The sequence below is a fragment of the Elioraea rosea genome (assembly GCF_007644105.1).
Lineage (GTDB): Bacteria > Pseudomonadota > Alphaproteobacteria > Acetobacterales > Acetobacteraceae > Elioraea_A > Elioraea_A rosea.
Genome location: NZ_VFAC01000001.1, coordinates 275,387 through 331,838 on the forward strand (window position 1 = coordinate 275,387; position 56,452 = coordinate 331,838).

A 56,452-nucleotide genomic window follows, 5' to 3' on the forward strand; every position below is an offset into this window, starting at 1 on the left:
GCGAGAGGTCGAGCTCTCCCGCCTCGAGCATCTCTGCGAGGTTCTCCGACGGCTCGCACACCACCAGCACCTCGACGTCAGGGTGGGTGGAGGCGAAGCGCGCCATGATGTCGGGCAGGTAGCGCGTGGCGTAGTCGTCCGGCGCGCCGATGCGCACGGTTCCGGTCAGCCGCGGCGCGCGGAAGGCGGCGACGATCTCGTCCGTCATGCCGACAACGCCGCGGGCGCGCGCGAGCAGGAACTGCCCATGCTCGGTGAGCTCCGTGCGGCGCCCGGCCTTGCGGAAGAGCGGCTTGCCGAGCAGCTCCTCGAGCCTGCGCATCTGCATCGAGATGGCGGACTGGGTTCGCCCGACAACGGCGGCGGCATGGGTGAAACTGCGGCCCTCCGCGATCAGCACGAAGCTTCGCAGAAGGTCGGTGTCGAGCCCGGTTGGCACGCTCGGGCTTGCTGTCGCGATGGTCGGAACCGTCAGGTGCGAGTCGCTCATGGCCCCCTCCGTTACCGATAATGTTTCATGATCGCCCAAATCACATCAATGCATTTCTCTGATGGAGTTGGACCGCGCAAAGTGCATGGCACGGCGGCATGGGGCCGCCGCGCCCGACCCCGAAAGGAACCCGGACGATGTCCGCCCTCGACGCAGCCCGCTCTCCCGCAAACGCCGGCCTCGCAGGCGCCGCCCTGCCCGCATCGGCCTCGCTGTGGACGGTCGTGCGACGCATGTGGGTCGCGGTGACGACGCGAAACCAGCTCGCCGAGCTCGACGATCGCATGCTGCACGATCTCGGCCTGTCGCGGGCAGACGTCGTGCGCGAGGTCGCCCGCGCGCCGTGGGATACCGCGCCGGTCCGCCGCGGCGACCGGGAACTCTAGGCCGAGAAGCGACGCGCGCTGCCTACGAAGGTGGCGCGCGTCCGCACCTCCTTCAGGTCCTTCGTGTCGATCGCGAAGGGGTCACGGTCGAGTACCGCGACATCGGCGAGGCGGCCGACCGTCAGCGACCCCTTTTCCGCCTCCTCGCGGCCCGACCAGGCCCCGAGCGTCGTGTAGGCGGCAAGCGCCTCGGCGACGGTGATGGCCTCCTCGCGGCCGAGGTCGGCGCCCGTGTCGGTCTCCCGGTTCACCATGGCGTGAATCGCCGTCCACGGGTTCATCGAGCAGACGGCGAAATCGCTGTGGCCGGGCGCGGGGATGCCCTGGTCGATCAGCGTCCGGTGCGGCCACATGTGGCGCATCGCCTCCTGGCCACGGTTGGCGATGTAGGCATCACCGAGTTCCCACATGAAGCCGGTGGCGGAGCTGTCGACCACGCCGAGGCGCCGGATGCGCTCGCGGACCGCGGGCGTGACGTAGCAGCAATGCTCGACGCGCATCCTGTGATCCTCGACCGGATGGGCGGCGAGCGCTGCCTCGATCGCATCGAGGGCGAAATCGATGCCCCTGTCCCCCACCCCTTCGATCATGACGAGAAGCCCGGCCTTGTGCGCGGCGGTGGCGCGCGCGGCGAGGTCATCGGCCTCGTAGAGAAGCATCCCCGTGTTCGGCACGGGCTCGCCGGGCACCGGGCGGCCGACATAGGGCTCCCAGTAGGCGGCGGTGCGGCCGGAGGTCGAGCAGTCGGGGCACCATTCCACGCCGATCACGCGGAGCCGTTCGTCGCCGAAGCCCGTACGTATGCCGGCGGCGATGAAGGCTTCCACCAGGCCCTGCTCGCGTCCCGACACGATGATGCCGGTGCGCACGTGCAGCCGATCCTCGCGCGCCATCGCCTGGTAGCCACGGATCGCCTTCGAGGGTGTGAGGCTGTTGTAGACGCTGGTGATGCCGTGGCGAAGGCATGCCTCGTGCACCAGCATCATCCCCCGCGCGATGTCGGCCTCCGTGTCCTGGCCGTGCACCGCGTTGAGGAAGATGTGCGCCGCGGTTTCGCGGACGAGCCCTGTGAAGGCGCCCGTATCGGGGTGGCGGTCGAACCGGCCGAAGGCCGGGTCCTCGGCATCCGGCCCGACGCCGCAGGCGGCGAAGGCGGCGGAGTTGGCGAGGCCAAGATGCCCATCGGTCCGGAGGATGAAGAGCGGCCGTCCGCCTGAGGCGTTGTCGAGCTCCGCAAGCGTCGGGTAGCCGCCGGACTTGTTCTCGTTCAGCCGGTAGCCCGCGAACCAGCGCCCTTTCGGCAGGGCGGCGCAGTCCTTCGCGATGATGGAGAGGAGCTCGTCGCGCGAGCGCACCACGGAGGGCTCGAGCAGCCGCCAGGCGGCGACGCGGATTGCGTAGGCATCGGGGTGGGCGTGGCTGTCGACGATGCCGGGAATTGCCGTCGCGCCCTCGAGATCCTCGAGCGCCGTGCCCGGACCCGCCAGTGCCCTCATCTCGGCTGTACTGCCGCGCGCGACGATCCGCCCGCCCAGGACGGCCAGCGCCTCGACCTGGGGCAGGGCGGGGTCGAGCGTCATGATCCGTCCGTTCAGGAGAACGGCGTCGGGGCGAAGGGACATGCTGTCGGGCTCCATGCACCGGATGGGGTGCGGAGCGTCGCGCGCACGGGGCTGAATGTGAAGGGGGCGGCGGCCCCCCTCGGCCTGCCGCCCCCCGGAGCGGTGGCCTGCCCCCCGACGAGCCGCCCGCCCCAACCGCCGCCTGTCCCCACGCCGGCGGTAAACCGATAAAATGAGACAAATCTCAATGTAATGGACAACGCAGGGGAAGATTTACCCGCCTAACGGGCATCGAGCAAGGGGAATTTCACATCTGTTAACGATATTCTCGTGTTTTTGGACGTTTCATTTGCGGTAGCGCTACCTGAGCGTGTAATTGGCGGGGCGGGCCTGCGCGAGCGCCCATCGCGCTCCCGCCCCCTCGCGCCGCGTCACCGCTCCGGTATGATCGTGCCCGAAACGGGGCACCAAGCCCCTCGCGAGGGAGACAGGGACGATGACCGACGAGCCGCAGAGCTTCCACCAGGACTGCATCGCGCTGGCCAACGAGCTGCACCGCCGCGGGCGGGTCGACAGGCGCACGCTGATCAAGGGCATGGCCGCGCTCGGCGTCGTGCCCGTGGCCGCCGGCGGGGCACGCGCGCAGGGCACCCGCGAGATCACGATGGTTAACTGGGGCGGCATCGCCAACCAGGGCTTCGGCCGCTTCTATGGCGAGCCCTTCATGGCCGAGAACCAGGGCGTGCGCGTGGTGCAGGACAGTTCCGGGCCCTCGCTTGGCCGCATCCGCAGCCAGGTGGAGGCCGGCCGGGTGGCCTGGGATCTCTGCGACAGCTCCTCCTCGTCCTCGATCCAGCTCGGCGCGCTGAACCTCGTCAACAAGGTGGACTACTCGATCGTGCCGAAGGACACGGTGATCGACCCGTCCTTCACCCTCGAATTCGGCGCGGCGCCCTACTCGTTCTCCTCGGTTCTCGTCTACGACAAGACCAAGTTCCCCGAGCCGCCGAAGAACTGGGCCGATTTCTGGGATCTCCGCAAGTTCCCAGGCACGCGGCTTCTGCGACGCGATGCGCTGGCGAGCCTCGATGCCGCGATGATGTCGCTCGGCCGCACCAAGGAGAACCTCTACCCGCTCGACGTGCGCGCCGCTCTCGCCCGCGTGCGCGAGATCCGGCGCAACCTGATCTTCTGGACCTCGGGGTCGGAAAGCGAGCAGGCGATGCGGTCGGGCGAGGCGGTGATGGGCATGATCTGGCACACCCGCGCCAAGGTGCTGCACGAGGAGACGCAGGGCCGCATAACGTGGGACTGGAACCAGGGCGTGCTGCAGCAGGGCATCTTCGTCATCCCCCGCGGCAACCCCGCCGGAGAACTCGCCCAGCGCCTGCTCGGCTCGATGCTGTCCAAGCCCGACCCGCAGGTCGGCCTGCTCCAGTTCCTCGGCAACGGGCCGACGCACAAGGAGGCGGCGGCGAAGGTTCCGGAGAATTTCCGCATCTTCAACCCGACCGATCCGGCCAATGCCGCCAAGCAGGTGGTGATCGGCGCGGATTGGTGGGGCCAGAACTACATCGCCACCAACGCCGAGTACCTCGACGCCATCACGGGCTGACCGGCCAGGCGGCCCTCGGGCAGGAGGGTCGCCTCATCCGCGCGAGGCGAGCCAGTCGAACGCCGCGAGCGCGTGCGCCTTGGTGATGTGCAGGAATTCCGCGACCGTCACGTTCTCGTCCGCACGCCCCATCGAGACGGGCGAAGGCCCGTAGAGATAGGCCGGCACGCCGGCGTAGCGCCAATACCGGCTGTCGGAGCCGCCAAGGCTCGAGCACGGCACGGGACGCGGCGCGCCGAGATCCTTCTCCACCACGTCCGCGAGGATGCGCACCATGGGGTCGTCGGGCGGTGCGAGCGAGGGCGGGTAGGAGTGGTTCTCGTGCACCTCCCACGAGGCCCCCGGGAAGGCCGAGAGGATGCGCGCAACGTTCGCCGCCACGGCCTCGCGCGTCAGACCCCACGGGTAGCGGATGTCGCATTCGAGCTCGCAGAGATCGGGAAGTTGGTTCACCTTCCTGCCCCCGCGGATCACCCCGGCATTGAACGTCATCTGCCGCACCCAGGTGCTCGCACCCTGGCCGAGGCCGGCATCGTGAGCAGCGACCGCGGCCGGGTCCCCAAGCGCCTTGGCCACCGCCTCGGGCAGAGGCGGAGCGAAGCCATGCAACGAATCGAGCGCACGCACGATCTCGGCTGCGATCTTGATCGCGCTCGGGGAGAGATGCGGATAGCCGCCATGGCCACCCGGCGTGCGCACCGTGACGGTGAAGCGCAGCGTGCCCTTCTCCATGAAGCGGATGTTGTTGATGCCCGAGGGCTCGCCGTTCAGCAGAACGTCGCCGCGGATCGCATCGCCCATCGTCTCGAACAGCCACTTCGTTCCCCAGCGCCCGCCCGTCTGCTCGTCGCTCACAGCCGTCAGCGTGACGCGGCCGGGAAGCGCGTCGCGCAGGCGATGCAGGGCGGCGAAGGCGAAGCTGCTCGCCATCGTACCCGCCTTCATGTCCGCAGCGCCGCGGCCGTAGAGCCGGCCGTCGCGCAGCTCGCCCGACCATCCGTGCTCGTCGTTCGGCGGAAAGACGTCGATATGCCCGTTGAACACGAGGTGCCCGCCCGGACGGGCGCCGTCGAATGCCGCGACCAGGTTCGGCAGGTCGGGCCGCGCGGCATGGGTTTCGGCCGGGCAGCCCGCCGCCTCGAGGAAACCGCCGAGCATCGCGGCGGCCGGCCGCGTGTCTCCCGGCGGGTTGGCGGAGGGGCTGCGCAGGAAGCGCTGAAGCAGCGCGACCTGCTCGCTCTCGGTTTCCTTCAGGTACGAAACGAGCGCGCGGCGTGCCGCGGCGAGATCGGCAGTTCCGTGCATTTATCCGGCCTTCCCCGTCTTGAACCGCGGGAAGGTTAGGCCGATGCTGCCGCCCCGTCACGCCAACCGGGACCATGCGCCATGACGATCATCGCCCCGCGACCGCCGCAGCCGAACCACGCACCCTCGGAGCGTGACCTGCGCGAGGACCTCGCCGCAGCCTATCGGCTGATCGCCCGCTTCGGCATGGACGACCTGATCTACACCCATCTCTCCGCACGGCTTCCCGGAGCGGGCGAGCCGCGCTTCCTGATCAACCCCTACGGCATGATGTTCTCCGAGATCACGGCGAGCTCCCTTGTTGTCGTCGATGTCGAGGGCAATGCGGTGGGCGAGCAGATCTGGCCGGTGAACCCGGCAGGCTTCGTGATCCATTCCGCGATCCACATGGGCCGCGAGGACGCCCATTGCGTGATGCACACGCACACGCTCGCCGGCATGGCGGTGGCAGCGACGGAGGATGGCATCCTGCCGCTGAACCAGATGAGCATGGAGTTCTACGGCCGCGTTGCCGTGCACGAGTACGAGGGCATCGCGGCGGACGACAATCTCAGCGAGCGCGGCCGCCTGGTGCGCGACCTCGGCTCGCTGAACTGCGCGCTTCTGCGGAACCACGGGCTTCTCACCGTCGGCGCCACCGTCGCCGAGGCGTTCTACTACATGTACTACCTCGAGCAGGCCTGCCGCATCCAGCTCGCCGCAACCTCGATGGGCCGCACGCTGTCGATCCCCCCCGTGGACGTGATCGAGCGGGCGCGCGACCAGTTCAGCGGCGGAACCTCGAAGGGCTGGCGCCCGTGGGCCGCACTTCGGCGGATGCTCGACCGCGAGGACCCGAGCTATCGTGACTGACGCCTCCCGCTGATGGCAGCGCTGTCGCACGCGCTGACGGTCGACCGCGTCAGCAAGCATTACGGCCCCGTGCGCGCGGTGGACGACGTGTCGCTCACCATCGGGCGGGGCGATTTCGTCACGCTTCTCGGCCCCTCCGGCTCCGGCAAAACCACGCTGCTGATGGCGATCGCGGGCTTCGTCGCGCCGACCTCCGGGCAGATCCTGCTCGACGACACGCCGATCACCCCGCTTCCACCCGAGAAGCGCAATTTCGGCATGGTGTTCCAGGGCTACGCGCTGTTCCCGCACATGACGGTCGCGCAGAATGTCGGCTTCCCGTTGCGCGTGCGGAAGGTCGGCCGCGCGGAGGCAGACCGACGCGTCGCCGACGCGCTCGCGCTCGTGCAACTCGACCATCTGGCTGATCGGCTGCCGAAGCAGCTTTCGGGCGGGCAGCAGCAGCGCGTCGCGCTCGCCCGCGCGCTCGTGTTCCAGCCCGCCCTCCTGCTGCTCGACGAGCCGCTCTCGGCGCTCGACAAGAAGCTCCGCGCCGAGCTTCAGGTCGAGCTGAAGGACCTGCACCGGCGCGTCGGCCTCACCTTCATCTACGTTACGCACGACCAGGAGGAGGCGCTGTCGATGTCCGACAGCATTGCCATCCTCCGCGACGGAAGGCTCGTTCAGGAGGGCCCGCCTGGCGCGCTCTACGAACGGCCCGCCACACGGTTCGTCGCGGACTTCCTCGGCAAGTCGAACTTCATCGAGGGCGTGGTCGAGGAGGTACGGGCCGACGGCTTCTCCTACGCGGCGGCCGGGCAGCGTTTCGTGCAGCATGGCGGCGCGGAGGGCCTCGCGAAGGGCGCGCCGGTGCTCGTCGCCATACGCCCCGAGAAGATCGAGGTGCGCGAGGCCGCGCCCGCCGAGCCTGAGATGAACGGCCTGAGCGGGACGATCGCCGCGTGGTCGTATTTCGGCTCTGCCTTCGCGCTTCTGGTCGACACGCCGCTCGGGCGGGTCCAGGCAGCGATTCCGGCCTGGCGCTGCCCGGTCGAGCCCTCCGAGGGGCGCGCCGTGCATCTCGCCTGGACGGCGGACGCCTCGGTTCGCGTGGTCGCCGACTGATGGCGGTCGCGGCACCGCCATCGCGCGTCCTCGGCGCCTCGCTTCCGTGGTGGCTGCTGATCGCGCCGGCGCTGATCCTGATGCTCGCCTTCTACGCCTTCCCGCTCGCGGAAGTGCTGTGGATCAGCTTCACCGAGCCTGAGCCGGGCCTCTCCAACTACGAGCGGCTGATCACAAGCGAGGCGGTGCAACGCGTATGGATCACCACCCTCCGCATCTGCATCATCACCACCGTCATCACGCTTCTCGCGGGCTATGTCGTCGCCTATGCGCTCTCCTCTGCGCCGCCGCGCGTGCAGCGCTGGATGTTCCTGTTCATTCTGCTGCCGCTCTGGATCAGCGTTCTCGTGCGCGCGTTCGCGTGGGTGACGATTCTGCGCCGCCAGGGGCTCATCAACGAGGCGCTGATCGGCGCCGGGCTGATCGACGAGCCGCTGAGGCTCATCTGGAACGAGTTCGGCATCGCGGTGGGCATGGTGCACTACATGATCCCCTACGCCGTGCTGCCCCTCTACGCCTCGATGCGCGACATCGACCCGCGTCTGGTGCCGGCCGCACGGGGCCTCGGCGCCTCTCGCTTCGAGGCGTTCCGGAGCGTTTTCCTGCCGCTCACGCGCCCCGGCATAATCGCGGCATCCGTGCTCGTGTTCATCTTCTCGCTCGGCTTCTACGTCACGCCCGCCATCCTCGGCGGCGGGCGGACGCTGATGATCGCCGAGTACATCAAGCTGCAGATCCTCGACCTGATCCGCTGGGGCCTCGGCACGATGATGGCGAGCACACTGCTCATCGCCATTGTCCTGCTTCTCTGGGCGCTTTCGCGCATCGTCGACATCCGCCGCGTGTTCGGCTCGGGCTGAGCGCGATGGACCGTTCCGCACAGGCAGGCCCGGTCGCCAACGTCCTCGCGTGGTCGGTGCTGCTGTTCCTGCTTCTGCCGATCACCGTCATCTTCCCGATCAGCCTCACCGACCAGCGCTTCCTCTCGCTTCCCTACGAGGCCCTGTCGCTGCAGCACTACGTGGCGTTCTTCACCTCAGAGCGCTGGCTCTCCTCCACCTGGCAGAGCCTGGTCATCGCCCTGGCCTCCACCATCCTCGCGGTATCGACCGGCACGCTCTGCGCCATCGGCTGCTGGAAGCTCTCGACGCGCGCGACGGAAATCGTGCGCGTGCTGATGCTGCTGCCGATCATCGTTCCCTCGATCGTCTACGCGCTCGGCATCTACCGGCTCTGGATCAGGCTCGACCTGCTCGACACCTACACGGGCGTCATCCTCGTGCACGGCGTCACCGGCATCCCCTACGTCGTGATCACCGTCACGACGGCACTCGCGAATTTCGACCCGCGGCTCGAGCAGGCAGCCCGCGGCATGGGGGCGAGCCTGCGCCAGACGCTCGCCTGGGTGATCCTGCCGCGCATTATGCCCGGCATCGTGTCGGGCGCGATCTTCGCCTTCATCCACTCGTGGGACGAGGCGGTACTGATCCTCTTCATCGCATCGCGCGCGCTGTTCACCCTGCCGCGCCGCATGTGGGACGGCATCAACGAGAATCTCGATCCGGTCATGGCGGTCGCCGCCTGCGTGATGATCCTCGCCTCGGTGCTCATGCTCGCGGTCGATCTCTGGGCGAGAAGGAAACGCAGCGAATGAGCGACGACCCCATGCGGGCAGACCACGCCCCGCTCTCCGAGGCGCAGGCGACGGCGGTCGACTGGGTTGCCGACCATGCCGCCTCGCTCTCGGCGGACCACATGCACATCTGGCGCCTGGCCGAACCCTCCTGGCGCGAGTACCGCTCCGCCGCGTGGTTCGTCGAGCGGCTGCGCGCGGAGGGCTTCACGGTCGAGGTCGGCAGCGCAGGCATGCCGACGGCCTTCGCCGCGCGCTGGACCGCGCCCGGAAGCCCCGGAGGCGCGCCCGTGCTCGCCAACATCGCCGAGTACGATGCCGTTCCGGGAACGAGCCAGGAGCCGGTGCCGCGCCGCGTGCCGCGCAAGGGAACCCACATCCATGCGGCCGGCCACACCGACCCGCATTCGGCGCTCGGCATCGGCGCGCTCGCGGGCACGCTCGCTGCCAAGGCGGCGATGGAGAAGCACGGGCTCAAGGGCACGCTCGTGCTGATGGGCGAGCCTGCTGAGAAGATGTGCGGCTCGAAGCCCATCCACGCCGCGCACGGCTACTACGACGACTTCTCCGCCGCCATCTCCTGGCACCCGACGTCGTTCCTGACGCTCGCCAATTCCTGCCTTTGGGACACGCACTGCGCGACGTACTGGAGCCGCATCTATACCTTCGAGTGCCTCGAGCCGGAGACATGGTCCTCCGCCATTGCGCGGACGGGCGTGCATTCCTCGCACTCCGTCAGCCGCGCCCCGGGCGCGATCGATGCCGTGTGCCTGATGTACACGACGGCGAAGTACATGAAGGAGAACATGCTGCCCCACCAGGGCGCGTGGAGCCTGAACGAGGCGATCCTGCAGGCGGGCCAGGCGACCGCGGACAACATCCCCCCGGCGCTGTCCGTCATCCAGTACGCGCTGCGCGCGCCGACGATCGACATGCAGGAACGCGTCTGGACGGTGCTCGACCGGAACGCGGACCATGTCGCGGCGATGACGCATTGCACGGTGAAGAAGGCGTGGGTGACGAAGACGCGTCCTGGCCTCGCCAACCATGCGATGGCGGAGACGACGTTCCGCAACTTCGCGCGCGTCGGCCCTCCCTCCTACGGCACCGAGGCGATCGCCTTCGCGAACGACATCCGGGCGGCGTGCGGGGCGGGCCCCGTGGCCGATCCCTTCCCCTCAGAGATCACCCGCCTCTGCACCCCGCGAGAGGCCGAGGCCGCGCTGCGCGCGCACCTGCCGCCCTGGCAGAAGAACTACACCTCCGACGACTACACCGACTGGACCTGGCACTGCCCCACCGCGCGCCTCTATGTCGGCCGCGCGCAGCTTCGCGTCGACGAGCCGGGGCGGAACTGGCCGGAATGGACACGCTACGCCATGGGCGGCATGCCAGCCTGCATGGACCCGATGTGGCTCAAGGCGGCAGAGGTGACGGGCGCGACCTTCGTCGAGCTGCTCGAGAAGCCAGCCGCGCTCGAGGCCGCCCGCGCCGAGTTCGCCGAGCGCACCGGCGGCGGCATCGGCGGCTCGAAATGGCTCGGGCCGTTGCTTCCAAAGAACTATCCGGCGCCGATCCGCTTCCGCTGGCCGGAATACGCCACCACCGCGCGCGGCGAAGAGTATGTCGTGCCCGATCCCTCTCTCGCAGGCTGAGGTTTGCCATGAGCGCGATGACCGAAGGCGAATATCGCTACAACATGCTGATCAAGACCTTCGCCTCCGCGCCCTCGCCGGCGTTCGAGACGAAGGCGCAGCAGGAGACCGTGTGGGGCCGCCGATGGGGCTGCACCAATGATGTCGGCCGGCTGCGCATGGTGCTGATGCACCGGCCGGGAGACGAGCTCTCCATCGTCGACCCGTCGAAACGCATCGAGGAACTCGGCGCCTATGGCGACCCGGAGACGGGCTGGTACTGGCGCGGCCGCGAGATCCCCGACATCGCCACGCAGCAGGCGCAGCATGACGGGCTGGTCACCGCGCTGCGGGAGGAAGGCGTCGAGGTCGTGTTCCTCGACCGCTGCGCAAAGGGACGAATGAAGTCGGTCTACACCCGGGACCAGGTGATCGCCGTCGATGGCGGGGCGATCGTCTGCCGCATGGGCGCGCCGATCCGCCGCGGCGAGGAAGCGCCGGCGACCGAAACGCTCGGCCGCCTTGGCATGCCGATCCTGCGCACGATCCACGGCACGGGCATCATGGAGGGCGGGTCATTCGCCTTCATCACGCCGAAGGTCGCGGTGATCGGTCTCTCCTCGCGGGTGAACGAAGAGGGTACACGCCAGGTCGAGGAGGTGCTGAACGTGCTCGGCGTGAAGCTGCTGCGCGTGCAGCTCACCGGCTACAGGCTGCACATCGACGGTGCCTTCGTGATGATCGACACCGACACCGCGATCATCAACCCGGTGCAGCTTCCCTTCTGGTTTCTCGAGGAGCTGAAGGCGATGCGCATCCGCACGATCGAGATCCACCCAGACGACCCGGTGTGGACGATCAACTGCCTCGCAGTGGCGCCAGGGCGCGTGCTGATGGCCAATGCGGTGAGCCCGCGCACGGCAGACGCACTGGACCAGGCCGGCATCAGCGTGCGCATCGTGCCCTACAGCGCGGTGTACCAGGGCGGCGGCGGCATCCACTGCTCCACGGCCCCGCTCATCCGCGACCCGATCTAGTCTCATTCATCCAGAAAGAGGGAAGGAAACAGCATGACCCAGCATGACCCGGCGCTGCTCGCCGCACTGCAGAAGATCGATACGCCGACGATCTGCAACGCGCTCGAGGAGCTCGTCTCGCCGCGCCAGCTCATCCGCTTCACGACGAAGCCGTTCGTAACGAACGACAGCGACGACGCGATCTTCGTCGGCTACGCGCGCACGGCGATGATCCGCGCCGAAGCCCCGCCCTCGATGTCGCCGGCCGAACGCAAGGCGCTGAGGCTCCGCTACTACGAGCACGTCGCGACCGCCAAGCCGGGCCCCAACGTCTCGGTGATCCAGGACATCGACAGCACGCCGGGCACGGGCGCCTTCTGGGGCGAGGTGCAGACCACCGTGCACAAGGGCCTCGGCGTCGCAGGCTGCATCACCAACGGCTCGATCCGCGACCTCTCGATGATGGCGCGGCCCTTCCCGATGATCGCGGGCATGCTGAACCCGAGCCATGCCTTCGTGCATGTCGTCGCCGTCGGCGTCACGGTGTCGATCCATGGCATGACGGTGCATGACGGCGAGCTCGTCCATGCCGACCGTCACGGCGCCTGCGTCATCCCTCATGACGTGGCCGCGCGCATCCCCGAGGTGAACGACCTTCTGTCCCGCCGCGAGGCGGTCATCCTCACCGCTGCCCGGAAGCCCGATTTCAGCATCGACGTGCTGCGCGAGGCGCTGTCGAAGGCAGAGGAGATCCACTGAAACGAAACGGGCCGGGCGCTTCGGCACCCGGCCCGCGGATGGCTTCGATGCGAGGCCGGGCGGCACACACCGCCCGGCCTTTCCGCGTTCAGTACGGGCCCGACCCCTTCGTCGCGCCCTGCGCCTTGCCCTTTGCGGCGGCGACCGCTGCCTTGGCCGCGTTCACCAGCAGCGCGGTGTCAGCGAGGACAGTGGCGAACTGGAAGCCCATCTCGAACATCCGGCGCGCGCCCTCGGGGCTCGACGTGTGGGTGCCCGGAACGATGCCGTGCTTCTTTGCCGTCTCGCAGATCTTCCTCATCGTCGCGAGCGTCTTCTCGCTCGTCGGGTCGCCGACCGGGCCCTCGCCGAGGGCGAGGCCGAGATCGGCCGGGCCGACATAGATCGCATCGAGACCGGGCGTGGACATGATCGCATCGAGGTTGTCGAGCGCGGGTGCGGTCTCGATCATCGCGAAGGTCACGACCGTGTCGTTCGCGCCCTTCCAGTAGTCGGCGCCGGCGTACCAGTTGGCGCGCGTCGGGCCGAAGCTTCGGTAGCCCTTCGGCGGATAGCGGCAGGACTGCACGAAACGCTCGCACTCCTCGCGGTCGTTGATCATCGGGCAGATGATGCCGTAGGCGCCGCTGTCGAGCATCTTCATGATGATGCCTGGCTCGTTCCAGGGCACGCGCGCGAGCGGAACGATGTCGGAGGTGCTGATCGCCTGCAGGATGGGCACCGCGCTCTCGTAGTGCACGAGCCCGTGCTGGAGATCGACCGTCAGGCTGTCCCAGCCGCCCTGGACCATCGCCTCGGCCGCCACGCCAGAGGGGATGCCGCACCAGCCGTTGACGACATGGCCACCCGATTTCCAGATCTCACGAAGCTTGTTGGCGCGCACTATCGGTCCTCCCGCGTTGGTCGATGGCAGGGGCCGCTGCCCCGCCTGCCGCATCTGAGCCCATCGCGCGCCGCGGGCCAAGCCGGGCCCAGCACATGCCTGGGTGGCCCAATCACGAAATTCGCTCCAGAGGTTGCGCCGGCCGATACAGCACCATTACAGTCCCTCGCCAAGAACGTATCGGGGACGTGTTGCGTCGCAGCATGACACCCACGAAACCCTGCAGGGGACAGAAGGAAGGGAGAACGGGATGATTCGATCCAAGCTGACGCGCCGTGGCGCGCTAAAGGCCGGCATTGGCGGCGTCGCCGCAACGGCGCTCGCCGCACCCGCGGTGCATGGCCAGCCGCGCACGACGCTCCGCTGCGGCTTCTGGGACCACTGGGTTCCCGCGGGCAACGGCGCGCTGCGTGAGCTCTGCGCCGAATGGGGCCAGCGCGAGCGTGTCGACGTGCAGGTCGACTTCATCACCTCCGTCGGCAACCAGCTTCAGCTCACCATCGCTGCCGAAGCGCAGAGCAAGTCGGGCCACGATATCCTGTCGTTCCCGACCTGGTTCCCGGCCGCTTATGCCGACCAGCTCGTACCGGTTGACGACGTCATGGGAAGGCTGGCCGGGAAGTACGGCGCGGTGACGCCGGCGGCGGAGTATCTCGCCAAGCGCGACGGCAAGTGGACGGCGATCCCCGCCGTCTCCGGCACGCAGATGAAGCCCTGCCTCGGCCGTATCGACCTGCTGAAGCAGCATGCGGGCCTCGACGTGCAGGCGATGTGGCCGGCCGAGGACAAGGCAGGCCCCGGTGCTGACGCCTGGACCTGGGACGCGTTCCTTGCGGCCGCCGAGAAGTGCCATGCCGCGGGCGTTCCGTTCGGCCTGCCGATGGGGACGTTCAGCGACGCGGTTGACTGGCTCGGCGCGCTGTTCACCAGCTTCGGCGCCTCGATGCTCGATGCCGATGGCAAGGCGACGGTCCGGAACAACCCGAAGCTCCGCGCCGCCGTCGACTACATGGTGAAGCTCTCGAAGGTCCTGCCCGACGATGTGTGGGCCTGGGACGATGCCAGCAACAACCGGGCGATCGGCAGCGGCCGTTCGGCCCTGATCTTCAATCCGCCGTCTGCCTATGCCGTCGCGCGGCGCGACAAGATGGAAAACTTCGACCAGATGTGGACCTTCCCGATGCCATCGGGCCCGGAAGGCCGGTTCACGCCGTACCTGCCGTATTTCTGGGGCATCTGGGACTTCAGCCGCAACATCGGCCCGGCCAAGGGACTGCTCGAGTTCCTGTCGCAGCGCGAATCCGCCGAGAAGCAGACGACGATCAGCGCGGGATACGACATTCCGCCCTTCGTCAGCATGAACGACTTCGCGGTGTGGAAGAACGAGGGGCCGCCCCCGGGCGTTGTGTTCAACTACCCGATCAAGGCGCACCACAACGCCAAGACCTCCGTGGCCTTCGCACCGGCCCCGCCGGAGATCGCGGTGCAGGCCTACACGCAGGGGCTGAACACCGGCCTGATCGCTCGTATCGCTCAGGGCGGCATGTCAGTTGACGATGCGCTCGGCTGGGCAGAACGCGAGCTGCGCAACTTCGCGCGCGGTTGACGATCGGATGGTCGGCGCCGGTCTGGCACGCCAGGCCGGCGCCCTGCTTCCCATGAGGCTGTGATGGCACCTGACGGGTCAGCCAAGGCGATCACGCAACCCGTCGCGCGAGGACCGCGCGGGCGAAGCCCCGGCGTGTCCTCGCTCGAGCGGCTCGCGCGGCGCCGCTCATCCATCGCCTTCCTGATGACCCTGCCGCTGATCCTCGTGATCGCCGGCCTCGTCGCCTACCCTGCCGCATGGGCGATCTACCTTTCGACGCTGAACCGCCGAATGCGGGCGAACATCGGCTTCGACAACTACCTGATCCTGCTCGAATCCGAATCGTTCCGCATGATCATCTGGCAGTCGTGCTTCTTCGCCATCACCGCGGTGCTGCTGAAGGCGCTGATCGGGTTCTGGCTCGCGCACATGCTGCACCACATCCCCACGAGGGGGCAGCGGAAGTGGCGCGGCATGCTTCTGATCCCATGGGTCATCCCGCCTGCGCTCTCGACGCTCGGCTGGTGGTGGATGTTCGACCCGTCCTACTCCTCGATCAACTGGATCATCAACGTCTTCGGCTTCCCCTCCGTGCCCTGGCTCGGCCAGCCCTGGTGGGCGAGGATCTCGGTGATCATGGTGAACGTGTGGTACGGCGCGCCGTTCTTCATGATCATGTACCTCGCCGCGCTCAAGAGCGTGCCGGAGCAGCTCTACGAAGCCGCCTCGATCGACGGCGCGACGTCCTGGCAGAGGCTCCGGTTCATCACCCTGCCGATGATGCAAAACATCATCTCCATCACCGTGCTGTTCAGCCTGATTGTGACCTTCGCGAACTACGACATCGTGCGCGTGCTGACCAATGGAGGCCCGCGCGACACGACGCACCTGTTCGCGACCTACGCGTTCCAGGTCGGCATCCTGTCGGGCAACCTGCCGCGCGGCGCCGCGGTGTCGCTGTTCATGCTGCCGATCCTCGCGGTCGCGGCCTTCTTCATCCTTCGCGGCGTCACCCGCCGGACCAAGGAGATCGCCTGAGATGGCCGAAGCCGCCGTCGCCAACCGCGACTACCCGCGCGTCTACGGAAAGGTCGGCAGCCTTCACCGCGAGCGCGCCTGGGCGCTCCGCTGGGCCTATGTGTCGCTGATCCTCGCCTCGATCATCTTCCTCGCGCCGCCCTTCTACATGCTGGTCACGAGCATCAAGACGAATGTCGAGATGGCAGACCAGTCGCTCAACCCGTGGATCGTCCGCAACCCCACGCTGGAGCACTACTGGGCGATCCTCAGCAATCCGATCTTCCTGACCTTCTTCAAGAACAGCATCATCGTCACCATCCTCGTCGTTTCGGTGACGATGGTGATCTCGGTGCTGGCGGCCTTCGCGCTCTCGCGGATGCGGTTCTGGGGAAGCCAGGTGCTCGCCACCGGCGTGTTCCTGACCTACCTCGTGCCGGACACGCTGCTGTTCATCCCGCTCTACCAGATCGTCGGCGGGCTCGGCCTGCTCAACTCGATCTGGGGGCTCGTGCTCGTCTACCCGACGCTGACGGTGCCGTTCTGTACCTGGATCATGATCGGCTACTTCGCCTCGATCCCGAAGGAGCTCGACGAGGCTGCGCTGATCGACGGTGCGACCTGGCCGCAGATGCTGACGAAGATCTTCATCCCTGTCGCCCTGCCAGGCATCATCGCAGCGACCATCTTCGCCTTTACCGTGTCCTGGGCGGCCTTCGTCTACCCCACCGCCTTCATCACGCGGCCGGACCAGATGCCACTGACCATCGGCATCGTCAGCCAGCTCGTGCGCGGCGACACCTTCGCCTGGGGGCAGATCATGTCTGGCGCGCTGATCGCCGCGCTACCGCCGGTGGTCGTGTACGTGTTCCTGATGGACTACTACATCGCCGGGCTCACCGCCGGCGCAACGAAAGGATAGGCTCGCTCAATGGCGCAGGTATCGCTTCGCAAGCTGGTGAAGGAATACGAGGGCGGCGTCCAGGCCGTGAAGGGGATCGACCTCGATATTGAGGACGAGGAGTTCGTGGTGCTGGTCGGGCCGTCGGGCTGCGGCAAGTCGACGACGCTGCGCATGATCGCGGGCCTCGAGGAAATTACCTCGGGCGAGATCGCGATCGGCGGCGACGTCGTGAACGACATTCCGCCGCGCGACCGCGACATCGCCATGGTGTTCCAGAACTACGCGCTCTACCCCCACATGAGCGTTTACGACAACATCAGCTTCGGGCTGAAGCTGCGTGGCTTCACGCGCGAGGAGATCAAGCGCCGGGTGGACAACGCCGCCCGCATCCTCGGCATCGGCGAGCTGCTCGAGCGCAAGCCGAAGGCGCTCTCCGGCGGCCAGCGCCAGCGCGTGGCGATGGGCCGCGCCATCGTGCGCGACCCGAAGGTGTTCCTGTTCGACGAGCCGCTGTCGAACCTCGACGCGAAGCTGCGCGTGCAGATGCGCACCGAGATCAAGCAGGTGCACCAGACGGTGAGGACCACCACCGTCTACGTCACGCACGACCAGGTCGAGGCGATGACGCTGGCTGACCGCGTGGTGGTGATGAACCACGGTGTCATCGAGCAGGTCGGGCCGCCGAATGAGCTCTACCGCAACCCGGCCACCATCTTCGTCGCAGGCTTCATCGGCAGCCCGGCGATGAACATGATCCCCGCCCGGCTCGAGCAGGCGGGAGGCGGCGGGCTCATGGTGCAGCTTGGCGAGGGGTTGTCGGTGCCCGTGCCGGAAGAGCGGACCGCACGCTACGCCCCGCATGCCAACCGCGACCTCCTGTTCGGCATCCGCCCCGAACACCTCACCGAGGCGACCCGCATCGACAAGCAGAACCTCGCCCCGCTCACCGTGAAGCTCGACGTGATCGAGCCGATGGGCATGGAAACGCTCGTGCACTTCCACATCGACGGCACGAGCGTGTGCGGCCGCGTCGACCCCGCGGCAGGTGCGGAAGCGGGGGTGCGCATGGCGCTTGCCGCGCACATGGAGCACATGCACCTGATCGACAAGGGTTCGGGGAAGGTTCTCTGAGCATGGCCGGTCGTCTCGAGGGAAAGGTCGCCTGGGTCACCGGCGCCGGAAGCGGCATCGGCCGTGCAGCGGCGGTCGCGCTGGCCAAGGAGGGCGCGAAGGTCGCGCTGACAGGCCGCCGCGCCGCGCCGCTCGAGGAGACGGCGGGCATGATCGGCGGCGGCGCCCTCGCCGTGCCGGCCGACCTGACGGATGCCGCCCAGGTCACTGCCGCCGTCGCCACCGTGGTCGACAAGCTTGGCCGGCTCGACATCGTGGTCAGCAATGCCGGGCTGAACGCGCCGGAGCGCCGCTGGGCCGTCCTGAAGGCCGAGACCATCTCGGCGCTAGTCGACGGCAACCTCAAGGCGCCGGCCTATGTGGCGCAGGCCGCCCTGCCCGCCCTGCGCAAGAGCAAGGGCATCATCGTGCACGTCGCCTCCTGGGCCGGGCGGTTCATCGGCCACGTGTCGGGCCCCACCTATGTCGCGGCCAAACACGGGCTCGTCGCGCTCAGCCACACGCTGAACATGGAGGAGTGCGGCAACGGCGTACGCTCGACCGTGGTCGAGCCGGGCGAGGTGAACACCCCGATCATGGATCTCCGCCCGGTGAAGCTCCCGCCTGAGGTGCGCGCGGCGATGCTTCAGCCGGAGGACGTCGCCGCCGCCGTGCTGTTCGCGGTGACGATGCCCGCGCATGCCTGCATCAACGAGATCCTGATCAGCCCCACGGCGAACCGGGGCTACCTCGCCGAGATGGCCCGCGCCGCCCAGGGCTGACGCGGACCTCGGGCGCGGCGCGCCTTCTGCAGGGCTGCCTGCGCCCGCGCGGGGTTGACGGTCGGCCCCGCGCGCGCTTGCTTGCGCGATCGTTTCGCACTCTCGCCAAGGAACGTCCATGCTCATCCAAGTCGCGCCGCTCAAGAGCTTCGTCGCCTCGATCTTCGCGCGCGCAGGCACCTCGGAGGCCGAGGCCGCCCGCATCGCCGGCTACCTCGCGGAGGCGAACCTCGTCGGCCATGACAGCCACGGCGTGGTGCGGGTTCCTCGCTATATCCAGTGGCTGAAGGAAGGCCGCGTGCTCGCCGATGTCACGCCCGAGGTGGTGGTCGACACCCCCGTCATCGGCGTGGTCGACGGCAAGTTCGGCTTCGGCCAGACCGTCACGCCCGTCGCGGTGCAGCTCGGAATCGACAAGGCGCTGATGATGGGCCTCTCCGCGGTGGCACTGCGCAACAGCGGCCATCTCGGCCGGGCAGGCGACTGGGCCGAGATGGCAGCGGCTGCGGGACTGATCTCGATCCACTACGTCAACGTCCAGGGCAGCCTTCTCGTCGCACCCTTCGGCGGCGTCGACCGGCGCATCTCCACCGCCCCCTTCGCGATGAGCGTTCCCCTGCCGAACCGGCCGCTGATCCTCGACTTCGCGACGAGCCATGTGGCCGAAGGCAAGGTCCTGGTGGCCAGCCGCGGCGGCAAGAAGCTTCCGGTGGACGCGCTGATCCGCCCAGACGGCACGCTCTCGGGCGACCCGACGACGCTCTACGGCAAGAGCGAGGATCGCAACCCGGAGAATGGCGAGGGCGCGATCCGTGCCTTCGGCCTGCACAAGGGCTCGGGCCTCGCCTTCATGTGCGAGATGCTTGGCGGCGCGCTCACCGGCAACGGAACCTGCGGGCCGCGCGAAGGCGAGCGGGGCCGCATCACCAACGGCATGATGAGCTTCTACCTGCGGCCCGACGTGATCGGCCCGGTCGAGGAGATGGCGGCGAGGGCTGAGCGCTACATCGAGTTCTACAAGTCCTCCCGGCCGTCCGAGCCTGGCGGCGAGGTGCTGATCCCGGGCGAGACGGAGAACCGCTCGAGGGCCGAGCGCGGCGCGAAGGGCATCCCGCTTCCCGACGACACCTGGTCGAGCATCGTCGCCACGGCGCGCGAGGTCGGCCTCAACGACACCGCCATCCCCCAGGCCGCCTGAGCGCCGCGATGACCGGCGCGATCGGAGGGGTCGACCATTGCATCGTGCTGGTGCGTGACCTGGCCGCCGCGCGCGACGTGTGGGAGCGCCTCGGCTTCCGCACCTCGCCGCGCGGCGTCCACTCCGCCCACATGGGCACGGCCAACCACACGATCATGCTGGCCGACGACTACATCGAGCTTCTCGGAACGGTCTCGGAGACGGCGCAGAACGCCCGCTGGCGCACGCGGCTGGCCGGGCCCGGCGAGGGCCTCGTCGCGATCGCGCTGCGCGCCTTCGATGCACCGAAAGCGGCAGAGGAGGTGGCCGCCCGCGGCTTTCCCCCGCTTCCCGTCCTCCATTTCGGCCGCCCCGTCGCCCTGCCCGGACCCGGCGCGATCGAGGCGACGTTCGATGTATTCCACCTTCGCGACATGCTCGCCGATGAGCTTCGCGTGTTCTTCTGCCGCCACAACGTTCCGGGGGCGACCTGGCCGCCCGGGCTGACGGAGCATCCGAACGGTGCTGTCGCAATAGAGAGCTTCACGATCCTCGCCGAGGATCCGCGCACCGCGGCAGAGGCGACCGCGAAGCTCCTCGGCCGGACGGCGGCACAGGCAGACGGCGCCATGGTCGTCGAGACCGGCCGGGCGCGGCTCCGCTTCCGCGAGAAGGGCACCGGCCGCGCGGGAATCGATGCGATCGCCGTGCGCGTGCGCGACCTCGAGGTGGCCCGTGCAGCCCTCGCAGCGGGAGGCATCGAGCCTGCGCGCAAGGACGGCTCGCTTGCCGTACCGCGCGAGGCAGCGAACGGCGTTTGCCTCAGCTTCGTCCGGGCCTGACGGACCGCGTCAGGCGACGACGTTCGGCTGGCCTGACGCGCCCACCAGCTGCCCGCTTGTCGCGTTCCCCGTCCAGGCGATCTGCTTCGGCCCCTCGACGCGAACGCTCGGCGTCCGCGCCGAGCCGCGCACGACATTGGCCGAGACGCTGACGAGCGCATCCTCCGACGCGCGCACCGAGATGCTCGCCGCCGCCCCCGGCGTATCCAGCGGCGACCAGTGCTCGACGACGTTGCCCGTCACCAGCACCTCGCGGAAGCGCAACGGACGGTCCTGCACCGCGCCGCCAGCGCGCACATCGACGAGCGTATCGACCGATGGGCCGCGTACCCTGTTGTCGGTGATCGCGATGCTGCCCGCCCAGGCCTCGTCGTTCCCCGGAGGCAGGCCCTGCGCGGGAAGAGGGGTGGCGAGAATGCCACGGTGCGGCTTCAGGCGCTCCTCGCTCAGCACCTTGAAGCCCGCGTCGGTCCGCGCTGGATGGCTCCACGTCACCTCGTTGCCGTGCACGATGATGCGGGGAGCCGATACAGCGATGCCGTGCGCAGCCTCCACACGCTCGCCCGTCTCGGGCCATCCGGTATCGAAGATCGTGTTGTGCTCGATCACAACCTCGGTGCTGTCGATCATCGCCGCCTCGCCCGGCGGCGCCTCCTGCGCCGCATAGGACAAGGCGATCGCCGTGTCGGCGCCGAAGCCGCAGCGGTGCAGCAGGTTGCCGGAAACCCGCACGCGCCCCGCCGGAAGCTTGCCGAGATGCATGGCGACGATGCCCTGCGCGCTCGACGCAGCAACCACGTTCCGCTCGATCGCGACATGGGCGGCATCGACCGCCATGACGCCGACACTCCCGCCGATCGCGGCATTGCCGAGGATACGCACGCCCTCGCCCTGGTTGACGAGAACGGAAGCGAACGCATTGACCGAGACGTTGCCCTCGACCTGCGCGAGATCGCAGCCGTTCAGCGCGACCGCGAAGGTGCGGCCCGACACCATGTTGCCGGCAACCTCCACGCCGTCGGCAGCGAGGCTCCCCTCGAGGCCGGAGACGATGCCGAAGGCGAGGCCCTCCGCGGCCTCGCCGCGCTGCGTGGAGACGATGTCGTTGCCCGCGACGAGGCGCGTGCCGCGCGCGGCGAGGATGCCGCCATAAGGCCCTCCGCGCCAGGCAAGCACGTTCTCCGAAACGGTCGCGTTCTGTGCCGCGGCGACGATCGCGAAGCCGACCGCGCCAATCGCCGGCGCGACGATCAGCCCAGGTCTTGCGTTGGTCTCGGAAGCCGGCTGCGCATTCGTGACCGAACCTGCCGTGCGCTCGAGCCGCGACAGCGCCGCGCTCACGTCGTTGGCAAGCCGGAACTCGGAGGTGGCGCGCGAGAGGCTCGCAAGCGAAGCGACCTCCGTGTTGCGCGTCAGGCGAAGACGATCCGTGGCGAGCTCTGCGCGGTCGGCCGCAAGGCCGCCACGAAGTCCGCCCGGCGTCGGGGTTGCAGGTGTCGCGGTTCCGGGTGTCGCGGTTCCGGGTGTCGCGGTTCCAGGTGTTGCGGAGCCAGGCGTCGCGGTACCGGGCGTCGTGCTACCCCTAGTCGGCGGCGTCACGGTATCCGGCCCACGCGTGGGCGGCGGTTCGGCGGCCTGCTCGCCGCGCGGCCCGCCGCGCAACACGATGTTGTCGGCAACGAGCGCGAGTGTCGTCGCCAGCCCCTTGCCGCCCAGCGCATCCGTTCCCAGCAGAATGCCGAAACGATACCCAACCGCACTGTTTCCGGTGACGCGAAGCGCGCCGGTGCAGGCAGTGACGCCGATCGCGACAAGCCCATCATCCGCGGAAGGCAGCGACCCGCCGGCGCGCTCGTCGGAAGGGTTCGCGATGAAGGCGCAGTCGCGCACCGTGAGGTCGGCCGTCGCCCCTTCGGCGCGAATGCCGATGGCGAGACGCTCGACGATCGAGGTCTCGATTGTCACGTCGCTGCCTTCGGTGAAGACACCGGCCGCCATTCCGCCCGCATCCTGCACCACGAAGCGGCAATGCGAGAGCCGGACGCGCTCTGTGCCCTGGCCGATCACGACCAGCCCCGGTTCCTCGACCCTCTCGCCGATGCTGCCCAACTGGAACACGATTCCGGCGACGGCAATGTCGGTGACAGGCACGCGTTGCGCATCGCCGCCGCCGATGCGGAGAAGCGGCACGTCGGACGAGCGCGTTAGCACCGCCGCACCTGGCGCCTCCGCGTGCAGCGACACGCGCGAGCGGCGGATGACCAGCGCGCCCCGCAGGACATGCTGCCCGGCCTTGAGGCACACGCAGCCGCCCGCCTGCGGCAGGCTGTCAATCGCCGCCTGGATGTCCTCTCCCGGGCGGACGACGACCGTGCAGCACCCGTCTCCCCCCTGCGGCGCGAGGGGCGGCCAGAGCGTGCGGCAGTCGGACGGGTCCTCGTTCGCGGCGATGTTGCCAATGGCGGCCAGCTGCGCGACGTGATGCACAGGCCCGTGCGGCGCCGCCGCCGTCAGCTCCTCGACGGATGCGTCCGCCGTGCGGGCGGCGAACACCCACCAGTCACAGGCGCGATACTGCGCGCCCGCGCCCTCAAGCGTGAAGTCGACCTCGACGCCTTCCTCGAGCTCGATCATGCCTCCCGAAAGCGACATGAGGCCGTTCGCATCGAGCGTGTTGCGCGGGGCAGCCTGGTCCCAGCGGATGATTCGCGTGCGACGCTCCGCATGCCCATCGGCCGTGGTGGCGAAGGCGCGCTCGCCCGCGGGTGGGATCGCGCGATCGAGCACCACCGCGAACCCGTCCGCCCCCTGCTCCTCGAGTGGCGGTTCGGCGACCTGCGCCATCACGCCGCTCTCGCCGTTCAGGAAGCGATGCTCGTCGGTGATCTCCACCCAGTCGCCCGCGGAGATCCGGAGACCCGGATCGCGCCCGATGCGGGTGACGGTGAGGATCGACACCTCCTTGCCGCCGCGGATCTCCTTCCGCATGCCGGTGACGGGCGAGCGGACCGAGGCGTTGTCGCGCGAGAACTTGAACCGTGCCGCACCCGTCGCACCACCGACATGCACTTCCACGCGATAGAGACGATTCTCGAGGCCGCGATAGCCGGTCTTCGGCGCGATCAGGCACGGATCCTCGGGCGCTGGCGGAGCGACGGCGCGCGTCGTCAGTCGCGCAGGCGATGGCGGAAACAGCGCATCGAGATCGACACCGCAGGACGCCTGGCGCACGCCGGCGACACGGACCTGCCACACCGTCTGCAGCCGCGCCGCGGTATCGACGCCGCCGAGCGCGACATCGAGCAGGGACGGGTCCTCGACCCAGGTGACCTCGCGCTGCCAGACATCGAGGAACACATTGGCCCCGCCCGAGCCCGGCAAGCCAGGCGGGTCGGGCAGGAAGGGCTGCTTCAGGTAGCTGATCGGCGTGCCGTCGGAGGCGAAGGCCTCCGCGAGAAGCCCCTCGACATACATCCGCCCGGGGGCGATCGAAAAATCGCGTGGCGGCCCGCCAACGATACCGATACGGAACGCATCGACGGTCGAGAAGCGGCTGACCGCGGCGCGGCCGAACGTGTCGCGCGCCTGGCGCCGCGCGCGGCCGAGCGCGATCGCCGCCTGTTCGTTCCAATCGGCGTCGACCTGCACGCGCCCCTGCTGCATCAGCACGGAGGCGAACCGCTTGCGCGGATCGTGGGTCTGGCGTGAGTAGTCGCCTGCCATGGCCTCTCTCCTTCGGAAACCTCCGTCCCGCGCCTTCCGGCGCGGCGGGTCCCGTCACGTCACGAACACGATGCCGGGCTCGAGGCCCAGCGGCAGATACTCATCGAGGCGCCTGCCGAGATTGCCGAGCCGCTGCGGCTCCTTCAGGTGGCAGGTCACACCCATCGCCGCGCCATCCTCGGCCCCTGTCCCGATGCCGGAAGGGCAGCTACGGCCGAGCTGCGCATAGGCGGGCTGCCCGTAGCGGAGCGATCCGAAGACCGGCTGCATGCGCCGCCTTCCGCGCGCCGCGGCAGCCGCGCGTTGCGCGCCCGTCAGCGGCACGCCCTTTGCCGCTTCCGCATCCTCGATCGCGTCCGCTTCCGCGAGGTCGGGCTGGCAGCGCACGCGGCGCGGCGTCTGGCTGCCTTCGCCCGTATAGCTGAAGCGCACGCAGCCTTCCGCGCGTCGCGCGATGCGCACCGAACCGAGCACGATCGATGTATCGAGCATCGGCAGGCGGATGGCACGGATGTTCCCGAACACGGTCGATCGCTCGATGACGAGGGGCGGCGCATCACCCGACGAGCCCGGCCCGGCGATCGCATCGGTGTTGACGCCATCGACGATGCTGTCGAGCGCGACGAACTGTCGGGCATGCGCCGGCATCCTCACCGGCCCGAGAATGCTGAACGCGCACTCGACCGACAGCCCGGTGTTGCGCGGGTTCGCCCCCGTGCCGGCCGCGACGGTGAGCGACGGCTCGACGGGGCTTGCCGGCGCCGGGCTCAACGGCCCGGTTCCTGCGATCGATCGGCCGGGCACGAGCGTGCAGTGCATCAGCCTCAGCCTGCGCAGCGAGCCGATGACAGAGACGGCTCCCTCGATCAGGAGCCCCGACAGCGTGACCATGCTTTCGGGATGGTCGCCGGTGATCGTCAGCGGCTGGTCGAGGCGGAGATGCGGCCACGCGCGATCTGCCGCCTCGATGGCGAGCAGGCCACGGCGGCCAGTGACCGGGTCGGGGTCGGCGGGCTCGATCGTGAGCGGGCCGGAGACCGTCTCGTGGTAGGAACGGCTGTCGGCGATGCGGACCAGCGCATCAGGCTTGCCGTCCGCCGCCCAGGCATCGAGCGCGTCTCGCAGCGTCGAGTGACCGTCCTCGCCCACGGTGTAGCGCCGAAGAGTGAGGTCAGGGCGCACAAGCCAGGCGGCGCGGCCGTAGGGGCCACCGCCGAGATCGGCGACGGCGCCCTGGACGAGGCCGATGCGCAGCCGTACGGACGAGAGATCGGAACCGAGCGCGATCCGCCCGGAGCGGACATCGACGCCGACGAGGTCGCCCGACGGCCTTGCCCACGGCTCAAGCGTCATGCAGCGCACGCGATTGGCCGGCACCACGCTCTCCGTTCCATCGGCGGCGAGCAGGCTGATCGAAACGCTCGTCTCTCCGCCGCCGCTTCCGAAGGGGCCGAAAAGGTCGCTCACTGATGCGCCTGCATCGCGCGCGGCGACGAGATCATCATGGAACAGGCCCGGCCGGATCGGTCCGGGAACGTGCAGCTCGGTCGCCTGGCCGGTCTCGTCGTCCTCCCGCCGCGGCCGGATGAACAATGGTGCGTCCTGCCCCAGCGGCGAGGCACGCCAGCGCCAATCGGCCGGGCTCGCCTCCGCCCGCGCGGAGACGCCATCGAGCGGCCGCGGCCGAAGCCGCCAGAGGAAGAAGCCGATCTTCGGAATGCCGTGTCGACCGACGAACGCATCGAAGGGCCGGACGTCGACGGTGCGGGTGGAGCGGTCGAACGCACCCTCGATCATCTCCGCCACGCGGGTCGAGCGCAGATCGGTCCAGCCGCCCGCGCCGGCGCGCACATGGTTGCGGATGGCCTGCGTCCAGCCGAGCGTCTCGAAAAACTCGACGAGCCGCGCGGGCCAGCCGGTGACATCGCGCGCAAGCTCCTCGAGCATCGGCGCGGTGCCCTTGCGGCGGCGATAGTAGATCGTCTTCGCGACATCGGGCCGCGCGCGCGCGGCGATCGCCGGCATCAACCTCGCGATTCCGGCTAGGGCGCCGGCTCCGGCAAGGTCGGGGAAAAGCGTGTGCCAGAGCGCCGGCTCGGGCTGCGAGGAAGCGTCGAACAGGGGCGTGGTGCCGACGAGATCGCCGATATAGGGAATGGCCCAGGGATCGGCCGTTTCGACGAACAGCCCGTCATGCAGGCGGAACACATCGTCCTCGAGCACGGCGGCCTGCGCCTCGATCACGCCGAGGAGCGCGCGAAGCTGCCCGCCCGTCTCGGCATCGCGCTGGCGCCAGAAGGCGGGAAGCTGGCGGTACAGCCTGCCCTCTTCACCGCGGCCGTTCATGCGATGCCTCCTGTCGCGATGAGAACGATGTCGGCAGGGTCAGCGAAGGCCTGCTCGGCCGGGAGCAGCCTTGGCCGCTTGAGCCCGTAGGTCTCCGCGACGATGGGATCGGCCGTTGCCCCGGAGGAGGGCCGCGCGGGGAAAAGCCGGATGCGATCCTGCAGCGCGCCGGCGGCGAGATCGCGCGCCTTGCGGCTGGCGGCGGAGAAACTCGCTTGGCGACGCAGCCCGAACGCATCGAGATCGAGCCCCGCCACGCCTGGAACCGCCAACACCGCGACGTCGATGTCGCTTCGGTGCAGCGGTTCGGCAAACCCGATCCGAGGGAAGGAGAGGCGCTCCACTAGTGCGGCATTGACGGCAGCGAGCACCTCCTCGCGCACGAACCCGTCCTGCACGTAGAGCGTTCCGGAGAGCGACACCGGAACGCGCAGCACGGCACCGAGCATGAGCCGCTGCGTGACATCGCGCGCCGCATCGAGAACAGACGACAGCTTCGCGAGCGTCGAGACGCCGAGCGCGACGCCATCCGGCCCGGCGACGGTGAGGAACACCGCGCGTTCGATGCCGTTCCAAACCCAATCCGCCCGCGCCTTGGCGGCAAGGCCCGTCTCGACCGCGAGCACGGCGAGATCGTCGAGCGCGATGGCGCGACCGAAGGTGCGCACCTTGCCGGGCGCGGCCGTGCGCGCATCATCGGCGCTCTCCGGGTCGGCCGCGCCGGAGCCGGGCTCGAGATTGGCGCCCTCGCGCAATCCAGGCGGCCGCGTCAGCAGGATCGAGAGCTGTCCGGCACGAACATTGCCGGCGAGGCCAAGCCCCGTGCGGTAGCGGACGCGAACATTGCCCCGCCCCGTCGGCAGCCGGGCACCGGAAATGCCGTCGCCGAAGCGCACGATCGTCCTGCCGCCCTCGGCTTCCTCGAGGACGCACACGTGCTCTGTCGCGCCACGGCCGTACAGCGTATCCACGACCGGCCAGGCCTCGCCATCGACGAGCACGGTGATCTCAGGACGGCCACGCACCGATGCCGGATCGATCCGGCGGGTCACCGGCGCCTTGCGGAGCGTGAACTGCTGGAAGGCGCGCGATGCGTCGCCGTCGCCGAGGATCTCCTCCGCCTGCGTCTCCCCCTGGCCCGCACGCGCGACATTGCCAAGAAGCACGGAGGTCGCGGCGTCGAGGGGTTTCGGCAGAGGCGGCGTGAAGTCGATCGCGAGCAGCGCGCGGCCTCCGCCCGGGCTCGTCGAAATGGCGGCCGAGCCGGTGACCGTCGCGGCGTGGGTGGTCTTGCCGTCGGTCAGGACGATGCGGCGCTTGGCGTCGATCCGGTCCAGAAGAGGCAGCGGAACGGTGATGCGGCTGCCCGAGACGGCCGGCGGATAGTCGTGCCGCCGCGGCGCGATGAGGGGCTGCGACACCTGCCAGAACTTCACCTTCCGCCGGTCGGCGATGCTGCCGAGACCGGGCGCGAGGATGCCCCAATCGCCCCAGGTGCCGCCCGCGAAGATGCGCGCGCGCAGCGTTCCATCGGTCCAGCGCGCGGCGACCACGCCGCGGCCTCCGCCGAAGCCGAGCACCGGGTCTCCCGCGAGCGAGCCACCCAGCGACAGGCGCGCCGCGGCACCGCCGAGGCCGAGGTTCCAGAGCTGGGCTCCGCCGTCGCTGTCACGCCAGGCGATGGTGAACCCTGCCGCCGAAAGGAGCATGGCCGGCCGCCCGCGCGCGCCCTCGCTTCCCGGAAGCGGCACCCATTGCGTCCATTGCGAGGGCGACCCGGCCGAGAGAAGCACCGCGCCATCGGATGAACGCCGTGCGAGCGCGACGAACAGCGCGCCGAAGGGTCCGATCGCGATATTAGGCGCGAGGTCTGCCTCGGCGAGCGGGCGCCAGCTCGAGACCGAGCCAGACGCATCGACGAAGACCGACCAGGCGGACCGGTCGGCGCCGCGCGCCACCGCGCAGCTCGTTCCGGCAATCGTTGCGGGAATGCCGGGGCCGGCCTGGATCGCCGCCGCGACGATCGGCCCCGTGACGATGCCGCGGAGATCCTGCCACGCTCCCCAGGCAGGCGAGCCAAGCCCCGTCGCTGTTGCGAGTAGCAGCGTCGCCGACTCGCTTCTGGCGAAAGCGTGCAGCGTGTCGGCCGCCGGCGAGACAACCGCCGGGTCCTCGACCACGCCAGGTGCGGCGATGGCCGTCCACGCTTTCGTCGTGAAGCCCGAGGAATGCGCGTGCCAGAGCACGCCCTCGCCGCGCGCGACGACATCGAGGCGCGACAGCGTCGAGACAAGCTGCGGGTCGCCGATGATGGCATCGGATTCTCCGCCCTGGATCGCGATCGGGAACGCCTCCGTCCAGACCGTTCCCGCAGCGCTCGTGGCCCGGTTGGCGGAGGAGTAGGGAAGTCCGGTCGTTGCGCGGAACACGACATCCATGTCGCCCGTGGGCAGCACGCGAAGCGCTGGCCGCCCGAGCGTCGAGGCGGCGACGCGAAGCGTCGTCACCTTGTCCGTCACGCCGCCGAAGCTCTGCGTCGCCTCCGAAACGGCCGTCGCGACAACGGCGTGGATGCGGCCTTCGCCATCATCGGCAATGAGGGCCGCACCGGGCTTGAGCGCATCGATGCGGCCATCGAGCGGGTAGGTCGCATCGCCGCCGGGCAGCGTCAGATCTTCCTTCTTGCTGGCCCAGCCCGGGCTGCGCGTCCACGTCGTTCCCGACTTCTCGCCGGGGTCGAACTCGAATCGCTCCTCCGGCTGGTTGTGGCCGAACAGGCGGAAGGCGCGCTCGACCTTCGCCAGCAGCGCCGCCTGCGGCATTGCCGACTGCATTGGCGGGCTCCAGCCGAGGCCGCGGGCGGGCCCCTCGCCCGACACGCGCTCCGCCGTCTTCTCCTCGACCGCACGGGCCCAGAAGGCAATCAGCGCATCGCCTGGCGAAAGCTTCGCGGGTGCGACGGGGATTGCTGCCGACCTTCCTCCCGCAGCGAACGGATCGTAGGCAAAGGGAACGCCGCGCGCCTCGAGGCGGTTCAGGGCGGCTTCGCCTCGCACCTCCTCGATGAGCTCGAAGATCTGCGGCGTCTCGTCCTGCCCGGGCACGCTCATCATGCGGAGCCCAGGGCGAAGCGCGACGGACGCCTCCGTGTCGAGCGTGAAGGCAACGAGCGCCTCGGCGGCAAGGCCAGCGAAGGGCTTGTAGTCGAGCAGGCGCACCAGGCGGCGGACGCTGTCGCGCGACGTCGCCGTGCGGAGATAGGCCTCGTTGGCGATGCGCTCCTGATAGAAGGTCAGCACATCGGCCATCGCGGCCCAGAGCTCGATCAGCGTGATAGCATGGTCGTCGCCCTCGCGCGTGGTCAACGCGGGAAGCGCGATCGTGAGCTCGCGCAAGGCCGCAGCGCGGAAGCCGGCGAAGGTGCCGCTGCGCCAGGCGATCTCCGAAAGCGAGGGTCGGTTCCACACCGCGTTCGGCGCCTGCGGCGCGTCGGCGGCGTTGCAGCCGCAGTAGGCGGGATCGAAGAGACGGGACTCAGCCATCGCTCACCCCTCCCCTTCGATCTCGAGAACGAGCAAGCCGTTCTCCGGCAGAGACGCATCGGCATCAAGCCGCGGCAGCTCCCACAGGCCGAAGCGCATGAAGCCGGCCTCGCGTTCCCCCGCCGGCAGGCCCCAATAGCGATGGAATTCGCGGACCACGCAGGATGAGACGCCGGGTATGCCGGCCACCGTTGCGATGATGCGCGACAGATGCACCGTCGCGCCGAAGCGCGCCGTCCGGATGTCGAAGATCCCACCCGCTCCGACGAGCGCCTCGCGCACGGCGGGCACGACGCTGGATCGGAAGTGCCCCGGCGCGATGCAGAGGCCGATGCGAAGCCGGATCGGCACGTACTGCCCCGCGCGCACCGCGAGGTCGCGCCCCGCGAGGCGCCAGCGGTTCAGGGCCGCGCGCATCGCACCGGCAAACCCGGGCTCGAGCATCACGCCGCCGCCGGGCAGCGCCACCAGCATGGCCGCGTCGGACGGGTGGATGGCGACGAACACCGTGTACCAGCTTCCGGTCCAGCGAAGTGCGGCGCGCGCGGCGGCAACGCCCGCGAGCGTCAGCGCCGCCTTCTCCCAATCCGCCTCCGTCACCGCGCGGAACTGGACCGCATGCATGGCCGACGGTGCATTGCCGCGGACGGCGGCGAGGGCTTCGGCCTCCTCTCCCGCTCGCGCGGCGACGGGCTGCCACACCGCCGTGACGCCGGGGAAGGTGGGTGGCGGCGCATCGGGGTCAGCCGGGTCGGTCATGTCTGCCGCTGCGGGCTGTGCGACATGAACGAGCGAGCCTGCACCGACATTGCCCGCCAGGCCGTTGCCGATCCGGAACCGCGCGAGGATCGACGCCTCGGCCGGAAGCCTGCGCCCGAACGCGTCGTCGCCGAAGCGAAGCACCGCTCGGCCCTGATCATCGACCTCTGTGACGAAATGCGTATCGAATGCGTCGGAGGCGAGAAGGTCCGGCACGGCTCGCCAGATGGCAGGCTCCTCCGCCGGCGTATCGACGATCAGCACCACCGCAGGCATCGCCTCCGCGGCGGGGACGGCGAGTTCGTGACGCGACGCGACGGCCCTGCCATCGGCTGCGAACACGGCGTCCGACCCCATGGCCTGCATCGTCAGTGGCGCAGCAGGAAGTGCGAGGGCGGTGGTGCGCCCGCGCGTGACGGCAGGCGGCAAGGTGCCGTCCGCGCTGCGCGCAACGATCGACCGTCCATGGTCGACCGGAACCACATTGCCCCGTGCCTGCCCGGCATGCGGCACCGCCGCGCCGGTATCGTCGCGACCTGTGATGGTCAGCGCGAAGCCTGGTGCGTGCTCCGCCTGCCAGGTCACCCGCATGAGCGGCATGGGCGGGTCGCCGGCTGCTGTTGCGCGGCGCGGCACCGGGCCCGCCGGCGTGGCGTCGGCCGTCGCGGTGAACGCGGGGTCCTCCGCGTCGATCACCTCGGTCAGACGCACCGCGACGCGTCGCGCAGGGTCGGCATCGGGTGCCGCACCGGTCTCGGGCCCCTTTGCTTCCCAGAGCAGCAGCCAGTCGCCGGCGACGAGCGGCGGACGAAGAATCGTGCCGTCGTCCTGCACCGTATAGACGAAGGCGGAGGTGGCGCCGCGCGGCAGGCAGCATGCCCTGCCGCCGAAATCATGCAGCCAGACGCGATTCAGGTCGGGGTGGCAAGGAACACGCGCCGTCGCCTCGAACACCGTCACGCCGGCAAGGGCCGGGTCGCCGTCATGATCGAGTGTGATCGTGTCGGGAATGAGCGGGCCGGGGGAGCTGGCTTCGCCGCGCAGCGGGGCGGTGATCCGCGTCATCATCTGCGTCCCGGCAGGCACGGTGCCGGCGCCATCGACGTCGAGCTGCACGAAGGCGAAGCCGTTTCGCCCGTCATGCATCCGGTAGTCGACCAGGCGCGCATGCCGACGCGCCGAGATGCGCATCCGGCACGTCTCGAGCGAGGCCTCGGTTCCTGCGGCGTCCTGCATCCAGGCGAGCCGGTCTCCCTCCGCGGCGAGAAGCTCGACGAGCACGGAAGCAGGCTCGGCCGGGTGCGTCTCGGTCCAGCGCGGGTTCCGGGCCCTCGCGAGATCGAGAAGCATCGTGCGGAAGCTCTCGAAGTCGCGCGCCATGTGGTCGAGCGACGGAACCTCGCCCTCGGGCTCCTCGCAGCGCATGACGACGCGGCAGTCGAGGTCGGTCGGGCAGCCGGCCTTGAAGTTGATGGCCGCGCTTGCCAGCACCGCGTCGATGCCATGCGTTGCGGGCTCGCGCACCACGAGGCGGTAGAGCGAGAAATCGCCTGCCTCGGTGACAAACACGCGCAAGCCGTTCGGGCCGAGCGCTTCCGTTCCGACGACGCCGATGCCGATGACGCGCGCCCCGCCCTCGATGACGAGATCAGCGGCGCCGAGGGAAGGCGGTGGCTTGAGGAAGATCGTCTCGAGGACGTGGCGGCGCCCCGGCGCGGCAAGCGGGAAATGCCGATACTCGACGAAATCGATGCCGTTCAGCGTCGGATGCGCGAGGATGATCGCGCGGCGCTCGTCCTCGCCGCAGGCGGGAATGGCGGCGTCGATGCTCATGGCCCACCTGCGGGGACGGTGAACGTCTCGGCGCGCATCTCGCCCGTGCCGCGCGGCGCATAGACGACGGTGACGATGAGGGCTGCGTCCTCCACCGTGACAGTAACGCGCTGCACGGCCACCCAATCCTCGAGCCAGCGCATGAGCGCGCCCTGCACCATCTGCTGCGTGGCGGCGGCGAGCGCATCGGAGGCTGGCTGGAACAGAAGCTCGCGCAGGCCGCATCCGAACTCCGGTCGCATCGGTCGTTCGCCCGGCGCGGTGAACAGCACCTGCTCGATCATTTCCCGCACGTGCCGCTCGGACCCCACGGTCGCCGCGCGCCCGCGCGCATCGGCCTGGAAGGGGAAGGAGAGGAAGGCGCGCGCGGCCATTACCCTACTCCGCCGTCAGGTCCGGGTGGCGATAGACATCGTTCGCACTCGTATCGACATCGATGGCGAAGGCCTCGCTGCGGTCGACCAGGTGCCGGACCACGCCACGGCCGATCGCGCAGAACAGTCGGCGCCGATCGCGCACGGCCTCCTCCGATCCCATCGAGAGCCCTGGAAGCCCGTCAGCGCGCAGCAGCGCATCGAGCTCCTCCTCGATCGCGAGCGCGATGGAGTTGCTGAGATTGTCGGGCAAGCCGCCCTTCAAGGCGCCCATCGCCGCTACTCCAGGAAAACCTTGGTGGACAGCATGCTCGGCGGCGGCACGGGAAAGGCCGGCACCGGCGGGGCGGGCGTGACCGGCAGGACGCCGGCCGCTGTCTCGCCCGGATGGATGTGGGCCTGAAGCATCGCGACAAGCTGGCCGAGATAGGCCATCAGCAGGTCGCCCTTCACGTGCGGGTGCGGTGCGGCAGCCGACCCGTGCTTCACGAACGGCGCCTCCGAGACCACGTTGAGCGCGCCCTTGATCGTGACAGTCGCCGTCGGAACGTTGAGCTCGACCATGTGGAGCTTGATCCCGTCCGACAGCGTCACGGTCTGCGCCGCATCGTCCATCATCACCGTCAGCCCCGTCTCCGTGCGCCAAATGCGCGTCGTCAGGGGCTGCGCGGGGCCGCCTGCCGGCTCGACCGGGATCATCCCGCTCGGCCACCACCCGCCCGTCCAGATCGGCATCGAGGGGTCGCCCGCCTCGAACTCGATCCAGACGCTCGCGCCGACCGGAGGGATCGAGAAGAAACCGGAAAGCGGCCCGGCATAGGGGACGCAGGGACTGGCCCACCCGGACGGGATCTCGCCGAGCACGGAAGGAACCATCGCCTGGATGCGGCCCTGCTGCAGCGGGTCGGTCGTGTTCATCACCGTGCCGCGATACTTGCCGTAGAACCGGTCGCGCGGCGCGGAGGACGAGCCACCGCCGACCGTCGTTTCCAGCTCGTCGATCGTGATCGGCATGCTCGTGTCCTCCTCAGAACGCAGCGAGCGGGTCGATGAAGATCTCCGCCCCCGTGAGCCCGAGCGCGTTGCGCGTGGCGCTGAAGCTCTGCGTCCAGGCGCCGGTGGTGATGCTGTGGGTGACGGTGGTGACGTACCAGAGGCCGCTATAGGCACGGCCGGCGCCGCGCACGAGCACCGGCAGGCCCGGGCGAAGGATGCGACCGTACTTCACCGCATCGACGGTTCCCGAGCCACGCAGCGCGCGCGAGGAGCGGTCGACGATCGCCTGATTCTGGCGCAGAAGCTCGGCGGGGTTGGCCGCGTCGCGCGCCGTCGGCCGGCTGATGCGTGGGGGGATGACGCGGAACAGCGCGGGCTCGAGCCCCTCTGGCGGCATCAGGGGCGCGACCGCCGGCGCAGGGATCGGCACCCCGCTCCGCGGATCGGCTTCTGCCGACACGGCCGACGTCGGCGAGAGCGTATCGTAGGTCACGTCGAAATTGACGAGGTTCGTCGCCGTCCCGAAATCGACGCTCAGCACCCCCTGCGGCGGCACGGCCGTCAGAGGCGGGTGGAAATGCCCCGCGTCGAGGCCGGTGATCGGGTCGGGCTGCAGATAGCATTCGTAGCTGAGCGCGCGCGCCATCTCGCGCAGCATCCTGGCATCGGTGCCGCGCTGGATCGTCGTCGTATCCGCAATCGTGCGGGTGGGTGGCGTCGGCAGCGGCAGGGGCGTGATGCCGTAGCGGCCGAAGATGACCGAGGCGATGGTCGCAGGGTCCATGTTCGGATGCGGCATCGGCTGCTCGATGAGGTTCATCACCGTCGCCGTTGCGTCCATCGCGACGACCTCGGCCGTGGTGCCGCTCGCCGCGCCGCGGCCCGTCTGCCGCACCTCGCGGACGAAGCCATTGATCAGCGTCTCCGGCAGGGGCGGGCCCGACGAGACCGAGACGGTCAGCGGCACGAGCGGGCGGAAGAAGTCAGCGACCGGCGGGTCCCAGTCGCCGAGGAAGTTCCGCGAGAGGCTGAAGCGGAGGCGGACCACGGAGGCGGCATCGACCGAGGTCTCGACCTCGATCCCTTCGAGTGCCGACATGAACGGCGGCAGGAGCGGCGCGAAGGCCGCCCGGACCATGAAGAACGGCTGCCCGAAGGACGTCATCGCCCTACCGCCCCGGCGCCGGAATGGCAATCACCACGCCCGGCTCCGCGACGAGCGCATCGGGGTCGATCGCGAGGCCGGCATCGGCAACGCGCCACCAGAGGCGGCCATCGCGCATCGTTGCAAAGGCAACACGGTCGAGCCGCTCATCCTGGCGAACGGTGAAGCCGAGCGCGCCGCCAGGCGCGGGGACGATGCGAAGCGTCTTGTAGCGGATCGTGCGGCCGTCCGATGTCTCGTAGGTCGCATCGGGAACCGCCTCGTACCGGCTGCCGCGCTCGAACATCGGCGCCCCCTAGATCGACACGGAGGCGCCGAGCGACGCCACGTTTGACACCAGGTTCATCGCGGCCATCACCTCCTTCTGCGTGAACGACGCCATGTAGACCCAGTAGGCCGGGCTCGTCGGTTCGAGCTCGCGATAGGTGAGCACCCGCATCGAGAGCTCGGCGCGCGCGAGGATCGGGTTCAGGCCCGGATCGAATGCCTGCTCCGTGATCGAGACCGACTGCACGCGCACCGGCAGCACGCGCGACGGCCCCCACACGAACAGCGCAAGTGGCACCGGCTCGCCGCCGATGAAGGCGCCGCCAGCGAGTGCGAGCGCCTGGTTCGCGATGACGAGGGGGAACGGCGGATAGAGCAGGCCCTCGAGCATGGCGAGCGCCGGGTGGAGCCCGACCGTCCCTGCAAGCCCATCGCCGCGCTCGAGCTGATCTGCCGCGTCGATCTCGACCGAGAGGCTGATCGTCTCCTCGGGCGGGCCGTCCGCGCGCATGGCATCGCCTCGGCCGACGCCGCCTTCGGCCGTGCGTGGTGTGAGACTGCGCGTCAGCGTTTCGGGGTTGTACTGGAAGATAACGACCGACGGCACGAGATCGGGGAAGGCGTAGGCGACGAGCGCGCCCTTCAGGATCCGCGGCGACGTGGAGAGCCCGGTCATGGCCCGGCCCGCGGGACGACGGGCTCCCACACATAGGAGAACGGCGCGCCGGAATAGGGCATTGGACAGGACGTCGGGCAGTTCGGACGGTTGCCGCCGCTCGCATAGGCCGAGGCACCTCCGTCATACGTCGCCAGCGCCCAGCGCGTCGGCGGCTCGGGATCGTCACGGTCGAGCCTTTTGTAAGCCTGCACGAGCACGATCGTGGCGGTGCGCGAGAACAGCGAACTCGGAAGCCAACAGGCACCGCCGGCGGCGAGCCAGTCGTAGCAGGCATGCATCATGATCCCGTAGGTGCCGTAGTTCGCGGTTCCGGACACCCAGCATTCGGGGCCGATCTGCACCGTCGTCGCGCAGGTGCTCGGGGTCTCGTGCACGCGGTCATTTGCTTCTGCCGAGGGGTTTGGGCTTCCCGGCTGCCCGCAGGGCGGAGAATAGGGCGGCGCGCGAAGATACGAGGCGGAGCCGAGATAAAGCCCGAGCGTGTCGAACGCATCACGGTTGAGGTTCAGTCCGAGCCCCAGGAGCACGCCCTGCCCGCCTACAACGACGTTGCCTGTCTCCCACAGTGCCTGCAGTCCGGTCTCGACCATTTGCTGGCTTGGCGGGTCCGAGCCTTGGATGATCGGGTTCACGAGGCTCGTACACGATGCGCACTTCTGCGTATCCGACCATCCGGCGAAGTCGGCCTGCACGCGCGCCCATACGCTTGCGGTCTGGGCGGTCACATCGGGCCCGCACACGCTGCCGATCGGTGGGTGGACGCCGGCCGCCTCGGCCGCGCGCTCCGCGTCAGCCTCCCTGTCCGCCACCGAACGGTGGCTTTCCGCAGGCGCCTCGCGAACTCCCGCCGCGTCGGCGAACGCATCGGCCCAGTCCTGGACCGTCGCCGCGCCGGCCTCGGCCAGCCTGCGCGCCTCGCGGGCGAGCGTCGCGATGTCCTCCGGCAAGGCGGCAACCCGGGCGGCAACCGCCTCCACCGTGCGGATCAGGGCGAACAGAAACCCAGCGTCGTATACGACAAGGTTTGCGGCCTGCTCCACGACCCATGCGCCGAAAGCCAGGGCGGCTCCCGTGACCGTGTCGATGGCCGCTCGCCCCAGGGTGAGCAGCGCGTCGGCCACGGCGGTGGCGACACGCATCGCCATGTCCTCGGCGATCGCCTGGCCGGCGGCGATGATGACGAGCGCTTCCGCGAGAAGCGCCGCGGCCTCGGCTTCAAGGTCTCCGGCAGAAGGCAGGTCGACGCTCCGCCCACCCCCCTCGCCTTCCCGCCGCAGCACGCCCGCAGGCTGCTTGCGGGACGGCGAAGCAGGCAAGCCGGCCAGCACGCGCGCGGCGATCCGGTCAGCCTCCGCCTCCGCGGCATCGTTCGCGGCACCCAGTGTCCAGCTCCACGCGGCTTGCATCGGCGCTGCTTCAGGCGGGGCTGGCGCGAAGGCCGCTGCGCGCATCGTCAGCTCCCCCTGCACAGCTTCGGGTCGCCCGCCTGGCCGAAGCAGGACGCCTCGCAGCTTCGCGGCAGGTCCTCGCCGAACTGCCCGCGCACGACATGGATGATCTCGTGCAGGATCGTCGAGGCGAGCGGCCCGCACGTGGCGGCCGTCAGCGCCGCGGTGCCGATGGTGAAGATATTGGCGGGAATGCTGAACCCGGTCGCTTCGGCGCAGACGCCGGGCGTCTGCAGGTTTGCCGAGTCGTCGCAGTGGAAATCGAGCCCGTGCTTCTTCAGGTTCGCCTGGATGGCCGCGCGCGGCTTCGGCGCGATGCACTTCATCTTGAAGATCGCATCGAGCGCGCCCGTCACCGCGGTCTTCATCAGGGCGAAGGAGAACCCGGCGGTCGTTTCGCAGTCGGAGCGGATGAGCACCGTCACGCCATGCGCATCGAAGCTCCGGTTGCGCGGCTTCGCGGCAGCCGGCGCCTGGCGCCGCAGCATCGGCGCCTGGCCCTCCTGCCGAACATGGGCGAGCTCGTGCGCCAGAAGTCGCCGCCCCTCGCCCGCCTCGGGCCTGTACTCGCCGTTGGCGAAGACGAGATGGCCACCGAGCGCGAAGGCCCGCGCGCCGACGCTCCGCGCCGCGCGATCGGCCGCCGCACCGGTGTGGACCCGCACGGCCGAGAAATCGGCCCCCATGCCGTCGCCGAAGCCGCGCGCATCCGCTGCTGCAAGCGGCTGACCACCTTCCGCGAGCGCCGCGCCGACGGCGCCTTGCGCATCGCTCGTCAGTGCGCCCCCGTTCACCGCGCGCGAGAGCTTCTGTTCTCTTTCGCATTCGGCGCATGTGCGGCGGAGGACCGGCTTCTCGAGAACCCGCGCGGCGATCGCATCCGCTTCCCCCTCGGCGGCATCGTTCGCAGCACCGATCCGGAAGGACGGGGGCGGCGCTGCCGCCGCACGCTGCGCACCCGGCTCGGGAGCGAACGCCCTCACGGCTTCTCCTCCTTCTTGCCGCCGAACAGGCTTGGCGCGAGCTTGGCGACGTCGAACGTGATCATGACGCCCACATTCGGCCGCGTGTCCTTCGCGCCCGGCGGCTCGGGCAATGATTGCATCGGCGTCAGCAGCTCGCCCTCCGGAGACCGGATCGGGAACGGTCCCGTCAGGAAGGGCCCCTTGGTCAGGCCGCCGGTGACGGAGATGCCGGGAGCGAAGCCGATCGTCGCCTTGAGCGTGGTGAGCTTCGACTGCTCGCCCGCCGGGTCGATCGACCAGCCGGCATCGACGCTGAGCTTAGTGATGACGGAGGATGAGCCTTCCGGCTTCAGCGCATCGATCAGCCTGACGCCGTCGAACCCAGCCTTGAACCCGATCGGGCCTTGCTCGGCCTCCGGCAGCGTGAACGAGAAGCTGGTCAACGGCCAGCCGGGGATCAGCTCGGTCGGCGCAAGGAGGTTGAAGTCCGAGAGCGCCTTGCGGCCGGATGGATCAGCCAGCATCGCTCCCACGCCAAGAAGATACGTTCCGGCACCGAACCCGGCGACGGCCGCCTTCTCTCCTGTACGGAGGCCTTCCCACTTCTTCTCGGCCGCCTTCTTCACAGGCTCGATGACCTTTTCCTTGACCTTCTCGTTCTTCGCCGCCTCCTTGGCGACGGTCTTCAGGCCTTCGACGATCACCGTGCCGGCCGTGTCGTCCTCCTTCTTCTTCGCTCCAGGTTCCTCGCGTCGAAGCATGGGCGCGCCCTGCGTCACATGCGCGAGCTCATGCGCAAGCAGCCGCCGCCCCTCCGGCTCCGACGGCCGGTAGGCGCCGCGCGCGAACACAAGATGCTCCCCGAGCGCGAAGGCGACGGCGCCGACGCTGCGTGCTGCCATGTCGGCCGCGGCACCCGTATGGATTGTCACGCCTGTGAAATCCGCCGCCATCGCGGAGCCGAAGAAGGCGGCATCGGCTCCCGAGAGAGAGTGGCCCGGCTCATGCAGCGCCTGCGCCACGTGCCCGGCGGCTTGCGGGGCAACCGCTCCGCCATCGGCCCTGCGGGACAGCTTCTCTTCTGCCTCGCACGCCGCGCAGCGTCGCCTCAGCGTGCCGCCTTGGAGAACGCGCGCGGCAATGGCATCGGCCTCGGCCTCCTCCGGCGCGTTCGCTGGCCCCACGCGGAAGGCAGGGTGCGCCGGCGCGGGAGGTGCCACGCCAGCCGGTTCCATTGCGCGGAGGGCGATCATCGCTTCTGCCCCCGCACGCTTCGCGCAGCCGCATTCGCGGCCTCGGCCAGAGACGCGCCGTGCGGCAGGGCCAAGGGCCCGCGCGGCGTTGTGCCTGTGGGCGGTGCATCGGCGAAGGCGCGCGCGACCTCAGCTGCGATGTCAGCCTTGCTCGGTTTCTGCCCTGCCAGGCCGACGATGCGCAGGCGCTTGATTGCGACAGTGGGGGGTGACGGTCCGCTCATCGCGGCGCCCCGCCGGTCAGGCGACCGAGCTTGGCGAGCTCGCGCCGCGCGGCTGCCTGCATGTGCCGCGTCTCGATGGGCCCGCCTTCGGCCGCGGCCATCGCAGCACCGTTCAGCGCGACGGTGCGGATTGACCCGCCGGGCAGGTCGATCCGCGCGAGCGCGTCGAGATCGAGCCCGGAGCGCGGCGCCTTTGACGGGACGTGCCGCTGCCAGATCGCGCGTCGCGACGCCTCGTCCGGATAGGGGAGATCGATCGCGTAGCGCATCCGCCGCAGGAAGGCCGGGTCGAGGTTGCCGCGCAGGTTCGTGGCAAGGATCGAGAGACCGCGATAGCTCTCCATCCTCTGCAGAAGGTAGCCAACCTCGACATTGGCGTAGCGGTCGTGGCTGTCCTTCACCTCGCTTCGCTTGCCGAACAGCGCATCGGCCTCGTCGAAGAAGAGCACCGCGCCGCCGGCCTCGGCAGCATCGAACACGCGGCGGAGATTCTTCTCGGTCTCGCCGATCCATTTCGACACGACGCCCGAGAGGTCGATGCGAAAGAGATCAAGCTTCAGCGTACCAGCAAGGACCTCGGCGGCGAGGGTCTTGCCGGTGCCGGAGGCGCCCGACAGAAGCACCGCGATGCCCTCTCCCCGCCCGCCGTCATGCGAGAACCCCCAAGCGCCATCGACCACTTCGCGCACCTGCGCCGCGGACGCAACCTCGCGAAGTGCTGCGAGCGTGTCGGGAGGAAGCACGAGGTCGTCCCACCCGGCGCGCGGAACGATGCGCTGTCCGAGTGACGCAAGAGCGGGCGCCGCCTCCTCCCGCGCGCGCGACCAGAGGGACTGGGCCGCGTCGTCCGCACCGGCAACCACGCGCGCGATCACCTCGGGCGCGAGCGCGAACTGCGCCGCGAGGTGCCGCGCCTCCTTCGCCTTCAGTCTCGGTGCTGCCGCACGCCACAGCATTGCGCGCGAAGCGAGATCGGGTCGTGCAAGCACGAAGGTTGGGACACCAGGCGGAAAACCAGCCGCGCTGTCGGAGACGATGATGGACCGCGCGCACAGCCTCTCGAGGAGCCGTGTTCGAACCAAATCCGCAATCCCCGGCTCCATGGGGATGACGAAGCCGAGCCGCGACAACGCTCCCTCGCGCGTCGCGAGCGCGAGCGCATGCTCGAGCGCAGGAGCCTCTGCCGGCAGCATCGTGCCATCGAGGCGCATCGGCAGCAGGCCGAGCGTCGATAGCGACTCTGCCGCCACCGCCGAGCCACCGGCTTCGGAGGGCCCGACCAACGCGGCGAGCTCCGCCTTGCCCAGCGCCTCCGCCATGCGTGCTGCAAGCAAAGCGAGCGCGCGTGGAAGGCTCACGCGGCGCACAGGCGAGAGGAACGACGCCTCGGCATCGAGCCTGTCGAGACCGAGAAGGAAATCACGCACACGCGGCGCAAGGCGCATCGGTGCCGCGGCCAGCGGAGACGCCGGATCGATCTCGACGAGCCGAAGAGAAGCGAGGCGGGCTGTCGGCGCGAAGGCGAGCAGGGCGGAGGGAAGCCCACGGCCAGCAAGCAGGGCGGCAAGCCCGGGCGTCGGTCGCCCGGCGGCGCCGGCGCGCGCGAGCAGCGTGGCGATCTCGGCATCGGCTTCCGGCCCGAGGCAGAGCAGCAGCACGTCGAGCTCGAACGACGACAGGCCGCAACGTTCCTGGAGCGCCACGGCCGCGGGAACGTGGCCGGTCGCCGCGAGCGCTCCTGCCGCCTCGGCCTCCGCCGCGGCACAGGCGGCGTGGCGCTGGGCCAGACGCTCTGCATCGGCCTCGGAAGGTGTGACGCGGGCGGCGAGCGAAAGCTTGACGCGCTCAAGAAGCGCCTGGAGATGCGCGTCGTTCCAGCGCTGCCATGAGGAGGCCTCGCCGGCTTCGCGCGGCGCCGCAAGCGGGGCGTTCATGGCGGCACCGTCACGGCGTCGGCGCTGTCGGCGCCATTGACGCGCACGCGTACCGGAAGCCCGGCCGCCGCCGCAGCATCGAGCCCGAGATCGGCAAGCCGGACCTCGACGGCAAGCGGCGTTGCGGCTGCGGTGCCGATCGGCGGGTCGATCACGGCAGCGATCGCATCACCGATGGTCACGAGCGTCGCTGCACCAGGTGCGAAAAGGCGCTGGCCCGATACGGCGACCCGCGCGGCAAGCCCTCCGCCCGCGGCAAGCACCGCGGCCGAGCTCACCTCGGGGATGAGCGACAGCACCGTCGTGTCGGAGAGGTGTCGTGGCTCGGGCGGCGTGGGCAGATCGGCGATCGGCACGCCCTTGCCCTCGCCGCCGCCGACACCCTCAGGCTCGCGCTCCGCGATCACCCGAAGCGCGATCGGCCCGGGCTGCAGCGCCGCGTCATCGGGGATGGGCGGCGTGACGATCACGCCGGCGTCGTCCGGCGTCACCGGGCTCGGTGCAAGGTCGCCGAACTGCACCAGCGTGCGGAGCGCCCGGAAATTTCGCCCCTCGATGCGCACCGTATCGCCGATGCGCACGCGGCGTTCTCCCGGCACGCCGCTTCGCTCCGCCACCTCGATGAGCGGCGGGGCGAAGGGCTGCAGATGGATGCGCCGCTCCGTCACCGGTCGCGGCACAGGGCGACGATCGCGCGAAGCGAGCTCGACCACGGAGACGCCGAGCAGTGCACCACGCCGAAGCGGGCTCGTGTTCAGCGCCGACCAGATCTGCGTCAGCTCCGTCAGCGGTGCGGCGCGAAGCGTGAGGGTCAGGCGCTCGGTCTGGCCGAGGAGCGCGAGATCCATCACAGGCGCGCCCTGCGGGGCGCCCGCGATGCCGCTTCGCCGCACCCGCATCGCAGGCGTGATGACCGCGTGCTCATGCAGGGTCGCAAGCGCATCGGCGAGGGCCGTCTGCGCCTCGAGGTCCGACCCTGTCGCCGCCTCGTCTGCCGCATGGCTGGTGACAAGATAGGTGAGGTCGACCGCTAGCGGCGGGCGCGCAGGCACGCGGCCCTGCAGGTCGGGTCGCGGGGGCACGTTCATCAGATGCGGGCTCGGCGCGACATGCAGAAGGTAGAGGTTCACGCGGAGCCCGTTCGCGTCCGCCGGCGTGACATCGGGCGGCGCGAGGGTGACGGCGAGGTCTTCCTGCGCCATGCGGTCGCGCAGCAGCGTACGCAGCGTGCGCGACGCGCCGGCGATGGCGAGATGGCCCGCCATCGCTACCAGGCCCTGTCACGCGCAGCGCGCATCGCGGCGTAGCGGGCGAAGCCGCGGTCCGGTGCCGGGTTCGCCGGAGCGGCCGTCCGCGGCGCGGGTGCAGGCGGCGGAGCCATGACGACCTCGACCGTTCCAATGGTAACGGTGGGTGCCGCGGGCGCGTGCTCGGTGTCCGAGGTGGGTGGCGTGACTGGAACTGGCTGGTTGCTTGGTTGGGCGGGCGCAGCGGTTGCGACGACCTGCACGCGCGCAGGCGTCGTGGGCTCGGCGCCACGCGCCGCCGGTCGCGCTTCGGCGTGTTCCCGTGCCGGTGCGACGATCGCCGGGTCCACCACGACGGGAGCAGTTGCAGCAGCGGCCGGTGTCGCCGCCGCAGCGCTTCGTGGTGACCGAACAGCGTGAGCCGGTGTAGCCCGGGGCGGCTCGATGATCGGTTGCTCCGCGTCGTGGCCGGCGCGCGGCGCCGCGGGTGCTGGCAGGTCACGCGCCGTGTTGGCCACCGGCTTCGCTGCGGCCGCGCGGACAGGGATCGCAAGCGCGATCTCCGGCAAGGCCGCATGCTGTGCGGCAGGCGCCGCCACCGGTGGGCTGGCAAGGCGGCGCAGCGCAGGCGGCGTTGCCGGAAACGCAGCGAGCCCGGCCTCGAGCGCAGCGGTCGTCACCGCTGCCGGTGCGTCGAAGGCAGGCGCAAGCTCCGCGGGCGGCGCGCGGCCGACAGGTGCGGCTGCCCGCAGCACCAGCCCGCCGAGGCGCTCGACGCTCATGCGCCCACCAGCGCCGCGGCGTAGCCGCGACGGCGCAGGCGTGGCATCGAGAGGATCGCCTGTTCGCTCCAGCCTGTGCGCGAGGCGATGGCGAGCACCTCGGCATAGACGCCGCGTGCCTGGGCAGAAAGTTCCGCGGCAAGGATCTGGGCCGGGTCGAGCACCGCTTCGAGCGCGGCGTTGCAGGTGGGGCACGCGCAGGCGATGACGGTCTCGGCCTGCGGCTCGAGCGCGAGCAGATGCGCGGCCGCCTCCTCCAAGACGTCCTCGGGCAGGTCCGACGGTGCGATCGCCGCATCCTGCGCGTCCGTTGCCGACACGCATCTATCGAGCACCGTCAGCGCCGCCTCGCGCGGCGTGGCGGCTGCTCCTGCCGCCAGGATATCGGCCACCGCAATCGGCTGGAACGTGAGGCGGAACGCCCCGATCGTGCGCGTCCTCGAGCCGCCCTCACCCGAGACGAGAAGGGACAGGGGATCGAGCGCGAGGTCGAGCTTCTCGCCGCACATGGTGCAGGAGAAGGCGACGCGCATCGGCCCGTCGAGCACCGCGGCGCGAAGGCGGAGCGCCAGCGCCTGCGCCTCGCCTGCCGTGAGCGAGGCGGCAGCATCGCCGTGTGAGCCGTCAGTCGCACCGAGACGGTCGGCGAGAAAGGCCAGCAGCCCGAGCACAGGCGTTCCGCGCGCGGCTTCCTCGGCGAACCCCGCCTCGTCCTCCCCGGTCAATGCTCGGATGGCGATCGCCATGCCGGTCCCCGGTCAGTTCGGTTCGTTGAAGCTCGGCTCGGAGGGCTCGGCCACCTCGTAGTCCCGTTCCCACCCCTCGTTCTCGAGCCGGATGGATTGGATCGCAACCGCATTGGCGTTCGCGTCCAGGTCGGGCATGGCGGTGAACTCCGCCACCCAGCAGCGATAAACCTTGTAGGCGATCACCACCTGCCCCGCCTCGTTCATCAGCTCGATGATGATGTCCTTACGGAAATCCTTGAGCGACGTCTCCGCGCCAAGGCCGGAGCCGAAATTCCATACCTTGTTCGCCCAGCGCTCGAACTCGACATCGTGCGTCACGCCACGCTCGAGGGTGATAGGTTCGTACTTCGCGCGGCCGGGAGACTTGCGCGACAGCGATGGGTCCCCGCCCTCGCGATGCTCGACGACCTCGATCGACCGCTTGAGCGACGACACCTTCGAGACGCCCGCGACGTAGCGGCCGTCCCACCGCACGCGGAACTTGAAGTTCTTGTACGGATCGAAGCGCTGGGCGTTGACGGTGAACTGGGCCATGGCGGCGTTTCCTCTTCCGGCAGATCCTCTTGCGTTCCTTCGCTCAGGCCATGATCGTTCAGGTCTCGATCTGGCCTGCCATCTGCTGGATCTGGATGATGACGAACTCGGCCGGCTTGAGCGGCGCGAAGCCGACGACGATGTTGACGACGCCGCGGTTGATGTCGTCCTGCGTCGTCGTCTCGCGGTCGCACTTCACGAAGTAGGCCTCGCGCGGCGTCGTGCCCTGGAACGCGCCCTGGCGGAACAGGCTCTGCATGAATGCGCCGAGGTTCAGCCTGATCTGGGCCCAGAGCGGCTCGTCGTTGGGTTCGAACACCACCCATTTCGTGCCGCGGTAGAGGCTCTCCTCAAGGAACAGAGTGAAGCGGCGGACCGGCACGTACTTGAAGTCCGAGGCCAGCGCATCGGCTCCTTCGAGCGTGCGGCTGCCCCAGGCCACCGTGCCGTACACCGGGAAGGTGCGGAGGCAGTTCACGCCGAGCGGGTTGAGCACGCCGTTTTGCAGGTCGGTCAACAGGTAGTCGAGGCTGTCGACGTTGCGCAGCCGGGCATCGGTTCCTGCAGGCGCCTTCCACACGCCGCGCGCGCTGTCGGTGCGCGCGTAGAGGCCCGCGATCGTGCCTGACGCGCCGAGGGCGCGCGGGCGGTTTCCGTTCAGCGGGTCGGGCACGCGGGTGCGCGGGAAGTAGACCGCGGCGTTGCGATGCCTGAGCACCTCGTTCGCGGTGAGCCAGGCCTGCGCGCGCTCGAGGTCGTTCGTCGCCTCGGGCACGTCGATCAGGAGCATCGCGCGGCGGCGCTCGCAGTAGGTCGTCGCCTCGGAATAGACTGCGCGCATGGAGGTATCGGCGAGGTCGGCCGCACGCGGGATGCAGAGGATGTTGAAGAGATCGACATCCTCGAGCGCATAGAGGCCGGTCTTCGCCGCCTCGTTTCCGGTGATCGTTGCGTCGGGCACGGGCATCGTGCCGTCCTGGCCGCTGCCAAGCCGCCAGAACGCATTCGCAACCGTCGCCTGGGCGTTTGAGAGCCGCAGTCCGTCGGCGCCCGCGCCGGCCGCGGCGCCGTCGAACAGGAAGCGCGTCGCCGGGTCGAAGCCGACGCTGAAGCGCCCGGGCACGACATGCAGGCGGAACGGCGTCGTGCCGCCATTGCCGAGCAGCTTCACCGACACGCCGGAGAGGATGTCACGGTCTGCCGTGGCCACCGTCGCGCCGCGCGCGGCGTTGCGGATCGCCGTCTCGAGAAGCGAGCGGACCTCCGTCCAGGGCGCGTTCGCCGCCTTGGTGATGGTCAGCGTCTGTGCATTCGGCGCCGGCCGTCCGACGAGGTTGACCGTGAGCGTCAGGGTCGTGGCGGGGCCGCTGTTGAGCCCGGTAAGCTCGCCGCCGAGCGTGCCGTTCGCAGCGGGGCGCTGCGGCGGCTCTGCGAGCGCGGCGAGCCCGTCGCGGTCGAGCTGCACGAGGCGCGAGCCTTCGTTGACGACATCGACGGCACTGCCGGGAAGCCCGGGCCGCATGGTGAGGTTGCGGAACGTTTCCGTCCGCGCCACCGTTCGCCTTCCGTCACGGTCGACGATCTCGCTGATCGTCATGTTGAACTGAGTGGTCGGGCTCAGGCAGTCGTAGTCGATATCGATGTAGAGGTTGTTCCCCCAGTAGCCGGGATCGACGGCGCGGCGGCCGCGCACGCGCCGCCCCGCGGTCGCGCGGACCACCTGGAAGGCACCGCCATCGGTCAGCACCTGCGTTGCGCCCACCGCATTGTCGGTGGCCGTCGCGCTGCCCGTGCGGGCGACGCGGACGACCCAGGCCTCCGAGCCGCCATTCTCGAAGAACTGTCGGATCGCATAGCTTCCCGGGCTGTCGCGATGCAGCCCGCCGAACTCCCGGGTGAAGTCGGCCATGCCGAAGATCTGCACGGCAACATCCTGGGGCCCGCGCGAGAATGCGTCCACGAAGGCGCCAACGGATGTCGCGACGCCGACGATGGTTCGCACTCCCGACGCGATCTCCTCGATGTAGACACCGGGATAGGTGGGGCGGACGGGCATGGGCGGTCTCCTCCGCAGCCTGGCGGCGCCGGGCGGTCACATCAGGACAAGGGGGAGCGCCGCGCTGCCGGCACTCGCGCCGCGCGCCGCCGCTGCCGCCCCTCTCCCGCCTCGGGCGGAACGCCTCCGCCGTCGCGCGCGAGGGTAGTCCTGCGCGCGATCCAGTTGCAAGACCGGTTTGTTCTGCCCCCGGGCCGTTGCGATATCGTTCAATGAGTTAGTGGCGGCGCGCCCCCATCACGGCGGCGCGATGATCCCCCGCGGACCTGCGGGACGCACACTCCCCCCCACCGACATGACGGATTGGACATATCGCCCTTCCGCCCCTATATCAGCCGTGCCAACCGAGAGTTCGGGACAGGGACCGTTCCGCCATGATCGACCCGTTCGGCCGATCCATCTCCTACCTCCGCGTCTCAGTGACGGATCGGTGCGACCTGCGCTGCGTCTACTGCATGGCGGAGGACATGACCTTCCTGCCCAAGGCCGAGCTGCTCACGCTGGAGGAGCTCGACAGGCTGTGCGGCACGTTCGTCGGCCTCGGCGTGCGGAAGATCAGGCTGACGGGCGGCGAACCCCTCGTCCGCCGCGATGTCATGACGCTGTTCCGCAGCCTCGGCGCCCGGCTCGGCACCGCAGGGCTCGACGAGCTGACCTTGACGACCAATGGAACCCAACTCGCCCGCTATGCCGAGGAGCTGCACGCGGCGGGCGTGCGCCGCGTCAATGTCAGCCTCGACACGCTTGATCCTGCGAAGTTCACGGCAGCGACCCGTTGGGGAAAGATCGACAAGACGCTCGACGGCATCTTCGCCGCCAAGGCGGCGGGGCTTGCGGTGAAGATCAACGCTGTCGCGCTCAAGGGCTTCAACGAGGACGAGTTCGACCGGATGGTCGCCTGGTGCGGCGAGCACGGCTTCGACCTCTGCCTGATCGAGACGATGCCGCTCGGCGAGATCGAGGCGGACAGGACCGACCAGTACCTGCCGCTGAGCCTGGTGCGCCGCCGCCTCGCCCAGACCTGGACGCTGACCGACACCGACTATGCCACCGGCGGCCCCGCCCGCTACGTGACGGTCGCCGAGACCGGACGGCGCATCGGCTTCATCACGCCGCTGACGCACAATTTCTGCGAGAGCTGCAATCGCGTGCGGCTCACCTGCACCGGCACGCTCTACATGTGCCTCGGCCAGGAGGACGCGGCCGACCTCCGCACGCCGCTGCGCCGCCCCGGCGCGACGGAGGAGGACGTCCGCGAGGCCATCGTCGCCGCCATCGGGCGGAAGCCGAAGGGGCATGACTTCGTCATCGAGCGGCGCGGCGCCGCTCCAGCCCTCTCGCGCCACATGAGTGTCACCGGCGGTTAAAAACCCAGGCTTGCCTGGGCTGACGGCAGCCCCGGGAAGGCGATAGAGTGCCCGCCATGCTCGATCTGCGAATCCCCGGCCTGCCTGACTGGGCCAATCTCGTCGTGCTCGTCCTCGGGCTGATGATCGCGCTCGCCTGGGTGCTGATGCCCTTCTCGGTGTTCGGCGTTAAGGGCCGCATCGAGGCGCTCGAGGCACGGCTCGAGGTGATCCACGAGGAGATTCGCCAGCTCAACATCCGCATCGTCCAGGGGGCCGCGCGCACGGGGCCGGATTTCGGCATGCCGGCCGAGGCGCCGACGATGCGAAGGCACGATGCGTCTGCCGCGCCCGAGCCGAGGATCGCGCCGCCCATCCCGCCACCACCCGTGATGCCCGAGCGCGTCGCGCGGCCCGCCACGCCACCGCCCGTGCGCTCCGAGCAGGCGCGGGCCGAGCCGATCCTGCCTCCACCGGGCCGCGCCGAGCCGAAGCTCTCCTGGCCGCCCCGCGGCTGACACGCCGCTTCATGAAGGGACTGATGCCGATGCGCGTGACCGTGGTGCAGATGAACCCAGGCGCGGACAAGGCAGCCAATCTCGCCCAGGCCGAGAAGCTGACCGAGGCCGCCGTCGCGGCGGACCGGCCGGACCTGATCGCCCTGCCAGAGATCTGGACCTGCCTCGGCGGAGACCGGGAGACCAAGTTCGCCTCCGCCGAGCCCCTGCCCGCGCCCGGGTCGAACGAGACGCCGGGGCCGGCCTACGCCTTCCTGCAGAACCTCGCGCGTCGCCACCGCATCCACGTCCATGGCGGGTCGATCGGCGAGGCGGCGGGGGAGAAGCTCTTCAACACCACCGTGGCGTTCGACCCTGAGGGAACCGAGGTCGCCCGTTACCGCAAGATCCACCTCTTCGACATCGTCGCCCCCGACGGCACCGGCTATCGCGAGAGCGCGACCTACGGCCGCGGCGAGGACGTGGTTACCTACCAGGCGAACGGCGTCACCGTGGGCTGCGCGATCTGCTACGACGTGCGCTTCCCGGAACTGTTCCTCGCACTGAGGAAGGCGGGGGCGGAGCTGATTATGCTTCCCGCCGCCTTCACGCTGCAGACGGGCAAGGACCACTGGGAGACGCTGATCCGCGCCCGCGCGATCGAGACGCAGTGCTGGTTCGCCGCGCCCGCCACCTGGGGCCAGCACATGGACAAGGGCGGCCCGCGCTTCACCTACGGCCACAGCCTGGTGGCAGACCCCTGGGGCCATGTGGTCGCGAAGGTGTCGGACGGCACGGGCTTCGCCACCGCCCGGCTCGACCATGCGCGGACAGAGCGCGTGCGCGCCGACATGCCCGTTCTTGAGCATCGCGTGCTCGACGACCGCGTCCTGTGAGCATCGCGTTCCTCGCGGCCGACACGGCGGTCGCGCGCGAGGCGCGGGAGCGGCTGATCGCCCGCTACGGCGAGGCCGGGCTCGACAAGGCGAAAACCATCGTCGCGCTCGGCGGCGACGGGTTCATGCTCGAGACACAGCACCGCCTTCTCGGCAGCAACAGGCCCGTCTACGGCATGAACTGCGGCTCCGTCGGCTTCCTGATGAACGAGTACCGCGAGGAGGGGCTTGCCGAGCGCATCGCGGCCTCCATCCCGTCGGTGCTGCACCCGCTGCGCATGCAGGCAACCACGGTGATCGGCGGCGAGGCCGAGGCGCTCGCGATTAACGAGGTGTCGCTCCTGCGGGAACAGCGCCAGGCGGCCAAGATCCGCATCAGCGTCGACGGCACGGTTCGGCTGCCGGAGCTGATCTGCGACGGCGTGCTCGTCTCGACCCCTGCGGGGTCGACCGCCTACAACCTCTCGGCGCACGGGCCCATCGTGCCGCTTTCGGCGAACCTTCTTCCGCTGACGCCGATCAGCGCCTTCCGGCCGCGGCGCTGGCGCGGCGCGCTTCTGCCGGGGCAGTCGGACGTCCTGTTCGAGGTACTCGAGCCGGAGAAGCGCCCGGTGGCTGCGGTGGCGGACTACACCGAGGTGCGCGACGTTCTGACGGTACGCGTGCGCGAGGACAGGACCGTTTCGCTGACGCTCCTGTTCGATGCCGACCACTCGCTTTCCGAGCGGATCATCGCCGAGCAATTCACCGCCTGACCGATCACGCCTCGCAGCCCTCCTCGGCGAGCAACTCCGCCACCTCCTCCTCCGCGACGTCGCGGCTGACGAAGGCCGCGCCGATGCCGCGGGCGAGGATGAAGGTGAGCCTGCCGCCCTCTGCCTTCTTGTCCTTCCGCATGTGCCCAACCAGCCGCGCGGCGGAGAAGCGGCGGTTCAGCATCGTGAGGTCGGCCGGCAGGCCGGAAGCGGCAATGTGGGCGCGCACCCGCGCGGCGTCCTCCGGCACGCAGAGGCCGAGCCGCGCAGACAGCGCGAAGGCAAGCCCGAGCCCGACGGCAACCGCCTCGCCGTGCAGGAGCCGTGCACCGTCGTAGCCAACCTCGGCTTCGAGGGCGTGGCCGAAGGTGTGGCCGAGGTTGAGCAAAGCACGGCCACCATCACTGTTCGTCTCGCGCTCGTCGGCCGCGACCACGCGCGCCTTGGCCGCGCAGCAGCTGCGGACCGCTTCCGCCACGGCATCGCTGTCGCCGGCAAGCAGCTCCGCGCCATGCGCCTCGCACCAGGCGAAGAAGGCCGGGTCGTCGATCAGCCCGTACTTGACGATCTCGGCGTATCCGGCGCGGCGTTCGCGAACCGGGAGCGTCGAGAGAACGGCGGTGTCGCACAGCACGAGGTTCGGCTGGTGGAAGGCACCGACGAGGTTCTTGCCCGCCGGCAGGTTCACGCCCGTCTTGCCGCCGACGGAACTGTCGACCTGGGCGAGCAGCGTGGTCGGCACCTGGACAAGGGGCAGGCCGCGCAGCGCGACGGCAGCAGCGAAGCCCGCGAGATCGCCCACCACGCCGCCGCCGAACGCGATCACGCCGGTGCGCCGGTCGATCCCCGCCTCCGTCATCCGCTCGAGCAGGCCGGTGAGCACCGCCATGCTCTTGGACTGCTCTCCGGGCGGAACGGTGAGCACGGTGTGGGCGACGCCGGTCTCCTCGAGCGCGCCGATCAGCGTCCTCCCATGCAGCCGCGCGACGGTCTCATCGGCGATGACGACGACGCGGCGTCGGGGCAGGACCGCGACGGCCTCCGCCCCTGCCCGTGCGATGAGCCCGGGGCCGATAAGGATGTCGTAGGCGCGCTCGGACAGGGCGACATGCACCGACCGGGGCGGCGCATGGGCAGCGATCGCCGCGGCGACGCGCGCGGTCGTTCCCTCGGCGGGTTCGTCTGTGCAGTCCACCACGATGTCGGCCTCCGCGTAGACGGGGTTTCGGCGCTCGGCCAAGCCGCTGAGCACATAGGCCGGATCCCTGCCTGTCAGGAGCGGCCGGTCAGCCCGCCCGGAGACGCGGCGGACAAGGACATGGATCGGCACGCGAAGCCACACCGACAGCGCCCTGGCGCGGACGAGAGCGCGCGTCTCGTTGTCCATGAAGGCGCCGCCGCCGGTCGCGAGAACGATCGGCTCGCCGGAGAGAAGCCGCGAGATCACGCGTCGCTCGACGTCGCGGAAGGCCCGCTCGCCATACCGGGCGAAGATATCGGCCACCGTCATGCCGGCTGCGGCCTCGATCTCATGGTCGGCGTCGACGAAGGGAAGTCGAAGCCGGGCGGCAAGGCGCCGGCCGATCGCCGTCTTGCCAGCCCCCATCAGCCCTACGAGGACGACGGGCTTGCCTGGCGCTGCCGCGTCGCGCTGCCGCGCCGCTTCGTCCTGCGGCCTGGGATGGGTAGAATCGCCGTGCGGCGAGTCGGGGACCGTGGCATCTGTCATCGGTGCCTGCTTGTTAGCATGCCTATGACGCTTGGCCACGCCGCGAACCGCTCTGCCGGCTCCCTCGCGGAACCGGAACCGCATGGCCACAAGGCCGGGGCCAGGACCGCAAGCCGGACTTCCGGCCAGAACCTCTTGGAAGGACGATGGGCCGCTTCGTATTCCTCCTCCTCGCCGTTCTCCTTCTGCTCGCGGCCGCCGGCGCGGTCATGATCGGCCTGTTCCCGCCGGAGCCACGCCAGGCCGAGATCGAGCGCGTCCTGCCGGCTGAGCGGTTCGGAACGCGCTGAAGCCTAAGGGATGGACCGGCACGCCGAGGCTTTCCTCGAGATGCTCGCGGCAGAGCGCGGCGCGTCGCGTAACACGCTTGCCGCCTATTCGGCCGACCTTGCCGATTGCGGCGCCTTCCTCTCCGCGCGCGGCATCGCGCTTTCCTCGGCCGACGCGCCCGCGCTCAGGGCCTATCTCGAAAGCCTTGCCGATGCCGGGCTCTCGGCGCGCACGGCAGCGCGGCGACTCTCCGCGCTCAGGCAGTTACACCTGTTCCTGTATCGCGAGCGGATCCGCCCCGACGACCCGACGGCGGAACTCGACCGGCCGAAGCTCGGCCGCCGCCTGCCGCGCGTTCTCGCCCAGGCCGAGGTTGCGGCGCTGATCGATGCAGCGGCGGCAGCGCCGGCGCCCGCAGGCCTGCGCGATGCCGCCCTCGTCGAGCTTCTCTACGGCAGCGGATTGCGAGCGAGCGAGGTGATCGCCCTGCCCCGCGCTGCGTTCCGCCAAGGCGCAGAGGCGCTGCTCGTGCGCGGCAAGGGAGGGAAGGAGCGGCTCGTGCCGCTCGGCCCCCGGGCGCGGGCAGCCATCGCTGCGATGCTCGAGGCCGAGACGGCAGAGGAGAAGGCCCGCCGCGGCCAGGCCCCGCCCCGGTGGCTGTTTCCTGCACGCGGCGCGTCCGGCCACCTGACGCGCCAGACGCTGGGCCTGATCGTCAAGCGTGCGGCCGCTGCGGCCGGGATCGACCCGGCCCGCGTCAGCCCGCATGTGTTGCGCCACGCCTTCGCCACGCACCTGCTTGAAGGCGGGGCGGACCTGCGCAGCCTCCAGGCCATGCTCGGCCACGCCGATGTCGCGACGACCGAGATCTACACCCATGTGAGCGCCGCGCGGCTTGCCGCGACGGTCGCCGCACATCACCCGCTTGCGCGCGAGAGCCATGCCAAGCCGCCCCGCTCGCGCCCCCGCGGCTAGTGTGCTATCGCGCCCGGCCATGCGCCATTTCCTGGACTTCGAGAAACCCATCGCCGAGATCGAGGGCAAGATCGAGGAGCTCCGCCACCTCCCCGAAAGCCCCGACATGAACATCTCCGAGGAGGTCGAGCGCCTCTCGGAGAAGGTCGACAAGCTCATTCGCTCGACTTATGCCAAGCTCACGCCCTGGCAGAAGACGCAGGTGGCACGCCACCCGGGCCGGCCGCACGCGGCCGATGTCGTCGCGGGGCTGATCACAGAGTTCGTGCCGCTCGCAGGAGACCGGGCCTTCGCCGATGACCGCGCGATCATCGCCGGGCTCGGCCGGTTCGAGGGTTCGGCCGTCGCCGTGCTCGGCACCGAGAAGGGGGCGGAGACCGAGGACCGCGTCGCGCACAATTTCGGCATGGCCCGGCCGGAGGGTTACCGCAAGGCGCGGCGCGTGATCGAGCTTGCCGGGCGGTTCGGGCTGCCCGTGCTGACCTTCGTCGACACGCCAGGCGCCTATCCCGGCATCGATGCCGAGGCGCGTGGCCAGGCCGAAGCCATCGCGCGGGCCATCGAGGCCTGCCTCGCAGCCCCCGTGCCCGTCGTCTCCACCATCATCGGCGAGGGCGGCTCAGGCGGCGCGATCGCGCTTGCCGCGGCAGATCATGTGCTGATGTTCGAACACGCGATCTACAGCGTGATCAGCCCGGAGGGCTGCGCCTCGATCCTGTGGCGCGACGCAGCGCTTGCCGAGACCGCGGCCGAGGCGCTGAAGCTGACGGCGGAGGACCTGAAGAAGCTCGGCCTGATCGACACGATCGTGCCCGAGCCGCTTGGCGGCGCGCATCGCGACCCCACGGCGGCGATCGCCGCGCTCGGCAAGGCGGTATCGACCGCCCTCGCGCCGCTTTCGGGCGAGCCGGGCGCCAGGCTTGTCGCACGGCGTCGCGAGAAGTTCCTCGCCATGGGGCGCGCCGCCCCCGCCGCCTGAGCGGCGAGGCCCTCGCCCATGCGACTCGTCTCCGCCTCGCTCGCGCTGATCGGTCTCGCCGCTTCCGCCCTGCTGTGGTGGCTGCTTGGCGGTGTGATTGTCGAGCCGAGGGGCGCCTCCTCGATGGCGGTGCGTCTCGGCTTCGGGCTCGCGGCCCTCCTGCCGGCGGTGCTCCTGCTTGCGGCGATGCTACTGGCGCAGATGCTGCTGCGCTTCGCCTCCGGCACGTTCGACCCGCTCGCGGGACGCGAGTCCCGGTTCCTTCTCGTCAATCAGCGCGTCATCACCAACACGATCGAACAGCTCGCCGTGTTCGCGCCGTCGCTTCTCGCCTGGGCGGCTGGGGCGGAGGCGCGGGCGATGCCGTGGATCATCGCGCTCGGCATCGTGTTCGGCGCCGCACGGCTCGCGTTCTGGATCGGCTACCTGATCGACCCGGTGGCGCGCGCCCTCGGCATGGCGCCGACCGCCGTCGCCTCACTCCTCGCGCTCGGCGCGGCCATCCACGCCTGGCTTACCTGATACCCTCGTCGACCAGGCCCGGGCAGAACATGGAGAGCGCGCGCACATGCGCGCCCTGCCCGCCCGTTCCCGCCGCGTAGGACGCAACGGCGACGGAGAAGGCGACGGCTGCGCGGTCACGGCAGGACCCGGCGACCGCGTTCTCCGGCGCACGGCCGGCCGGGACCATCACCCGCGTCACGCGCGGATCCGAAACAGGCCCCACGGCAACGGCGCCGGACGGCACGATGCCGGTGACTGGCCCGCACTGGACGGAAAGAGACGCGACCGCGGAGCCGCGCGGCAAGGGCACCACGCTGGCGCGGTAGCCCGCGACGGCCGCGCCTGCGGGGCAGAGATGGGTCGCCTCCCTCCCCGTCCTGTCGCCGGCCGCGGCCGACCAGACGACGCTTGCCACCCGCCAGCGGCACTGTCCGCCGTCGCACGCGATCGGCGCGCAGCCGAGTTCGAGGAAGTTCAGAAGCGGACCCTCCGCGAGTCTGACCCCGACGATGGCCTGGCCGTCCGGGCAGCGCAGGGCGCCGACGAAGGCGTAGCGCGCGGTGCCGCCGCCCGCCTGCACCGTCTCCATCTCGCCCGGGCGCGGGGCGCTGACGATCTCCTCGGCGGCCGCTGGAATCGCGAGAAGGCCAATCAGAACGAGGGCGCACCGGTGCATGGGCGCAACCATAGCCGAGCCGTCAGGCCGCGCGCACCATGTACACCGCCTCGCCATAGCCCGTCGTCGTCGCGGGAGCTGGCCGGAACCCTTGCCGTGCCCAGAGCGCCTCCGTGCCGTGCACCGACACGAGCGTGATGACAGGCAGCGCCGCCTCCCGCGCGACTTCGGTCAGCCGCGCGACCGCCGCGCCGACGAGACCCTTCCCGCGCGCGCGCTGCGCGATGGCGATGTCGTGGAGATGAAGGCAGTCGGGGCTATCGGGCAGCATGCCGAGACGCTCGCCGAGC

The 56,452-nt window shown here is 69.9% G+C and carries 50 protein-coding genes (2 of these 50 cut by a window edge); 24 read left to right on the forward strand and 26 right to left on the reverse strand.

From position 1 onward, the window contains the following. A protein-coding gene (locus FIF60_RS01340; RefSeq protein WP_144182990.1) for a LysR substrate-binding domain-containing protein crosses the window boundary here: on the reverse strand, window positions 1–490 show its 5' portion. Its footprint begins 455 nt before the window's first position; 490 of the gene's 945 nt are visible here — the first part of the coding sequence; it begins with the start codon at window positions 488–490; the stop codon falls past the left edge of the window. A 137-nt stretch (window positions 491–627) separates the two neighbouring features. Between FIF60_RS01340 and FIF60_RS01345 the strand changes: the two genes are divergently transcribed. Beyond that, the gene (locus FIF60_RS01345) at window positions 628–876 is read left to right on the forward strand and encodes a DUF1127 domain-containing protein (RefSeq protein ID WP_158639015.1); all 249 of its coding nucleotides are present in this window, start codon (window positions 628–630) and stop codon (window positions 874–876) included. On the opposite strand, the gene FIF60_RS01350 is transcribed toward FIF60_RS01345, so the two are convergent. Continuing rightward, entirely contained in the window at window positions 873–2,498 is a 1,626-nt protein-coding gene (locus FIF60_RS01350; RefSeq protein WP_144182994.1) for an amidohydrolase, read from the reverse strand. The two genes, FIF60_RS01345 and FIF60_RS01350, sit on opposite strands and share 4 nt — an antisense overlap. A 436-nt stretch (window positions 2,499–2,934) precedes the next feature. Here FIF60_RS01350 and FIF60_RS01355 point away from each other — a divergent pair, with 436 nt between their 5' ends. Then, window positions 2,935–4,053, forward strand: a complete 1,119-nt coding sequence (locus FIF60_RS01355; protein WP_144182996.1) for an extracellular solute-binding protein — start codon at window positions 2,935–2,937, stop codon at window positions 4,051–4,053. A gap of 33 nt (window positions 4,054–4,086) precedes the next feature. On the opposite strand, the gene FIF60_RS01360 is transcribed toward FIF60_RS01355, so the two are convergent. After that, window positions 4,087–5,358, reverse strand: a complete 1,272-nt coding sequence (locus tag FIF60_RS01360) for a M20/M25/M40 family metallo-hydrolase (protein ID WP_144182998.1) — start codon at window positions 5,356–5,358, stop codon at window positions 4,087–4,089. Between the two features lie 81 nt (window positions 5,359–5,439). Here FIF60_RS01360 and FIF60_RS01365 point away from each other — a divergent pair, with 81 nt between their 5' ends. From FIF60_RS01365 to FIF60_RS01395, 7 genes are read left to right on the forward strand one after another with little or no spacing between them, the layout of a single operon-like run. After that, a complete protein-coding gene (locus FIF60_RS01365) occupies window positions 5,440–6,210 on the forward strand; it encodes a class II aldolase/adducin family protein (protein ID WP_144183000.1) in 771 nt (256 codons plus the stop codon). Window positions 6,211–6,222: 12 nt separating this feature from the next. Continuing rightward, window positions 6,223–7,314 (forward strand): ABC transporter ATP-binding protein, encoded by a 1,092-nt coding sequence (locus FIF60_RS01370; RefSeq protein ID WP_144183002.1) that lies wholly within the window; start codon window positions 6,223–6,225, stop codon window positions 7,312–7,314. Further along, window positions 7,314–8,174 (forward strand): ABC transporter permease, encoded by an 861-nt coding sequence (locus FIF60_RS01375; protein ID WP_144183004.1) that lies wholly within the window; start codon window positions 7,314–7,316, stop codon window positions 8,172–8,174. Before FIF60_RS01370 ends, FIF60_RS01375 begins: the two co-directional genes overlap by 1 nt. 5 nt (window positions 8,175–8,179) lie before the next feature. Continuing rightward, window positions 8,180–8,968 (forward strand): ABC transporter permease, encoded by a 789-nt coding sequence (locus FIF60_RS01380; RefSeq protein WP_144183006.1) that lies wholly within the window; start codon window positions 8,180–8,182, stop codon window positions 8,966–8,968. Beyond that, window positions 8,965–10,602, forward strand: a complete 1,638-nt coding sequence (locus FIF60_RS01385) for a zinc-binding metallopeptidase family protein (protein WP_239451440.1) — start codon at window positions 8,965–8,967, stop codon at window positions 10,600–10,602. Before FIF60_RS01380 ends, FIF60_RS01385 begins: the two co-directional genes overlap by 4 nt. Before the next feature lie 8 nt (window positions 10,603–10,610). Then, window positions 10,611–11,618 carry a dimethylarginine dimethylaminohydrolase family protein gene (locus tag FIF60_RS01390; RefSeq protein WP_144183008.1) on the forward strand — a complete coding sequence of 336 codons (1,008 nt, stop codon included), beginning with the start codon at window positions 10,611–10,613 and terminating at the stop codon, window positions 11,616–11,618. A 33-nt stretch (window positions 11,619–11,651) separates the two neighbouring features. Continuing rightward, window positions 11,652–12,356, forward strand: a complete 705-nt coding sequence (locus FIF60_RS01395) for an RraA family protein (protein ID WP_144183010.1) — start codon at window positions 11,652–11,654, stop codon at window positions 12,354–12,356. A gap of 88 nt (window positions 12,357–12,444) precedes the next feature. Here the strand turns inward: FIF60_RS01395 and FIF60_RS01400 are convergent, their stop codons facing one another. Further along, window positions 12,445–13,239, reverse strand: a complete 795-nt coding sequence (locus FIF60_RS01400; protein WP_239451441.1) for an HpcH/HpaI aldolase family protein — start codon at window positions 13,237–13,239, stop codon at window positions 12,445–12,447. 250 nt (window positions 13,240–13,489) lie between these two features. Here FIF60_RS01400 and FIF60_RS01405 point away from each other — a divergent pair, with 250 nt between their 5' ends. From FIF60_RS01405 to FIF60_RS01435, 7 genes are all read left to right on the forward strand, one after another. Beyond that, the gene (locus FIF60_RS01405; RefSeq protein ID WP_144183014.1) at window positions 13,490–14,845 is read left to right on the forward strand and encodes an ABC transporter substrate-binding protein; all 1,356 of its coding nucleotides are present in this window, start codon (window positions 13,490–13,492) and stop codon (window positions 14,843–14,845) included. Window positions 14,846–14,908: 63 nt separating this feature from the next. Then, the gene (locus FIF60_RS01410) at window positions 14,909–15,865 is read left to right on the forward strand and encodes a carbohydrate ABC transporter permease (protein ID WP_144183016.1); all 957 of its coding nucleotides are present in this window, start codon (window positions 14,909–14,911) and stop codon (window positions 15,863–15,865) included. A 1-nt stretch (window position 15,866) separates the two neighbouring features. Beyond that, window positions 15,867–16,766, forward strand: coding sequence for a carbohydrate ABC transporter permease (locus tag FIF60_RS01415; protein ID WP_144183018.1), 900 nt, complete (start codon window positions 15,867–15,869; stop codon window positions 16,764–16,766). Between the two features lie 9 nt (window positions 16,767–16,775). Beyond that, window positions 16,776–17,879 (forward strand): ABC transporter ATP-binding protein, encoded by a 1,104-nt coding sequence (locus tag FIF60_RS01420; protein ID WP_144183020.1) that lies wholly within the window; start codon window positions 16,776–16,778, stop codon window positions 17,877–17,879. Between the two features lie 2 nt (window positions 17,880–17,881). Next, window positions 17,882–18,640: an SDR family oxidoreductase gene (locus FIF60_RS01425; RefSeq protein WP_144183022.1), complete on the forward strand. Its 759-nt coding sequence runs from the start codon at window positions 17,882–17,884 to the stop codon at window positions 18,638–18,640. A gap of 118 nt (window positions 18,641–18,758) precedes the next feature. After that, a complete protein-coding gene (locus tag FIF60_RS01430; RefSeq protein ID WP_144183024.1) occupies window positions 18,759–19,838 on the forward strand; it encodes an Ldh family oxidoreductase in 1,080 nt (359 codons plus the stop codon). Between the two features lie 8 nt (window positions 19,839–19,846). Beyond that, window positions 19,847–20,659: a VOC family protein gene (locus FIF60_RS01435; protein WP_144183026.1), complete on the forward strand. Its 813-nt coding sequence runs from the start codon at window positions 19,847–19,849 to the stop codon at window positions 20,657–20,659. 9 nt (window positions 20,660–20,668) lie between these two features. Here the strand turns inward: FIF60_RS01435 and FIF60_RS01440 are convergent, their stop codons facing one another. From FIF60_RS01440 to FIF60_RS01530, 19 genes are all read right to left on the reverse strand, one after another. Beyond that, window positions 20,669–24,382, reverse strand: coding sequence for a DUF6519 domain-containing protein (locus tag FIF60_RS01440; protein ID WP_144183028.1), 3,714 nt, complete (start codon window positions 24,380–24,382; stop codon window positions 20,669–20,671). 54 nt (window positions 24,383–24,436) lie between these two features. Then, complete coding sequence (locus tag FIF60_RS01445) at window positions 24,437–26,728, reverse strand: hypothetical protein (RefSeq protein WP_144183030.1); 2,292 nt, start codon at window positions 26,726–26,728, stop codon at window positions 24,437–24,439. After that, window positions 26,725–30,270, reverse strand: a complete 3,546-nt coding sequence (locus FIF60_RS01450) for a hypothetical protein (RefSeq protein ID WP_144183033.1) — start codon at window positions 30,268–30,270, stop codon at window positions 26,725–26,727. The genes FIF60_RS01445 and FIF60_RS01450 overlap by 4 nt, the downstream gene beginning before the upstream one ends. A gap of 3 nt (window positions 30,271–30,273) precedes the next feature. Next, on the reverse strand, window positions 30,274–32,862 hold the full coding sequence (locus FIF60_RS01455; RefSeq protein WP_144183035.1) for a baseplate J/gp47 family protein: 2,589 nt from the start codon (window positions 32,860–32,862) through the stop codon (window positions 30,274–30,276). After that, entirely contained in the window at window positions 32,859–33,236 is a 378-nt protein-coding gene (locus tag FIF60_RS01460; protein WP_144183037.1) for a GPW/gp25 family protein, read from the reverse strand. Before FIF60_RS01460 ends, FIF60_RS01455 begins: the two co-directional genes overlap by 4 nt. A 4-nt stretch (window positions 33,237–33,240) precedes the next feature. After that, the gene (locus tag FIF60_RS01465) at window positions 33,241–33,510 is read right to left on the reverse strand and encodes a hypothetical protein (RefSeq protein WP_144183039.1); all 270 of its coding nucleotides are present in this window, start codon (window positions 33,508–33,510) and stop codon (window positions 33,241–33,243) included. A gap of 5 nt (window positions 33,511–33,515) precedes the next feature. Continuing rightward, entirely contained in the window at window positions 33,516–34,250 is a 735-nt protein-coding gene (locus FIF60_RS01470; RefSeq protein WP_144183041.1) for a phage baseplate assembly protein V, read from the reverse strand. Window positions 34,251–34,263: 13 nt separating this feature from the next. Then, entirely contained in the window at window positions 34,264–35,397 is a 1,134-nt protein-coding gene (locus tag FIF60_RS01475) for a phage late control D family protein (RefSeq protein WP_144183043.1), read from the reverse strand. 4 nt (window positions 35,398–35,401) lie between these two features. Next, window positions 35,402–35,683: a hypothetical protein gene (locus FIF60_RS01480; protein ID WP_144183045.1), complete on the reverse strand. Its 282-nt coding sequence runs from the start codon at window positions 35,681–35,683 to the stop codon at window positions 35,402–35,404. 9 nt (window positions 35,684–35,692) lie between these two features. Further along, a complete protein-coding gene (locus FIF60_RS01485; RefSeq protein ID WP_144183047.1) occupies window positions 35,693–36,340 on the reverse strand; it encodes a hypothetical protein in 648 nt (215 codons plus the stop codon). Next, window positions 36,337–37,794 (reverse strand): hypothetical protein, encoded by a 1,458-nt coding sequence (locus FIF60_RS01490; RefSeq protein ID WP_144183049.1) that lies wholly within the window; start codon window positions 37,792–37,794, stop codon window positions 36,337–36,339. Before FIF60_RS01490 ends, FIF60_RS01485 begins: the two co-directional genes overlap by 4 nt. 2 nt (window positions 37,795–37,796) lie before the next feature. After that, window positions 37,797–38,774: an eCIS core domain-containing protein gene (locus tag FIF60_RS01495; protein WP_204251043.1), complete on the reverse strand. Its 978-nt coding sequence runs from the start codon at window positions 38,772–38,774 to the stop codon at window positions 37,797–37,799. Further along, window positions 38,771–39,976, reverse strand: coding sequence for an eCIS core domain-containing protein (locus tag FIF60_RS01500; RefSeq protein WP_144183051.1), 1,206 nt, complete (start codon window positions 39,974–39,976; stop codon window positions 38,771–38,773). The genes FIF60_RS01495 and FIF60_RS01500 overlap by 4 nt, the downstream gene beginning before the upstream one ends. A gap of 253 nt (window positions 39,977–40,229) precedes the next feature. Further along, window positions 40,230–42,167 (reverse strand): ATP-binding protein, encoded by a 1,938-nt coding sequence (locus FIF60_RS01505; RefSeq protein WP_144183053.1) that lies wholly within the window; start codon window positions 42,165–42,167, stop codon window positions 40,230–40,232. After that, window positions 42,164–43,432, reverse strand: a complete 1,269-nt coding sequence (locus FIF60_RS01510; RefSeq protein WP_144183056.1) for a DUF4255 domain-containing protein — start codon at window positions 43,430–43,432, stop codon at window positions 42,164–42,166. The genes FIF60_RS01505 and FIF60_RS01510 overlap by 4 nt, the downstream gene beginning before the upstream one ends. 2 nt (window positions 43,433–43,434) lie before the next feature. After that, window positions 43,435–44,196: a hypothetical protein gene (locus FIF60_RS01515; protein WP_144183058.1), complete on the reverse strand. Its 762-nt coding sequence runs from the start codon at window positions 44,194–44,196 to the stop codon at window positions 43,435–43,437. Then, window positions 44,193–44,942 carry a hypothetical protein gene (locus FIF60_RS01520; protein WP_144183060.1) on the reverse strand — a complete coding sequence of 250 codons (750 nt, stop codon included), beginning with the start codon at window positions 44,940–44,942 and terminating at the stop codon, window positions 44,193–44,195. Before FIF60_RS01520 ends, FIF60_RS01515 begins: the two co-directional genes overlap by 4 nt. Window positions 44,943–44,954: 12 nt before the next feature. Further along, on the reverse strand, window positions 44,955–45,479 hold the full coding sequence (locus FIF60_RS01525) for a phage tail protein (protein WP_144183062.1): 525 nt from the start codon (window positions 45,477–45,479) through the stop codon (window positions 44,955–44,957). 58 nt (window positions 45,480–45,537) lie between these two features. Continuing rightward, the gene (locus FIF60_RS01530; protein WP_144183064.1) at window positions 45,538–47,535 is read right to left on the reverse strand and encodes a phage tail sheath C-terminal domain-containing protein; all 1,998 of its coding nucleotides are present in this window, start codon (window positions 47,533–47,535) and stop codon (window positions 45,538–45,540) included. A gap of 374 nt (window positions 47,536–47,909) precedes the next feature. Between FIF60_RS01530 and moaA the strand changes: the two genes are divergently transcribed. The 4 genes from moaA to FIF60_RS01550 are packed head-to-tail and all read left to right on the forward strand — an operon-like array spanning window position 47,910 to window position 51,029. After that, window positions 47,910–48,902: a GTP 3',8-cyclase MoaA gene (gene moaA, locus FIF60_RS01535; protein WP_144183066.1), complete on the forward strand. Its 993-nt coding sequence runs from the start codon at window positions 47,910–47,912 to the stop codon at window positions 48,900–48,902. A 56-nt stretch (window positions 48,903–48,958) separates the two neighbouring features. Continuing rightward, window positions 48,959–49,399, forward strand: a complete 441-nt coding sequence (locus FIF60_RS01540; RefSeq protein WP_144183068.1) for a hypothetical protein — start codon at window positions 48,959–48,961, stop codon at window positions 49,397–49,399. 29 nt (window positions 49,400–49,428) lie between these two features. Beyond that, on the forward strand, window positions 49,429–50,274 hold the full coding sequence (locus FIF60_RS01545; RefSeq protein ID WP_144183208.1) for a carbon-nitrogen hydrolase family protein: 846 nt from the start codon (window positions 49,429–49,431) through the stop codon (window positions 50,272–50,274). Next, window positions 50,271–51,029, forward strand: coding sequence for an NAD kinase (locus FIF60_RS01550; protein WP_144183070.1), 759 nt, complete (start codon window positions 50,271–50,273; stop codon window positions 51,027–51,029). The genes FIF60_RS01545 and FIF60_RS01550 overlap by 4 nt, the downstream gene beginning before the upstream one ends. 4 nt (window positions 51,030–51,033) lie before the next feature. Here FIF60_RS01550 and aroB read toward each other — a convergent pair whose 3' ends face one another. Further along, complete coding sequence (aroB, locus tag FIF60_RS01555; RefSeq protein ID WP_144183072.1) at window positions 51,034–52,758, reverse strand: 3-dehydroquinate synthase; 1,725 nt, start codon at window positions 52,756–52,758, stop codon at window positions 51,034–51,036. A gap of 146 nt (window positions 52,759–52,904) precedes the next feature. Between aroB and FIF60_RS21885 the strand changes: the two genes are divergently transcribed. From FIF60_RS21885 to FIF60_RS01570, 4 genes are read left to right on the forward strand one after another with little or no spacing between them, the layout of a single operon-like run. Next, window positions 52,905–53,048 (forward strand): hypothetical protein, encoded by a 144-nt coding sequence (locus tag FIF60_RS21885; RefSeq protein ID WP_204251044.1) that lies wholly within the window; start codon window positions 52,905–52,907, stop codon window positions 53,046–53,048. A gap of 10 nt (window positions 53,049–53,058) precedes the next feature. Continuing rightward, window positions 53,059–54,003, forward strand: a complete 945-nt coding sequence (locus FIF60_RS01560; RefSeq protein WP_144183075.1) for a tyrosine recombinase — start codon at window positions 53,059–53,061, stop codon at window positions 54,001–54,003. A gap of 19 nt (window positions 54,004–54,022) precedes the next feature. Further along, window positions 54,023–54,982, forward strand: a complete 960-nt coding sequence (locus FIF60_RS01565) for an acetyl-CoA carboxylase carboxyltransferase subunit alpha (RefSeq protein WP_144183077.1) — start codon at window positions 54,023–54,025, stop codon at window positions 54,980–54,982. 18 nt (window positions 54,983–55,000) lie between these two features. Beyond that, window positions 55,001–55,504 carry an MAPEG family protein gene (locus FIF60_RS01570; RefSeq protein WP_144183080.1) on the forward strand — a complete coding sequence of 168 codons (504 nt, stop codon included), beginning with the start codon at window positions 55,001–55,003 and terminating at the stop codon, window positions 55,502–55,504. Here FIF60_RS01570 and FIF60_RS01575 read toward each other — a convergent pair. Further along, a complete protein-coding gene (locus FIF60_RS01575) occupies window positions 55,497–56,162 on the reverse strand; it encodes a hypothetical protein (protein ID WP_144183082.1) in 666 nt (221 codons plus the stop codon). The two genes, FIF60_RS01570 and FIF60_RS01575, sit on opposite strands and share 8 nt — an antisense overlap. 22 nt (window positions 56,163–56,184) lie before the next feature. Next, a protein-coding gene (locus FIF60_RS01580; RefSeq protein ID WP_144183084.1) for a GNAT family N-acetyltransferase crosses the window boundary here: on the reverse strand, window positions 56,185–56,452 show its 3' portion. It continues 212 nt past the right edge of the window; only the last 268 of its 480 coding nucleotides appear in the window; its start codon lies beyond the right edge, outside the window; it ends in the stop codon at window positions 56,185–56,187.

Excerpts from the sequence above, each read along its gene's own strand:
- FIF60_RS01345 (WP_158639015.1), top strand. The coding sequence starts at position 628 with ATGTCCGCCCTCGACGCAGCCCGCTCTCCCGCAAACGCCGGCCTCGCA.
- FIF60_RS01350 (WP_144182994.1), bottom strand. The coding sequence starts at position 2,498 with ATGTCCCTTCGCCCCGACGCCGTTCTCCTGAACGGACGGATCATGACG.
- FIF60_RS01355 (WP_144182996.1), top strand. The coding sequence starts at position 2,935 with ATGACCGACGAGCCGCAGAGCTTCCACCAGGACTGCATCGCGCTGGCC.
- FIF60_RS01360 (WP_144182998.1), bottom strand. The coding sequence starts at position 5,358 with ATGCACGGAACTGCCGATCTCGCCGCGGCACGCCGCGCGCTCGTTTCG.
- FIF60_RS01365 (WP_144183000.1), top strand. The coding sequence starts at position 5,440 with ATGACGATCATCGCCCCGCGACCGCCGCAGCCGAACCACGCACCCTCG.
- FIF60_RS01370 (WP_144183002.1), top strand. The coding sequence starts at position 6,223 with ATGGCAGCGCTGTCGCACGCGCTGACGGTCGACCGCGTCAGCAAGCAT.
- FIF60_RS01375 (WP_144183004.1), top strand. The coding sequence starts at position 7,314 with ATGGCGGTCGCGGCACCGCCATCGCGCGTCCTCGGCGCCTCGCTTCCG.
- FIF60_RS01380 (WP_144183006.1), top strand. The coding sequence starts at position 8,180 with ATGGACCGTTCCGCACAGGCAGGCCCGGTCGCCAACGTCCTCGCGTGG.
- FIF60_RS01385 (WP_239451440.1), top strand. The coding sequence starts at position 8,965 with ATGAGCGACGACCCCATGCGGGCAGACCACGCCCCGCTCTCCGAGGCG.
- FIF60_RS01390 (WP_144183008.1), top strand. The coding sequence starts at position 10,611 with ATGAGCGCGATGACCGAAGGCGAATATCGCTACAACATGCTGATCAAG.
- FIF60_RS01395 (WP_144183010.1), top strand. The coding sequence starts at position 11,652 with ATGACCCAGCATGACCCGGCGCTGCTCGCCGCACTGCAGAAGATCGAT.
- FIF60_RS01405 (WP_144183014.1), top strand. The coding sequence starts at position 13,490 with ATGATTCGATCCAAGCTGACGCGCCGTGGCGCGCTAAAGGCCGGCATT.
- FIF60_RS01410 (WP_144183016.1), top strand. The coding sequence starts at position 14,909 with ATGGCACCTGACGGGTCAGCCAAGGCGATCACGCAACCCGTCGCGCGA.
- FIF60_RS01415 (WP_144183018.1), top strand. The coding sequence starts at position 15,867 with ATGGCCGAAGCCGCCGTCGCCAACCGCGACTACCCGCGCGTCTACGGA.
- FIF60_RS01420 (WP_144183020.1), top strand. The coding sequence starts at position 16,776 with ATGGCGCAGGTATCGCTTCGCAAGCTGGTGAAGGAATACGAGGGCGGC.
- FIF60_RS01425 (WP_144183022.1), top strand. The coding sequence starts at position 17,882 with ATGGCCGGTCGTCTCGAGGGAAAGGTCGCCTGGGTCACCGGCGCCGGA.
- FIF60_RS01430 (WP_144183024.1), top strand. The coding sequence starts at position 18,759 with ATGCTCATCCAAGTCGCGCCGCTCAAGAGCTTCGTCGCCTCGATCTTC.
- FIF60_RS01435 (WP_144183026.1), top strand. The coding sequence starts at position 19,847 with ATGACCGGCGCGATCGGAGGGGTCGACCATTGCATCGTGCTGGTGCGT.
- FIF60_RS01440 (WP_144183028.1), bottom strand. The coding sequence starts at position 24,382 with ATGGCAGGCGACTACTCACGCCAGACCCACGATCCGCGCAAGCGGTTC.
- FIF60_RS01445 (WP_144183030.1), bottom strand. The coding sequence starts at position 26,728 with ATGAACGGCCGCGGTGAAGAGGGCAGGCTGTACCGCCAGCTTCCCGCC.
- FIF60_RS01450 (WP_144183033.1), bottom strand. The coding sequence starts at position 30,270 with ATGGCTGAGTCCCGTCTCTTCGATCCCGCCTACTGCGGCTGCAACGCC.
- FIF60_RS01455 (WP_144183035.1), bottom strand. The coding sequence starts at position 32,862 with ATGAGCATCGACGCCGCCATTCCCGCCTGCGGCGAGGACGAGCGCCGC.
- FIF60_RS01460 (WP_144183037.1), bottom strand. The coding sequence starts at position 33,236 with ATGGCCGCGCGCGCCTTCCTCTCCTTCCCCTTCCAGGCCGATGCGCGC.
- FIF60_RS01465 (WP_144183039.1), bottom strand. The coding sequence starts at position 33,510 with ATGGGCGCCTTGAAGGGCGGCTTGCCCGACAATCTCAGCAACTCCATC.
- FIF60_RS01470 (WP_144183041.1), bottom strand. The coding sequence starts at position 34,250 with ATGCCGATCACGATCGACGAGCTGGAAACGACGGTCGGCGGTGGCTCG.
- FIF60_RS01475 (WP_144183043.1), bottom strand. The coding sequence starts at position 35,397 with ATGACGTCCTTCGGGCAGCCGTTCTTCATGGTCCGGGCGGCCTTCGCG.
- FIF60_RS01480 (WP_144183045.1), bottom strand. The coding sequence starts at position 35,683 with ATGTTCGAGCGCGGCAGCCGGTACGAGGCGGTTCCCGATGCGACCTAC.
- FIF60_RS01485 (WP_144183047.1), bottom strand. The coding sequence starts at position 36,340 with ATGACCGGGCTCTCCACGTCGCCGCGGATCCTGAAGGGCGCGCTCGTC.
- FIF60_RS01490 (WP_144183049.1), bottom strand. The coding sequence starts at position 37,794 with ATGCGCGCAGCGGCCTTCGCGCCAGCCCCGCCTGAAGCAGCGCCGATG.
- FIF60_RS01505 (WP_144183053.1), bottom strand. The coding sequence starts at position 42,167 with ATGAACGCCCCGCTTGCGGCGCCGCGCGAAGCCGGCGAGGCCTCCTCA.
- FIF60_RS01510 (WP_144183056.1), bottom strand. The coding sequence starts at position 43,432 with ATGGCGGGCCATCTCGCCATCGCCGGCGCGTCGCGCACGCTGCGTACG.
- FIF60_RS01515 (WP_144183058.1), bottom strand. The coding sequence starts at position 44,196 with ATGAGCGTCGAGCGCCTCGGCGGGCTGGTGCTGCGGGCAGCCGCACCT.
- FIF60_RS01520 (WP_144183060.1), bottom strand. The coding sequence starts at position 44,942 with ATGGCGATCGCCATCCGAGCATTGACCGGGGAGGACGAGGCGGGGTTC.
- FIF60_RS01525 (WP_144183062.1), bottom strand. The coding sequence starts at position 45,479 with ATGGCCCAGTTCACCGTCAACGCCCAGCGCTTCGATCCGTACAAGAAC.
- FIF60_RS01530 (WP_144183064.1), bottom strand. The coding sequence starts at position 47,535 with ATGCCCGTCCGCCCCACCTATCCCGGTGTCTACATCGAGGAGATCGCG.
- moaA (WP_144183066.1), top strand. The coding sequence starts at position 47,910 with ATGATCGACCCGTTCGGCCGATCCATCTCCTACCTCCGCGTCTCAGTG.
- FIF60_RS01540 (WP_144183068.1), top strand. The coding sequence starts at position 48,959 with ATGCTCGATCTGCGAATCCCCGGCCTGCCTGACTGGGCCAATCTCGTC.
- FIF60_RS01545 (WP_144183208.1), top strand. The coding sequence starts at position 49,429 with ATGCGCGTGACCGTGGTGCAGATGAACCCAGGCGCGGACAAGGCAGCC.
- aroB (WP_144183072.1), bottom strand. The coding sequence starts at position 52,758 with ATGACAGATGCCACGGTCCCCGACTCGCCGCACGGCGATTCTACCCAT.
- FIF60_RS21885 (WP_204251044.1), top strand. The coding sequence starts at position 52,905 with ATGGGCCGCTTCGTATTCCTCCTCCTCGCCGTTCTCCTTCTGCTCGCG.
- FIF60_RS01560 (WP_144183075.1), top strand. The coding sequence starts at position 53,059 with ATGGACCGGCACGCCGAGGCTTTCCTCGAGATGCTCGCGGCAGAGCGC.
- FIF60_RS01565 (WP_144183077.1), top strand. The coding sequence starts at position 54,023 with ATGCGCCATTTCCTGGACTTCGAGAAACCCATCGCCGAGATCGAGGGC.
- FIF60_RS01570 (WP_144183080.1), top strand. The coding sequence starts at position 55,001 with ATGCGACTCGTCTCCGCCTCGCTCGCGCTGATCGGTCTCGCCGCTTCC.
- FIF60_RS01575 (WP_144183082.1), bottom strand. The coding sequence starts at position 56,162 with ATGCACCGGTGCGCCCTCGTTCTGATTGGCCTTCTCGCGATTCCAGCG.